Annotated in this window: 53 protein-coding genes, 1 tRNA gene and 3 pseudogenes (1 of these 57 running past the window's edge); 34 read left to right on the forward strand and 23 right to left on the reverse strand. The window is 69.8% G+C overall.

What is annotated here, in order from left to right; translation table 11 throughout:
* The 5 genes from ACTWQO_RS36825 to ACTWQO_RS36845 all read left to right on the forward strand — a co-directional run.
* Positions 1–331, forward strand: a 331-nt coding sequence (locus tag ACTWQO_RS36825; RefSeq protein WP_443241733.1) for an FG-GAP repeat domain-containing protein, incomplete at its 5' end; no start/stop codon positions are given.
* A 115-nt stretch (positions 332–446) separates the two neighbouring features.
* A complete protein-coding gene (locus tag ACTWQO_RS36830) occupies positions 447–1,847 on the forward strand; it encodes an FG-GAP-like repeat-containing protein (RefSeq protein ID WP_443241734.1) in 1,401 nt (466 codons plus the stop codon).
* A 57-nt stretch (positions 1,848–1,904) separates the two neighbouring features.
* Positions 1,905–3,323 (forward strand): FG-GAP-like repeat-containing protein, encoded by a 1,419-nt coding sequence (locus ACTWQO_RS36835; protein ID WP_443241735.1) that lies wholly within the window; start codon positions 1,905–1,907, stop codon positions 3,321–3,323.
* 81 nt (positions 3,324–3,404) lie between these two features.
* A complete protein-coding gene (locus ACTWQO_RS36840; RefSeq protein WP_443241736.1) occupies positions 3,405–4,862 on the forward strand; it encodes an FG-GAP-like repeat-containing protein in 1,458 nt (485 codons plus the stop codon).
* Positions 4,863–4,940: 78 nt separating this feature from the next.
* Positions 4,941–5,927: a Yip1 family protein gene (locus ACTWQO_RS36845; RefSeq protein WP_443241737.1), complete on the forward strand. Its 987-nt coding sequence runs from the start codon at positions 4,941–4,943 to the stop codon at positions 5,925–5,927.
* An 81-nt stretch (positions 5,928–6,008) separates the two neighbouring features.
* Here the strand turns inward: ACTWQO_RS36845 and ACTWQO_RS36850 are convergent, their stop codons facing one another.
* From ACTWQO_RS36850 to dcd, 4 genes are all read right to left on the reverse strand, one after another.
* Positions 6,009–6,824 (reverse strand): DUF899 domain-containing protein, encoded by an 816-nt coding sequence (locus ACTWQO_RS36850; RefSeq protein ID WP_443241792.1) that lies wholly within the window; start codon positions 6,822–6,824, stop codon positions 6,009–6,011.
* Positions 6,825–6,942: 118 nt separating this feature from the next.
* Entirely contained in the window at positions 6,943–7,728 is a 786-nt protein-coding gene (locus ACTWQO_RS36855; protein ID WP_443241738.1) for a calcium-binding protein, read from the reverse strand.
* 132 nt (positions 7,729–7,860) lie between these two features.
* Entirely contained in the window at positions 7,861–8,370 is a 510-nt protein-coding gene (locus ACTWQO_RS36860) for a phosphoribosyltransferase (RefSeq protein ID WP_443241739.1), read from the reverse strand.
* Positions 8,371–8,389: 19 nt separating this feature from the next.
* Positions 8,390–8,965, reverse strand: coding sequence for a dCTP deaminase (gene dcd / locus ACTWQO_RS36865; protein WP_210579796.1), 576 nt, complete (start codon positions 8,963–8,965; stop codon positions 8,390–8,392).
* A gap of 518 nt (positions 8,966–9,483) precedes the next feature.
* Here dcd and ACTWQO_RS36870 point away from each other — a divergent pair.
* Positions 9,484–9,557 (forward strand) — tRNA-Gly (locus ACTWQO_RS36870).
* A gap of 356 nt (positions 9,558–9,913) precedes the next feature.
* On the opposite strand, the pseudogene ACTWQO_RS36875 reads toward ACTWQO_RS36870, so the two are convergent.
* Positions 9,914–10,498 (reverse strand): annotated as a pseudogene (locus ACTWQO_RS36875) (malonic semialdehyde reductase); the annotation flags it as partial.
* 780 nt (positions 10,499–11,278) lie between these two features.
* On the reverse strand, positions 11,279–14,128 hold the full coding sequence (locus ACTWQO_RS36880; RefSeq protein ID WP_443241740.1) for a helix-turn-helix transcriptional regulator: 2,850 nt from the start codon (positions 14,126–14,128) through the stop codon (positions 11,279–11,281).
* 156 nt (positions 14,129–14,284) lie between these two features.
* Here ACTWQO_RS36880 and ACTWQO_RS36885 point away from each other — a divergent pair, with 156 nt between their 5' ends.
* On the forward strand, positions 14,285–15,799 hold the full coding sequence (locus ACTWQO_RS36885; RefSeq protein WP_399476921.1) for a 4-hydroxyphenylacetate 3-hydroxylase family protein: 1,515 nt from the start codon (positions 14,285–14,287) through the stop codon (positions 15,797–15,799).
* Between the two features lie 20 nt (positions 15,800–15,819).
* On the opposite strand, the gene ACTWQO_RS36890 is transcribed toward ACTWQO_RS36885, so the two are convergent.
* The 4 genes from ACTWQO_RS36890 to ACTWQO_RS36905 form a co-directional block, all read right to left on the reverse strand.
* Complete coding sequence (locus ACTWQO_RS36890) at positions 15,820–18,036, reverse strand: AAA family ATPase (RefSeq protein ID WP_443241741.1); 2,217 nt, start codon at positions 18,034–18,036, stop codon at positions 15,820–15,822.
* A 135-nt stretch (positions 18,037–18,171) separates the two neighbouring features.
* Positions 18,172–18,660: a flavin reductase family protein gene (locus ACTWQO_RS36895; protein ID WP_399476919.1), complete on the reverse strand. Its 489-nt coding sequence runs from the start codon at positions 18,658–18,660 to the stop codon at positions 18,172–18,174.
* A gap of 261 nt (positions 18,661–18,921) precedes the next feature.
* The gene (locus ACTWQO_RS36900) at positions 18,922–19,791 is read right to left on the reverse strand and encodes a dioxygenase family protein (RefSeq protein WP_399476918.1); all 870 of its coding nucleotides are present in this window, start codon (positions 19,789–19,791) and stop codon (positions 18,922–18,924) included.
* A complete protein-coding gene (locus tag ACTWQO_RS36905) occupies positions 19,784–20,917 on the reverse strand; it encodes a maleylacetate reductase (protein WP_443241742.1) in 1,134 nt (377 codons plus the stop codon). Before ACTWQO_RS36905 ends, ACTWQO_RS36900 begins: the two co-directional genes overlap by 8 nt.
* Before the next feature lie 384 nt (positions 20,918–21,301).
* Between ACTWQO_RS36905 and ACTWQO_RS36910 the strand changes: the two genes are divergently transcribed.
* The 4 genes from ACTWQO_RS36910 (at position 21,302) to ACTWQO_RS36925 (ending at position 25,143) form a co-directional block, all read left to right on the forward strand.
* Complete coding sequence (locus ACTWQO_RS36910) at positions 21,302–22,057, forward strand: CoA transferase subunit A (RefSeq protein WP_443241743.1); 756 nt, start codon at positions 21,302–21,304, stop codon at positions 22,055–22,057.
* Positions 22,057–22,704 carry a CoA transferase subunit B gene (locus ACTWQO_RS36915; protein WP_443241744.1) on the forward strand — a complete coding sequence of 216 codons (648 nt, stop codon included), beginning with the start codon at positions 22,057–22,059 and terminating at the stop codon, positions 22,702–22,704. The genes ACTWQO_RS36910 and ACTWQO_RS36915 overlap by 1 nt, the downstream gene beginning before the upstream one ends.
* 2 nt (positions 22,705–22,706) lie before the next feature.
* A complete protein-coding gene (locus tag ACTWQO_RS36920; protein ID WP_399477037.1) occupies positions 22,707–23,909 on the forward strand; it encodes a thiolase family protein in 1,203 nt (400 codons plus the stop codon).
* A gap of 640 nt (positions 23,910–24,549) precedes the next feature.
* On the forward strand, positions 24,550–25,143 hold the full coding sequence (locus tag ACTWQO_RS36925) for a malonic semialdehyde reductase (protein ID WP_443241745.1): 594 nt from the start codon (positions 24,550–24,552) through the stop codon (positions 25,141–25,143).
* Between the two features lie 193 nt (positions 25,144–25,336).
* On the opposite strand, the gene ACTWQO_RS36930 is transcribed toward ACTWQO_RS36925, so the two are convergent.
* The 4 genes from ACTWQO_RS36930 to ACTWQO_RS36945 form a co-directional block, all read right to left on the reverse strand.
* Entirely contained in the window at positions 25,337–25,864 is a 528-nt protein-coding gene (locus ACTWQO_RS36930; RefSeq protein WP_443241746.1) for a hypothetical protein, read from the reverse strand.
* Between the two features lie 241 nt (positions 25,865–26,105).
* Entirely contained in the window at positions 26,106–27,257 is a 1,152-nt protein-coding gene (locus tag ACTWQO_RS36935) for a tyrosine-type recombinase/integrase (protein WP_443241747.1), read from the reverse strand.
* A complete protein-coding gene (locus ACTWQO_RS36940) occupies positions 27,257–27,469 on the reverse strand; it encodes a helix-turn-helix domain-containing protein (RefSeq protein ID WP_399476911.1) in 213 nt (70 codons plus the stop codon). The genes ACTWQO_RS36935 and ACTWQO_RS36940 overlap by 1 nt, the downstream gene beginning before the upstream one ends.
* Positions 27,470–27,598: 129 nt before the next feature.
* Entirely contained in the window at positions 27,599–27,856 is a 258-nt protein-coding gene (locus ACTWQO_RS36945; RefSeq protein ID WP_443241748.1) for a helix-turn-helix domain-containing protein, read from the reverse strand.
* Between the two features lie 472 nt (positions 27,857–28,328).
* Here ACTWQO_RS36945 and ACTWQO_RS36950 point away from each other — a divergent pair, with 472 nt between their 5' ends.
* From ACTWQO_RS36950 to ACTWQO_RS36970, 5 genes are all read left to right on the forward strand, one after another.
* Positions 28,329–29,183, forward strand: a complete 855-nt coding sequence (locus ACTWQO_RS36950) for a helix-turn-helix domain-containing protein (RefSeq protein WP_443241749.1) — start codon at positions 28,329–28,331, stop codon at positions 29,181–29,183.
* Between the two features lie 7 nt (positions 29,184–29,190).
* Positions 29,191–29,877 carry a zinc finger domain-containing protein gene (locus tag ACTWQO_RS36955; protein WP_443241750.1) on the forward strand — a complete coding sequence of 229 codons (687 nt, stop codon included), beginning with the start codon at positions 29,191–29,193 and terminating at the stop codon, positions 29,875–29,877.
* 321 nt (positions 29,878–30,198) lie between these two features.
* Positions 30,199–31,149 carry a DUF2637 domain-containing protein gene (locus tag ACTWQO_RS36960; protein ID WP_443241793.1) on the forward strand — a complete coding sequence of 317 codons (951 nt, stop codon included), beginning with the start codon at positions 30,199–30,201 and terminating at the stop codon, positions 31,147–31,149.
* Between the two features lie 238 nt (positions 31,150–31,387).
* Positions 31,388–31,888: a plasmid mobilization protein gene (locus tag ACTWQO_RS36965; protein ID WP_443241751.1), complete on the forward strand. Its 501-nt coding sequence runs from the start codon at positions 31,388–31,390 to the stop codon at positions 31,886–31,888.
* Entirely contained in the window at positions 31,885–33,558 is a 1,674-nt protein-coding gene (locus tag ACTWQO_RS36970; protein ID WP_443241752.1) for a mobilization protein, read from the forward strand. The genes ACTWQO_RS36965 and ACTWQO_RS36970 overlap by 4 nt, the downstream gene beginning before the upstream one ends.
* Here ACTWQO_RS36970 and ACTWQO_RS36975 read toward each other — a convergent pair.
* The 4 genes and pseudogenes from ACTWQO_RS36975 to ACTWQO_RS36990 form a co-directional block, all read right to left on the reverse strand.
* Positions 33,559–34,013, reverse strand: a pseudogene (locus tag ACTWQO_RS36975) (flavoprotein); the annotation flags it as partial.
* A 15-nt stretch (positions 34,014–34,028) separates the two neighbouring features.
* The gene (locus ACTWQO_RS36980; RefSeq protein ID WP_443241753.1) at positions 34,029–34,823 is read right to left on the reverse strand and encodes a WbqC family protein; all 795 of its coding nucleotides are present in this window, start codon (positions 34,821–34,823) and stop codon (positions 34,029–34,031) included.
* Positions 34,765–35,454, reverse strand: coding sequence for a YdcF family protein (locus ACTWQO_RS36985; RefSeq protein WP_443241754.1), 690 nt, complete (start codon positions 35,452–35,454; stop codon positions 34,765–34,767). The genes ACTWQO_RS36980 and ACTWQO_RS36985 overlap by 59 nt, the downstream gene beginning before the upstream one ends.
* Positions 35,451–36,494 carry a helix-turn-helix domain-containing protein gene (locus ACTWQO_RS36990; RefSeq protein ID WP_443241755.1) on the reverse strand — a complete coding sequence of 348 codons (1,044 nt, stop codon included), beginning with the start codon at positions 36,492–36,494 and terminating at the stop codon, positions 35,451–35,453. Before ACTWQO_RS36990 ends, ACTWQO_RS36985 begins: the two co-directional genes overlap by 4 nt.
* A gap of 119 nt (positions 36,495–36,613) precedes the next feature.
* Here ACTWQO_RS36990 and ACTWQO_RS36995 point away from each other — a divergent pair, with 119 nt between their 5' ends.
* From ACTWQO_RS36995 to ACTWQO_RS37015, 5 genes are all read left to right on the forward strand, one after another.
* The gene (locus ACTWQO_RS36995; RefSeq protein WP_443241756.1) at positions 36,614–37,033 is read left to right on the forward strand and encodes a hypothetical protein; all 420 of its coding nucleotides are present in this window, start codon (positions 36,614–36,616) and stop codon (positions 37,031–37,033) included.
* Positions 37,033–37,449 carry a hypothetical protein gene (locus ACTWQO_RS37000; RefSeq protein WP_443241757.1) on the forward strand — a complete coding sequence of 139 codons (417 nt, stop codon included), beginning with the start codon at positions 37,033–37,035 and terminating at the stop codon, positions 37,447–37,449. The genes ACTWQO_RS36995 and ACTWQO_RS37000 overlap by 1 nt, the downstream gene beginning before the upstream one ends.
* A 36-nt stretch (positions 37,450–37,485) precedes the next feature.
* The gene (locus tag ACTWQO_RS37005; RefSeq protein WP_443241758.1) at positions 37,486–37,626 is read left to right on the forward strand and encodes a hypothetical protein; all 141 of its coding nucleotides are present in this window, start codon (positions 37,486–37,488) and stop codon (positions 37,624–37,626) included.
* Between the two features lie 177 nt (positions 37,627–37,803).
* On the forward strand, positions 37,804–37,950 hold the full coding sequence (locus tag ACTWQO_RS37010; RefSeq protein WP_344496288.1) for a hypothetical protein: 147 nt from the start codon (positions 37,804–37,806) through the stop codon (positions 37,948–37,950).
* A 16-nt stretch (positions 37,951–37,966) separates the two neighbouring features.
* Positions 37,967–38,278, forward strand: coding sequence for a hypothetical protein (locus ACTWQO_RS37015; protein ID WP_443241759.1), 312 nt, complete (start codon positions 37,967–37,969; stop codon positions 38,276–38,278).
* Between the two features lie 131 nt (positions 38,279–38,409).
* On the opposite strand, the gene ACTWQO_RS37020 is transcribed toward ACTWQO_RS37015, so the two are convergent.
* From ACTWQO_RS37020 to ACTWQO_RS37030, 3 genes are all read right to left on the reverse strand, one after another.
* Positions 38,410–38,808 carry a WhiB family transcriptional regulator gene (locus tag ACTWQO_RS37020; protein WP_443241760.1) on the reverse strand — a complete coding sequence of 133 codons (399 nt, stop codon included), beginning with the start codon at positions 38,806–38,808 and terminating at the stop codon, positions 38,410–38,412.
* Positions 38,805–40,238: a sugar porter family MFS transporter gene (locus ACTWQO_RS37025; RefSeq protein WP_443241761.1), complete on the reverse strand. Its 1,434-nt coding sequence runs from the start codon at positions 40,236–40,238 to the stop codon at positions 38,805–38,807. The genes ACTWQO_RS37020 and ACTWQO_RS37025 overlap by 4 nt, the downstream gene beginning before the upstream one ends.
* Positions 40,239–40,402: 164 nt before the next feature.
* Complete coding sequence (locus tag ACTWQO_RS37030) at positions 40,403–41,392, reverse strand: ROK family glucokinase (RefSeq protein ID WP_443241762.1); 990 nt, start codon at positions 41,390–41,392, stop codon at positions 40,403–40,405.
* A gap of 417 nt (positions 41,393–41,809) precedes the next feature.
* Between ACTWQO_RS37030 and ACTWQO_RS37035 the strand changes: the two genes are divergently transcribed.
* The 8 genes and pseudogenes from ACTWQO_RS37035 to ACTWQO_RS37070 all read left to right on the forward strand — a co-directional run bounded on the left by ACTWQO_RS37035 (position 41,810) and on the right by ACTWQO_RS37070 (position 50,432).
* Positions 41,810–42,184 carry a cupin domain-containing protein gene (locus tag ACTWQO_RS37035; RefSeq protein WP_443241794.1) on the forward strand — a complete coding sequence of 125 codons (375 nt, stop codon included), beginning with the start codon at positions 41,810–41,812 and terminating at the stop codon, positions 42,182–42,184.
* Between the two features lie 122 nt (positions 42,185–42,306).
* Complete coding sequence (locus ACTWQO_RS37040; RefSeq protein WP_443241763.1) at positions 42,307–45,114, forward strand: ATP-binding protein; 2,808 nt, start codon at positions 42,307–42,309, stop codon at positions 45,112–45,114.
* A gap of 87 nt (positions 45,115–45,201) precedes the next feature.
* A complete protein-coding gene (locus ACTWQO_RS37045; protein ID WP_443241764.1) occupies positions 45,202–45,633 on the forward strand; it encodes a GntR family transcriptional regulator in 432 nt (143 codons plus the stop codon).
* Positions 45,630–46,061: pseudogene (locus ACTWQO_RS37050) on the forward strand (ATP-binding cassette domain-containing protein); the annotation flags it as partial. The gene ACTWQO_RS37045 and the pseudogene ACTWQO_RS37050, both read left to right, overlap by 4 nt.
* Positions 46,062–46,539: 478 nt before the next feature.
* Positions 46,540–47,496: a transporter gene (locus ACTWQO_RS37055; protein ID WP_443241765.1), complete on the forward strand. Its 957-nt coding sequence runs from the start codon at positions 46,540–46,542 to the stop codon at positions 47,494–47,496.
* A gap of 118 nt (positions 47,497–47,614) precedes the next feature.
* Positions 47,615–48,418 (forward strand): class I SAM-dependent DNA methyltransferase, encoded by an 804-nt coding sequence (locus ACTWQO_RS37060; protein ID WP_443241766.1) that lies wholly within the window; start codon positions 47,615–47,617, stop codon positions 48,416–48,418.
* Positions 48,419–48,436: 18 nt separating this feature from the next.
* Positions 48,437–49,573, forward strand: a complete 1,137-nt coding sequence (locus ACTWQO_RS37065; protein ID WP_443241767.1) for an acyltransferase family protein — start codon at positions 48,437–48,439, stop codon at positions 49,571–49,573.
* Positions 49,574–49,691: 118 nt separating this feature from the next.
* Complete coding sequence (locus ACTWQO_RS37070; protein ID WP_443241768.1) at positions 49,692–50,432, forward strand: polysaccharide deacetylase family protein; 741 nt, start codon at positions 49,692–49,694, stop codon at positions 50,430–50,432.
* Here the strand turns inward: ACTWQO_RS37070 and ACTWQO_RS37075 are convergent.
* Both ACTWQO_RS37075 and ACTWQO_RS37080 read right to left on the reverse strand, forming a co-directional pair.
* The gene (locus tag ACTWQO_RS37075; RefSeq protein ID WP_443241769.1) at positions 50,420–53,224 is read right to left on the reverse strand and encodes an ATP-binding protein; all 2,805 of its coding nucleotides are present in this window, start codon (positions 53,222–53,224) and stop codon (positions 50,420–50,422) included. The two genes, ACTWQO_RS37070 and ACTWQO_RS37075, sit on opposite strands and share 13 nt — an antisense overlap.
* A gap of 167 nt (positions 53,225–53,391) precedes the next feature.
* Positions 53,392–54,033 carry an MBL fold metallo-hydrolase gene (locus ACTWQO_RS37080; RefSeq protein WP_443241770.1) on the reverse strand — a complete coding sequence of 214 codons (642 nt, stop codon included), beginning with the start codon at positions 54,031–54,033 and terminating at the stop codon, positions 53,392–53,394.
* A 250-nt stretch (positions 54,034–54,283) separates the two neighbouring features.
* Between ACTWQO_RS37080 and ACTWQO_RS37085 the strand changes: the two genes are divergently transcribed.
* From ACTWQO_RS37085 to ACTWQO_RS37105, 5 genes are all read left to right on the forward strand, one after another.
* A complete protein-coding gene (locus ACTWQO_RS37085) occupies positions 54,284–54,700 on the forward strand; it encodes an SsgA family sporulation/cell division regulator (RefSeq protein WP_443241771.1) in 417 nt (138 codons plus the stop codon).
* Positions 54,701–54,797: 97 nt separating this feature from the next.
* On the forward strand, positions 54,798–55,082 hold the full coding sequence (locus tag ACTWQO_RS37090) for a DUF1003 domain-containing protein (RefSeq protein ID WP_443241772.1): 285 nt from the start codon (positions 54,798–54,800) through the stop codon (positions 55,080–55,082).
* Between the two features lie 80 nt (positions 55,083–55,162).
* Complete coding sequence (locus ACTWQO_RS37095) at positions 55,163–55,294, forward strand: hypothetical protein (RefSeq protein ID WP_443241796.1); 132 nt, start codon at positions 55,163–55,165, stop codon at positions 55,292–55,294.
* Positions 55,291–55,668 carry a hypothetical protein gene (locus ACTWQO_RS37100; RefSeq protein ID WP_443241773.1) on the forward strand — a complete coding sequence of 126 codons (378 nt, stop codon included), beginning with the start codon at positions 55,291–55,293 and terminating at the stop codon, positions 55,666–55,668. Before ACTWQO_RS37095 ends, ACTWQO_RS37100 begins: the two co-directional genes overlap by 4 nt.
* An 82-nt stretch (positions 55,669–55,750) precedes the next feature.
* Positions 55,751–56,144, forward strand: the beginning of a protein-coding gene (locus ACTWQO_RS37105; protein ID WP_443241774.1) for a sigma-70 family RNA polymerase sigma factor. The gene runs 542 nt beyond the window's last position; the window shows 394 of its 936 coding nt (coding positions 1–394); its start codon is at positions 55,751–55,753; its stop codon lies beyond the right edge, outside the window.

Here is a 56,144-nt window from a genome sequence, read left to right on the forward strand (position 1 = left end):
CCCCACCCCCGGCTCCATGCTGATGGCCGCCGACTTCGACGGCGACGGCCGGGACGACCTCGTGTCCAGCGGCTCGCGGCTACGGCTGTTCCGTGGTCGTACGGCCGGACTGTCCACGGCACCGACCGTGACCGTCGAGCCCGCCGCCCGCGGCACCACCCGCGTCCTGACCGCCGCGGACTTCGACGGCGACGGGCGCGCGGACCTGGCCGTACGGACGTATCAGGGCGAGACCAAGGACACGATCGCCGTCTATCCGGGCCGGCGAGACGGGCTGGTCGCGCCCCGCCCGTCCGTCACGTTCTCCACATCGGTCTTCCTGGGCCCCTGAGGTCACAGCAGCCTCAAAAGTTCACGCAATTCCCGCACAACCCGCATGCCTTGCCGAGTGTCACACCATCGCGAGCCCTCTGACCGCTCCCGACCGCCCGACCGATGGAGACCTCTTGCGCAAGCGCACCGCCGGCCTGCTGACCGTCGCGCTTCTCGCTTCCGTCGCGCCGCCGCTGCTGGCCCCGCCCGCCGCCGCGGCGGCCGCGAAGTACGCGGACGACTTCAACGGCGACGGCTACCGCGACCTGGCCCTCGGTGACCACACCGCCACCGTGGGCGGCAAGAAGGAGGCCGGCGCGGTGGTCGTCGTATGGGGCTCGGCGTCGGGGCTCGACACCGCCAAGCGCACCGTCGTCACGCAGAACACGCCGAACGTCGCGGGCACCGCGGAGACGGGTGACTCCTTCGGCACCGACATCACCACGGTCGACCTCGACAAGGACGGATACGGCGACGTCATCGCCACCGCACCCGGCGAGGCGGACGGCTCCTACCACGGCACGTTCACCGTCCTGTGGGGCTCCAAGCGCGGCCTGACGCGCGGCAGTTCCCACCACAACCCCGCCTGCGAGAACTGCGGCTTCGCCAAGGACCTCGCCGTCGGGGACTTCAACAGCGATGGCAGGCAGGACATGGTCGCGGTCGACGACGACCACATCTGGTACCTGCGCGGCCCGTTCACCAAGTCCGGCGCGCGCGGCGCCGCCACGAACCTCGACCCCGTCCACGGCGAGGACATCAAGCCCGAACTCGTCGTCTCCGGCAAGGTCACCAAGGACGGCACCGCCGACTTCGCGGTCATCGGCTGGGACGCGGACACCCGGACCAACCGTGTCTGGTTCTACCGGGGCGGCGCGGGCGGCCCCGCAAAACCCGCCAAGAAGACCGGCCTGCCCTCGTCTTCCGACGTCTACGGCATCAGCGCCCAGATCGCCGACTTCGACAAGAACGGCTACGGCGACCTCGCGGTCGGCATCCCCCGCGGCGGCAGGGGCGGCGTGGTCCACGTCCTGCGCGGCACGTCCACCGGGCCGAGCTCCACGGTCAAGACCCTCAGCCAGAACACGGCCGGCGTGCCCGATGTCTCCGAGCCCGGTGACAGCTTCGGCAGCGACGTGTCGGCCTGGGACACGAACGCCGACGGCTATCCCGACCTGGCCGTGGGCAGCTCGTGGGAGGTCACCGGGGACACTACGTCCCACGCGGGCGCCGTCACCGTCCTGCGCGGCGGCACGTCAGGTCTCACCGGCAGGAACGCCCGCCAGTACAGCTACGCCACCGCCGGAGTCGAGGGCGAGACCTCCGACTTCGCGATGCTCGGCACCTCGGTCCTGCTGCGCGACTACAACCGCGACAACCGCGCCGAACTGGTTGCCACCGCCCCTGAGATCGGCCGCCTGCACCTCCTGCGCGGCACCGCGTCGGGTCCGACGGGCGCGGGCTCGTCGCTGCTCACGGCCGCCGAACTCGGCCTGGGCGCCCGCTCCTCCTTCGGGGCGAGGCTGGCGGACTGACACCGCACTCACCGAATCATCGAATCACCGACTTACCGGACACGGAGACACACAGACGTGAAGCACCCCCTGCGCACCACGACAGCCCTGGCTGCGCTCGCCGTCACGGGCATCGTCCCCCTGGCTCTCACCACCCCCGCCTCCGCCGCCCCCTCCGGCCTCCAGGGCGACTTCAACGGCGACGGATACCGCGACGTGGCGATCTCCGCCCCGGCCGCCACCGTCAGCGGCAAGTCATGGGCCGGCCAGGTCGCCGTCGTGTACGGCACGGCGAGCGGGCCGGACCCGGCCAAGCGGACGGTCATCAGCCAGAACACGGCCGGTATTCCGGGCAGCGCCGAGACCGACGACGAGTTCGGCCACCAGATCGCCGCCGCCGACCTCAACCGCGACGGCTACTGCGACCTGATCGTCGGCGCGCAGTACGAGAAGACGGGCGAGATGGAACACGCGGGCACGGTCGCCATCGTCTGGGGGTCGAGCAATGGCCTGTCGGGTGCTACGACGGTGAAGAACCCGCAGCCCCTGTACGGCAGTTACTTCGGCCTGAGCATCGCCGCCGCCGACTTCACCGGCGACGGAAAGCCGGACCTGGCGATCTCCGCGCAGAGCGACTCGGGCACCTCCCCGTTCCGGATCCGGCTGATCCGCGGCCCGTTCACCAAGTCCGGATCGACGGGCGCGGTCTCGTCGTACGCTCCGGGCGTCGACCGGCCCCAGCTGACCGCGGGCCGGGTCAGCGGCGACACGAAGGCCGACCTCGTGGTCACCGGCCTCAAGCCCACCGGGGACCAGCCCCTCGCGACCGCCGTGTACTACCGGGGCACGTCGAGCGGCCTCAGCAAGGCGGCAAGCCTGCGCCCGGGCTGGGCGGCGACGATCGGCGACCTGGACAAGGACGGCTACGGCGACATCGTCCTCGGCAACCCGGCCGAGCCCGACACCGAGCCGTCCGCCTCCAAAGGCGGCAAGATCCACGTGATCTACGGCACCGGCTCGGGCCCGAGCGCGACGCGCCGCGTCACGTACACCCAGAACACCGCGGGCGTCCCGGACTCCTCCGCGTACGGCGACAGGTTCGGCGAGGCGCTGGCGATCGGCGACTTCGACAACAACGGCTACGGCGAGCTGGCCGTCGGCGCACGTGGCGACTCCGAGGCGGGCTCGATCACGCTGCTCAAGGGCTCGCCGTCCGGCCTGACCACGACGGGGGCGGTCCGGCTGACGCAGGACAGCGCCGGAATCCCCGGCGCGAACGAGTGGGGCGACGGCTTCGGCTCCACGCTGCTGGCCTCCGACGTGAACCGCGACGGCCGCACCGACCTCACCGCCATCGGCGCCCAGGAGAACGACCCAGCGGGAGCGGCCTGGTTCCTCCCGAAGGCGGCAGCCACGGGCTCCTTCTCCTTCTCCCCGACGAAGCTCGGCCTGTCGACGTCCCAGGGCGGGGCGTTCGGCACGGACCTGGCGGGTTAGCCGACGCCATCCGGCTACGGATCAACGCCGGGCAGCCGACCCCGCCACCCACCACATCCCATGTGACCTCAGGAGCCCCCCATGATCAGACACCACCGAAGACTCGCCCTCGCGACGGTCACCGCCGCCGCGCTGACCGGCGGGCTGCTCACCTTCTCGGCCTCCACGGCGAGCGCCGCCACCTCGCCCCGCGCCTACGAGGCGGACTTCAACCGCGACGGCTACGGCGACGTCGCCTTCGCCGCCCCCTACGCGAAGGTCGCCGGCAAGGGCATGGCCGGCTATGTCGCCGTGGTCTACGGCAGCGCCTCCGGCCTCAACACCGCCAAGCGCACCGTCGTCAGCCAGAACACCGCCGGCGTCCCCGGCACCGCCGAGGTCGAGGACACCTTCGGCCAGGCGCTCGCCGTGGCCGACCTCAACAGTGACGGTTACACGGACCTCGCGGTGGGCGCCCCCGGCGAGAACAACGGCGCCGGTTCGATCACCGTGCTGTGGGGCTCGGCGAGCGGCCTGAAGAACGGCACGTCCGTGAAGGACCCGACCCCCACCAGGGCCGACGGCTGGGGCACCGTACTGGCCGCCGGTGACTTCAACGGCGACAAGAAGGCCGACCTGGCCTCCGGCACCAGCGCCTCGTACGCGTACATCGTCAAGGGCGGCTTCACCAAGTCCGGCACCACCGGCGGCACGCAGAAGGTCACCACGCCTCAGAAGGCGGAGTTCGGCATCGACGCGATCGACGCGGGCGACACCAACGGCGACAAGAAGGCCGACCTGGTGCTCACCTACCGCACCGCGCTCGACTCGCACGAGTCGGGCAGCTGGTCCAAGGGCGCCGCCTACCTCGGCGCCTCCACCGGCGTCGTCGTCACCCAGCCGCGCCCGCTGAACGGCGGCACCACGCTGGCCCTCGGCGACATCGACGGCGACGGCTACGACGAGATCGCCATCGGCAACGTCTTCGAGCAGGAGGACGACCACACCGGCACCCTCGGCGGCCAGGTCGTCGTCATCCGCGGCAGCGCGGGCGGCCCGATCAACGGCGACGCCCCCATGGCCGAACTCACCCAGTCCTCCACGGGAGTTCCCGGCACCGACAAGGCACGCGACGCCTTCGGTGGCTCCCTCTCCATCGGCGATGTCAACGGCGACGGCTACGGCGAACTCGCCATCGGCGTCACCTTCAAGGACATCGGCGCGGCCGAGGACACGGGCCTCGTCGTCCTGATGAACGGCTCGGCCTCCGGCGTCTCCCGCACCGGCGCCCGCACGTTCTCCCAGAACACCCCCGGCGTCCCCGGCACCGCGGAGTCCACGGACTACTTCGGCTCGGAGGTCCTGCTGACCGACGTCTCCAAGGACGGCCGCGCCGAGCTGACGATCACGGCGGGCTTCGAGGACGAGGGCGTCGGCGCGGTGACCGCGCTGCGGGGCTCCGCGAGCGGCATCACCACCACCGGCGCGAAGTCCTTCGGCCCGGGCACGTTCGGGCTGTCGCGCACGTACGGGGCGTTCGGCGCCGCACTCACCGGCTGACACGGCTGGTCCAGGAGCGCGTCCCTAGGGCGACACCCTGACCGACCACCGAGAACAGCACCATCTCCCCCTTAGGGGATGTCACAGCTCGGCCGCAAAGCCGGGCCCGAAACCCCGGGCCCGGCACGGGACTCTCAGGAACCAGGTACGTTCGAAGACGTGGCTGGATTCAGGATCGGACGCGGCCGAAGCAACGGCGCTCCTCACGCGCGACCGCAACAACCTCCGTACGGACAGGCCCCGCAGGGTCCGCCGTACGGCAATCCCACGGCGCCGCAGCAGCCGTACGCCCCGCAACCGCAGTGGCCGCAGGGCAACGGCGGCCAGGGCGGCGGCCGGGGCGCGGGGGGCTACGACGAGCCGGAGTACTTCGGCGACGGCGGCGGGTACGCACCCCACCCCGGGCCGGACCCGTACGCGGCCAACCACCCCGGTCACACCCAGGCGTTCTCGGTCGGCGAGGAGCCGTACAACCAGGGCGAGACGTACCACGCGGGCTCGACCGCGCCGGCCGCCCCCATCGGGCCGCGGCTGCACTGGAAGGCGCTGCTCAGGGGCATAGTCGTCGCCCCCAACCAGACCTTCCTCCAGATGCGCGACTACACGATGTGGGGCCCCGCCCTGATCGTGACCTTCCTCTACGGCCTGCTGGCGGTCTTCGGCTTCGACGGCGCCCGCGAGGAAGCGATCAACGCGACCCTCTCGAACGCGGTCCCGATCGTCCTGACCACCGCGGTGGCGATGGTCCTGTCCGCCTTCGTCCTGGGCGTGGTCACCCACACCCTGGCCCGCCAGCTCGGCGGCGACGGCGCCTGGCAGCCCACGGTCGGCCTCTCCATGCTGATCATGTCCATCACCGACGCCCCCCGCCTCATCGTCGCCATGTTCCTCGGCGGCGACGCCCCCTTCGTCCAGCTCCTCGGCTGGGCCACCTGGGTAGCGGCAGGCGCCCTGCTCACCGTCATGGTCAGGCGCTCCCACGACCTCCCGTGGCCCAAGGCCCTCGGCGCGTCCGCGATCCAGCTGATCGCGATCCTGTCGATCGTGAAGCTGGGTACGTTCTAGTTTTCCGAGCGGTACGGAGAGGGGCTCCCGGCGGTGCGCGCCGGGAGCCCCTCTCTTGTGTTGCCTGGGGACGCGTGCGCGTCAGTGATGGTGGCCCTGCCGGCCAAGGGTCTGCACCGGGGTCGCGCCGGGGCGGGTCCACTGCGGTACCGGGCGGCCGGTCGGGCCCCAGGTGGCGTTGCCGTCCGCGTCCGTGCGCCAGTACCAGCAGATCGGAGCGCCATGGCCACCGACCGGTGCGCCGGCCTCAGGGGCCTCGGGCCAGCCCTCGGGGTTGTCCTCCCACCCCTCGCGGCGGCCGTAGGGCGTCATGTCGAGGAGGCCGAGGGAGCCGTTGACCGGCTCGTTGCCGCGGCCCGTCGTGGAGTAGGTGAGGAACACGCGGTCGCCGTCGCGCAGGAAACAGGCGATGTACCCCATGTCTCCGCCGACCGGCTCGTCCACGTCCCGCACCGAGTACCAGGGCTGGGTGTAGCCCATGAACTCGACGTAGGAGGCCACCTCCTCCCAGCGGCCCGTCGTCAGGACGGCGAACGAGACGCCACGGGCATGGAGGTAGACGGCGTCCTTCATGTGCCAGGCCGTGGTGGTGCAGCCCTCGCACTGCCCCTGGTGCGGTGCGCCGTCGTACCACATGTGCTTGTAGACCACGAGTTCGTCGCGGCCCTCGAACAGTTCCAGGAACGGAACCGGCCCGTCGGGCCCGACGACCTCGACCGTCCCGTCGAACTCCACCATCGGCAGCCGGCGGCGGGCCGCGGCGATGGCGTCGCCCTCGCGCGTATGGGCCTTCTCCCGGACCAGCAGCTCGTCACGGGCAGCCTGCCAGGTGGCCAGGTCGACGACGGGTGGGCGGCCGGGCAGCGTGGTGGTCGAGTCGTCCGGAGTGGTCGTCATGGTGTCCTCCGTGAAGTCTCGTACGTCGGTCACCAGAACAGACTGGCGCCCCGGCCGGAACTCATCGCGGCACGGGGCGCCAGGCTATTGGACGTCGCCTACAGGACGAGGACGTCGACTACTGGACGTCGACGAAGTCACCGGCCGCGCTGACCGCCGGAGTCGTCGCCGTACCCGCGAAGCTGTAGCGGAAGTAGCCGTCGGTGGAGGCGGTGACGGTCGTCTTGAGGTTGCCCGTCGAGTTGGACTTGATCGTCTTCACCGTGGTGTAGGTGGTGCTGCCCTTCTTACGGAACTGCAGCTTCACCGGCTGGTTCGTGTAGCCGTGGTACAGGTTGTCCTCCCAGTTGGCCCGGGAGAGCTTGCCGGTGACCGTGATCGTCTTGCCCTTCCGCACCGGCTCCGGCGAGGCGTTGACCGTCAGCTTCGAGTTGCGCTGCACCTTGAACGTGGTGGCCGCGTCCCGGTGGATGTAGTTGGCGTCGTTCGCGGAGACCAGCGTGGCGAGGTCCCAGGTGGCCGCCGCCGCGTTGTTGACGAAGCCGGTCGCCGCCTGCGGGTCGAACGTCAGAATGCCCGTGCAGGTCGACGTGGTGGCGCTCACCTCGACGCAGGTGATGTCACCGTCGTCGTACCAGATCTGCGCGTAGTTCGGACGCGGACCGGAGCCGTGGATGTACGTCGTCTCCTCGATGCCCGAGTCGTCCGACGCGGTCACCGAGACCTTGGCGGACACGACGTTGGTGGTACCGACCACGACCGGCTTGCCGCCGTTGACGACGACCTTGTCGATCGTGATGTTGCCCGAGCCGCCGTCCGCCGCCTGCGCGGCGGTGGCACCGGTCGCACCGGCGACCAGCGCGATGCTGGTGCCGAGCAGGGCAAGGCGCGTGAGTGCGCGCATGAATGTCCCCCCACGGGATTCTCGCTTGATCAGATGGATCAAATGGATCGATTCAGATCGATCAGAGGAAGCGTACGGCGTTGGCCAACGCTTCACCACATTTTTACCGTACGTACGTCCAGTCCGCGCAGGTCAGAGCGCTTCCGTGTTCGCCCTGACCGCTTCCCCCGACCGGTGCACGGGCGGCAGGACACTCCACGGGAAGTTGATCCACTCGTCGGTGCGCTTCCACACGTACTCGCACTTCACGAGGGAGTGGGACTTCTCATAGATCACGGCGGACCGCACCTCGGCGACATGGTCGACGCAGAAGTCGTGGACGAGCCGGAGCGTCTTGCCGGTGTCGGCGACGTCGTCGGCGATCAAAACCTTCTTGTCGGTGAAGTCGATCGCGTTGGGAACGGGGGCGAGCATCACGGGCATTTCGAGGGTCGTGCCCACTCCCGTATAGAACTCGACGTTCACCAGGTGGAGGTTCTTGCAGTCGAGGGCGTAGGCGAGCCCGCCGGCCACGAAGACGCCGCCGCGGGCGATGCTGAGGACGATGTCGGGCTCGTACCCGTCGTCGGCGATGACCTGCGCGAGTTCGCGTACGGCGGTGCCGAACGCCTCGTAGGTCAGGTTCTCCCGTATGCCGCTCATGCCGCCGTCCATGCCGCCGTCACACCTGTGTCCGGTGGAAGTTGAGGAAGGACCGGGAGGCGGTCGGCCCGCGCTGCCCCTGGTACCTCGACCCGTACCGCTCGCTGCCGTACGGGAACTCGGCGGGCGAGCTGAGCCGGAACATGCACAGCTGGCCGATCTTCATGCCGGGCCAGAGCTTGATGGGGAGCGTGGCGAGGTTGGACAGCTCCAGCGTCACGTGCCCGGAGAAACCGGGGTCGATGAAGCCGGCGGTGGAGTGGGTGACCAGGCCGAGCCGCCCGAGGGAACTCTTGCCTTCCAGCCGGGAGGCGAGATCATCAGGGAGGGTGATGACCTCGTACGTCGAGGCGAGAACGAACTCGCCGGGGTGGAGGATGAAGGGCTCATCACCCTCCGGCTCCACCAGCCGCGTCAGATCGGCCTGCTCGACGGAGGGGTCGATGTGGGGGTACCGGTGATTCTCGAACACCCGGAAGTACCGGTCCAGCCGCACATCGACGCTGGACGGCTGCACCATGGTCTGGTCATAGGGATCGATCCGAACTCGTCCGGCGTCGATCTCGGCCCGGATGTCCTTGTCTGAGAGAAGCACGTCCCGAGGATACGCAAGGCGCGCGGAGCCACCACAATCGGCGGACTCCGCGCGCACTGTCGTACTGCTTACTGCTTACCGCGAGTTACCGCTTCTCAAGAGTCACCGGCACGACACTGCGGAGCCGGGCGCACCGCGGACATCGGACGAGCCGTCCGGGTCCGAGGCGGTCGGCCTGCTGCATCGGGAACGATCCGGTGCTGAACACGTGCCCATCGGCACAACGGACGACGGTGCGCTCCATCAAGTCCTAGAGTCCCTTCCCCAAGAGCCGCGTCCGACTGCTGCCCGCCGGACGACGAGAGGCCACATTACGGGATGAAAGGGACGGCCATCCAGGGGGCACTCCGACCCCACCCAGACCCTGTTCCACCCCTCCACCGTACGCCCCAACTCCCGCCCCCCGCAGCCCCATCGCCCCCTCAAAACACCCTCGGGCCCCACGGCTTCAGCACCGGGGGCCCGACATGAGGTAAAGTGACCACGCGTTCCGACACCGGCACCGACCGGCGTCTTACGCGGGTGTAGTTTAATGGTAGAACATCAGCTTCCCAAGCTGAGAGCGCGAGTTCGATTCTCGTCACCCGCTCCATGATGAAACCCCAGGTCATTGGCCTGGGGTTTGTTTGTTGTCTAGACCAATCTGAAGGTGGCGTGCCCTCCGCGTGCCCTAAGTCGAGGCAAAGCGCCCAATCGGAGGGGCTACGTGCGAGTGTTCGACCCTCACGGCGACCAGCCGTCTCAAATTGCGAGACGCATTTTGAGTGACCTGCGTCACTCGCTTGCCTGTGCTGTGCGAAGTCGCCAGTGCAAACCTGGAGTTGGGCAGGGCTTTCGCTTGGACGTGCTGAGCCGGGCAGATCGGCGTCAGGCAGTTCATCCGGCGGCGCGCTGACGCGGTCACGCCTGGGCACCGACGCGGTGCAGCCGGCCAACCGTTGCCTTCGATCAGACGGTGGTGACCACCTGCGCATACGTCAGACGTGGGGAGCGTGCGCACCGCGCGTTCTCGCCCGGCCTGCCGATGTTGACGACGGCGAGGACCGAGTGCTCGCCGTCGCTGAAGAATTCCTTGTCGATGCCTTCTGCGTCGAAGCCGGTTATCGGTCCTGCGGCCAGGCCGGCGGCGCGGACGCCGATGATGAAGTAGCCGACCTGGAGGAGCGCGTTGAGATTCGCGGACCGCTCGCGCACGGCACGCTCGGCGAAGAGATCCTTGGCCTGTGGGAAGTGCGGGAACTGGCTGGGCAGTTCCTCGTGGAACTCATGGTCCGCGGCGAGGATGGCGACGAGCGGGGCGGCCGCCGTCTTGTTGCGGTTGCCCTCGGACAGGTGCTTGGCCAGGCGCTCGCGCGCTTGGACGGATCGGACCAGCACGATACGCAAAGGCTGCTGGTTCATCGAGGTGGGGGCGTACTTGATGAGGTCGTAGATGGCCTCAATCTGATCGTCCGTTACTGGCTCGTCGGCGAAGGAGTTGACGGTCCCTGCCTGCCGGAACAGAAAGTCCTGGGCTGCGGGGTCGAGCGCGAGGGGGGTGGTGAACCTCTTGCGGGTGAGTGTCTGTGTCTGCTGGGTGTCATGGCGAACTGCAAAGCAGAGGAACTGGGCGCTGACACCCAGTAGGTACACGGCAGTCGTGGTCGTGCCGACCAGCCCCCACAGGAGGGGCCCTGAGCAGCACCGTGTCAGCAGCAGGCTGACCAACGCGGCGCAAGCCGCCATGGGCAGATGGAAGGCCGCCCAGATCCGCGTGCCGGCATGGGCGGACCGGTCCGGTGTCATGGGCGCAGCTCCGTGGGCTGCAGCGGCCAACGCCACGAAGGCGAGCGTCGCGCCGGCAAGGAGCGCCAGGACTTCAGCTGCCCCTGGGGCGCCCTGCTCGGACGACGTCACCGCGGTGGCGGTCCACAGTGCCAGTGTGTATCCGTGCGGGGCCGCGCTCGCGGTCACGGCAGCCCGGAGTTGGCCGCGGTATCCGCGCTCGGTGCTGGTAGGAGCGCCGGGCCCTACCGCTTTGGGCTGCGGTTGACCATCCGTCGGCGACATGGGTGACGGCCTTGCCACGCCAGTGCTCCTTTCGCGCGCGCCTCGTACGCGGCGCGGGTCTGCGAGAGCGGCGCGACTCGGTCGCTGAAGCGTCCGATTGTGATCAACTCACTGATGGAGTCGAGTACGTCGCGGTCCGGAGGGGCGAATGACGGTGCCGTGCCGGAGGCCACGCCGTTGCATCCAGCATCACGGGCGGTGCCGGAGCCGGGCGTCACCCATTCAAGGGATCATTGCCGCCGTGCCCCGCGGTGGGTGCACCGCTCAGTCGGCCCCGTCGGCGCTGGTGCCCCGCTCGATCGCCAGCCGGGTCAGCTCGACCCGCGAGTTGATGCCGAGCTTGGTGAAGATGTGCTTCATGTGGGTGTTGACGGTGTGCACGGACACGTAGAGCCGGTCGGCGATGGCCCGGTTGGTGAGGCCCTGAACGACGAGCGGGATCAGTTTCTGCTCGGATTCGGTCAGGCTCCCCAACCCCTGGGGGCTGGCCATGTGGTGCCGCACGGGGGCGGTGCGCACGCCGAGCCGGCGCAGGCGCCGCCTGATGCGTTCTTGATCACGCCCGGCTCCTGCGGCCGACGCCAGCTGACCCGCTTCTTCGAAGTACGGGATCGCCGGCGTCGTATCGGCCGATGCCGCCATGAGCTCGCCGAGGTCCTCACAGGCCGCCGCCAGGGCCAACGGCCTGCCGGTGCTCCGGTAGCCGGTGATGGCGGACAGCAGCGCACGCGGGTCGCGGTCGAGCAGGCCGTCCACGTGTGCGCGGACCGCCCCAATGATCTGCCGGCTCTCGTCCTGTGCAGTCAGGCTGCGCAGTGCGCCGGACACGGCCTGTGCGACCGACGGGTCCTCGTCCCCAAGCGCGATGCGCACAATCCCGGGCCAGTGGGACGGAGGTACCGCAAGCAGCCGCGTCGGCTCACGGCTTGCGAAGCTTCCCGTGAGTGCCGCCGCCTCGCCGCCTTCGCCCTCTGCGTCCGCCAGGCCGACGCGCGCCAGAGCAACCCAAGGGCCGTACCGCTGCGTTTTCGTGCCGGAACCGGTTTCCGCGGCGCGGAGGTGGTCCCTGGCTTTGGCGAGGTCACCGCGTCTGATCTCCACCAATGCCAGCACGGAACGGGCCTGCGGATTCGGCAGAGTGATCTCGAGCTCGTCCGCCACCATCAAACTGGCCTCGGCCTCCACAGCCGCGTCGTCCAGCGCTCCCTGTTCGAGTAGTGCGCACGCACGGGCGGCATGCCAGTGGGGAAGTGACCAGCCGAGGCCCAGCGCCTCCGCTTCGCGCTGTCCCTCCCGCAGAATCCGCTCGGTGTCCGCAAGCCGGTCGGTGGTGGTCAGCACGGTGGCCAGCCACAGCGCCGGAATCCGCGGGGGCCGCAGGTAGAGCGCGCCGGACTGGGTGCCGACGCGTCGGGTGGCCTCCTCGGCAAGCTCGAGGGCGCGGGTCAGGTGCCCGCGGTAGAAGAATGTCTGCGACTGGAACACCATGGCGCTGACGACGACGGCCGGATCGTGGCTCTGGTAGGCGGCCTCGACCAGGCCGGTGTCGGTCTGCTCGGCAGCGGTGATGTCCCCGAGGTACACGTGGCCCGTCGCCTTGGTCTTCAGCAGCCGGACGCGCAGGTCGGGCGGTAGCGCCGAAAGTTCCAGGGCCTGCTGGAGGTGTGTCATCGCGGCGGCATCGTCGCCCGCGGCCTGGTGGATCTCGGCGGCCACCAAGCGCAGGTATGCCTCCTGCAGTGGCTCAAGACCTTCCGGCAGAGTGGCGTCGACCAGGTCGAGCGCCTCGTGAACCCGGCGGGTCCGGCCGAGGTACTCGGCGGCATCGATCAGCAGGGAGATGCGATGCCGATCCTGTGGGGGCAGCAGTCCGGCGACCCGCTGAGCCAAGTCCGCAGCCGCGTCGGGGGCCGACGACGACAGTTCCCGTACGGCGGTGGTCAGCGCGGTCACGGCATCGTCGTCGACCGGGCCGCCCGACATGACGACGTGCCAGGCAACCTCGGCCGATCGCGCCCCGACGACACGCAGGCTGTCGGCCGCCTCCCGGTGGAGAGCGGTCCGTACGGCCAGAGGCAGGTTCTCGTGGACGGCCTGCCGTATGAGGTCGTGACGGAAGGCGAGTCGCGGGCCGTCGGCTGAGAGGAGGCCGGCGTTCAGGGCGGCCTCGACGCCGGACAGGAGGCTGCCGACGTGCCTGCCGAGCATTCGAGCGGCCGTGCCGAGGTCGAATTCGCGGCCGAGGACCGACCCGATCTGGAGCAGGCGCACGGCATCTTCCGGGAGCCGGTCCAGACGCCCGGCGATACTCCGCCGGAAACTCCTGGGGATGCCGTCGTGCAGGAGGCTCGCCTCGCCCGCCTCCATTTTGACGGCATCCGTGTCGGCGAAAGCGCGCACCAGTTCAATCGCCAGGAAGGGATTGCCCGCGACGCTTCGCAGGAGCCTGGCCAGACCGGGTGACGGGCTCGCCCCGAGGACATCGGCCGCGATGTACTGCAGCTCCTGCTGTGGCAGGGGGCCGAGGGTCAGCCATCGGGCTCCGAGGCGTTCGAGGTCCTCCCGCACCCTGGCCACTGTCGGTCGCTCGGTGTCCGACCGTACTGCCAGGACCCACAGGACCGGCGAGGCGGCCAGTCGTCCTGGCAGGGTGCGGAGCACGAAGAGCGTAGCCGGATCCGCCCACTGAGCGTCGTCCACAACCACGGCCACCGGGGCGCGCTGAGCCCGGTCCTCCAGAGCGTCCGTGATGCTGTCCAGCAGCCAGAGCCGCTGGTCGTCGGTGGCTGCGGCGGCCCGGTTGGAACCATCGGAGGACTGCAAGGCGGACTGCAGTGCGGCTCCTGCCGCGTACTGGTCGAGCTCATCGGCCCGTACCGACACCACATCGAACCCGAGCCGCCGCGCCATCCCGTCCAGCTCCGCGAGCAACCGGCTCTTGCCGACTCCGGACGCGCCTTCCACGACGACACAGGCGCCCCGTCCGCCACGCACCGCGTCCAGGGCCTCACGGACAACCACGATCTCGCGGTCCCGTCCCCGCAGGCACAGCCCGGTCATGGCCTGGTTCCCACGCCCACCGTCCTGGTCGTCGGCGGGGTCTGTGCTGCTCATGGGGGAAGCATGGCGCACGGCCGCATCCGCCCTCAACGTCGCTACCCCGGGGGATCGCCGCTTTCACCCGGGTGATTGCCGGTTGTGCGCCGTCCTCTCACCCTGCCGCGACGCATGCTCCGTGCCATCCGGATTGCCCCTGGAGAGGAGCACCACGTGCGTACAGGCAAGGAATACCTGGCAGCACTGAACGACGGCCGCACGGTGTGGGTGGGCGACGAACTCGTCGACAACGTGGCCACGCACCCCAAGACCCGGGCGTACGCCCGGAGCCTCGCGGACTTCTACGACCTGCACCACCGCCCGGACCTCCAGGACGTCATGACGTTCGTGGATGAGGACGGCGTCCGGCGGTCCATGACGTGGTTCCAGCACCGCTCCAAGGATGACCTGAAGCGCAAGCGGCGCTATATGGAGACGGTCCTGCGGGAAACGGGTGGCGGGGCGACCCCGCGCACCCCGGATGTCAACAACTACGTGCTGTTGACCTACGTCGACGACCCGGAGCCCTGGAGCAGCCAGTCCGTCGGCACCGACGGGAGGGACCTGACCAAGGGGATCCTCGACTTCTGGAACCTGGTGCGGGAGGGCGACCTCAACACGACGCCGGCGTTCGTCGACCCGCAGACGGACCGCTCACGCGATTCCGCCCAGGCCGAGTCCCCCGCCCTGCAGGTGGTCGGCACCTCTGACGAGGGCATCACCGTGCGGGGCGTGAAGGCGATCGGCACCGGTGCGGCCTTCGGCGACTGGATCCACATCGGCGTCTTCTACCGCCCCGGCATTCTGCCGGAGCAGATCATCTTCGGGGCCGTGAAGCCCAACACTCCCGGCGTCACCATCATCTGCCGCGAGAGCAACGTCCGGGACGGGGAGGAGGTTGAGCACCCGCTCGCCTCCCAGGGTGACGAGCTGGACAGCGTCATCGTGTTCGAGGACGTGTTCATCCCCTGGAACCAGGTGTTCCACATCGGTAACCCCAAGCACGCGTCGCTGTACCCGCAGCGCGTCTTCGACTGGTTGCACTACCAGGCCCTGGTCCGGCAGATGGTGCGCGCCGAGCTGATGCTCGGTCTGGCCCTGCTGGTCACCGAGCACATCGGCACCTACCAGCTGCCGCCGGTCCAGACCCGGATCTCCCGGTTCGCCGGCTTCCACCAGACACTCAAGGCACATGTGGTCGCTTCCGAAGAGGAAGGGTTCCACACTCCCGGCGGCCTCTATAAGCCGAACGTCCTGATGTTCGACTTCGGGCGGGCGTACTACCTCGAGAACGTCGCCGAGATGGCCCACGAGATAGTCGACCTGGCCGGTCGTGCCTCGCTCATCTTCCCGACCGAGGGGCAGTGGCAGCGGCCCGAACTGCGGCCGTGGCTGGAGGCGCTGCAGACCGGACCGGTCGGCAGGCCGCATGACCGGCTGAAGATCAGCCGCGTGATCCGCGACCTGTTCCTGTCCGACTGGGGCGACCGCATCAGCACCTTCGAGAACTTCAACGGAACGCCCCTGCTGGCCATCCGCACACTCACTATGAAGCGCGCCGAGATGTCCCCGAGCGGCGTCATGGCAGACCTCGCGCGCAAGGTCTGCGGCATCGAGAAGGTGGAGGAGGAGAAGGAGACCGCGTACACGGCTCAGGCGGACTACGCCCGACGCCAGGACGCCAAGTAAGCAGAATACGAGGGCCCGGGTCAGAGCACACCGCGCTCCCGGGCCCTTGCGACCGCTGCGTTCCTGTCGTGCGCGTCGAGTTTGCGGAAGATGGCCCGTACCTGTGTCTTGACCGTGTTGTGGGAGACATAGAGCTCGGAGGCGATCTCCCGCAGCGTCAGCGGACCGCACAGGGCCCGGAGCACTCGGAGCTCCCCCAGCGACAGGTCCTGGGGACCGGGGGCGGCAGGCGTCACGGCCGTGTCCTCACCGACTCGGCCGAGCAGATCCGTCAGTGCTCCTGACGACTCGCACCGGGCCGCTGCCCGCTCGGCCGCCTCCCGGGCATCCCGGGCCGCGTCCGTGTTGTGCCGCGCATTCTCCAGCCGCGCCCGCGTGACGTGGCACAGGGCGCGTACTTGGGGTTCGCTTCCGGTCCGGGGCGAGCCCGCCAGCACCGCTTCCGCGTCGGCCAGAGCCCGTTCGGCCTCATCGATGTCTCCCTCTTCGAGGAGTACGCCGGCCTGGCCGATGTAGGCGGACATGGCGACGAAGTGCCCGCCCAGACCGGCCGTCGCGGCGGCCCGGAGTGCCTCGTCACTCAGAATGCGCGCCTGCTCGTGCCGTCCGGCGAGCAGCGCGCACACCGCCCGCAAGCCCAGCGCGCGGACGAGCACCAAACCGTGCCCGGCGGCGTGCGCGTCACGGGTCGCCTCGCCGAGCAGCGCCTCCGCCTCCTCGTACCGGCGGGTCCACAGCAGAGCGGTACCCCGGGCCGTACAGGCCAGGGCACGCCAGGAAGTCAACGGCATGGTGCCGGCAACGGCGGATTCGCCGAGACGGTCGGCGGTCAGCACCTCGCCCTTCAGACAGCAGGCCACGGCCTGAGCGACGGCTGCCGCCGCGGACACCGTGCTGCCTTCGCCGACCGTCTCCGATCCCGTGTGCCTGAGCTGGGCCACATCCAGCCAGCGCCGGGCCGTTTCCGGGGCGCCCCCCGACAGAGCCGCCATTGCCGCCACGACGCACAATCTCCCGTCGGAGGCGACCATGCGGGGCGGCAAGAGGTCCAGCCAATGCGTGACCTCCGCACTACGGCCTGCCGAGACCGCCTCCTCCCAGCCGTCGAGGACCGACGCGACGGCCGCGGGTTCATCGCCGCCCAGCACCCAGTGCCGTACTGCCGCGGTCGTCTCCCTCCGCCGGGCGTACCACTGAGCCGCCGACCGGTGCAGGGACACGACAGCGTCCGGCCCTTCGGACATCAGGACGTCGGACAGCAGCAGTGACAGTGCTCGGTGATGCCGGTACGCCGACGGATCGGCGGCGGGCACGAGCAGTTGCACGGTCCGCGCGAGTTCACGCAGCACCGCGCCCGCCCGCTCCCCGGCGAGGGCCTGGCATGGCCCGGCACTCAGCTCGTCAAGGACACTGGTGCGCAGCAGGAACTCGCGCTGCTCGGTGGTGAGCCGGTAGAGGACCTCGCCGGCCAGGTACTCGGAGACCGCTTGCCTGCCGCGGGCCAACTCCCTGTCCATATCGGCCTCGTTCACGGACCGGGCGAGAGCGCGCCCCATGATGCACAGCCCCGCCGCCCATCCCTCGGTGGCCTCATACAGCGCGCTCGACGTGTCCGCGCTCGGAGCGGATCCGAGCAGACCGGTGAGCACGGCCTGTGCTTCCTCAGGGGTGAAGGCCAGGTCGTGCTGGTCGAGTTCGGCGACCAGGCCCCGGGCGCGCAGAGCCGGCAGCGGGCTTCCGAGGAGGTGCCGGGTCGACACGATGATGCGGAATCCGTGGGGAAGCCTTGTCAGGAAGTCCCCCAGGCTGCGGACCGCGTCGACGTCCGTGATGGATTCCAGTCCGTCGAGGATCAGCGTGAGCGGCCTCTGCGCGCCCAGTCCGCTCACCAGACTCGGCAGGATCTCCTCGAGCCACGCATCGACCGTCCACCCTTCGCCGTCGAGGCGGGCGGGCAGGTCCGGCAGTACCTGGTGCAGCGCCCGCAGGATGCAGGACCAGAGCCGGCCCGGGGCGTTGTCGTAGCCGTCCAGGCTGAGCCAGACGCACTCTCCGCGAGCCACCAGGCGGCGCGACCACTCGGTCAGGAGCACCGTCTTGCCGGCGCCGGCCGGCGCGGAGAGCACCACGACGGGCTCGGTCGCCGCGTCAAGCCGGCGCAGCAGACGCGGGCGGGTCAGAAGATGCGGGGGCTGGGCCGCAGGATGCAGCTTGAATGCCGCAACGGAGCTGGTCATCACACTCTCCGTGGGGTCGTCGAAACGAGCGGAGCCCCCGACGTCCACAGCTCGCCTCGCAGGAGCCGGACATCGGGGGCGGTGGCCGGCCCGGTCACGGGCCAGGCGGCCTGGTTCGAACCGCTGCTGCCAGGACTAGTGCGCAGCCCTGAGCGTGCCGAAGCCGCCCGCGAAGTGGAGCAGCGGTCGGCAGTTTGCCTTGTGTGCCCACTGGCGGGCGTCGCCCACGAAGATGGTGTGATCGCCACCGGGGAGCGCCTCGGCGACGTCGCACACGACAGTCGCTATGGCGTCCTTCAACACCGGCACGCCGTGGTCGTCGAAGGTCTCGACACCCGCGAACTTGTCCGCTTTGGAAACGGCGAAGTTCCGCGCCAGGTGCTCGCTGTCCTCGCCGAGGACATTGACGGCGAAGCGGCCGTGTTCCGCGATCGCGGTCCGCGTGTACAGGTGGTTGCCGATGCAGACGAGCAGCTGGAGCGGGGCCAGGGAGAGGGCGGACACGGCACTCGCCGTCATGCCGATGGGCGTGCTTCCGGAGCACGTGGTGATCACGCTGACACCCGTGGCGAGCCGGCTCATCGTGGCGCGGAAATCGACGGTCATGTCAAGGGTTTCAGTCATCGCAGGACCTCCGTGAAAGTCGGGAAGGGCGTCGGCCTTTGTTGGGCAGGGCGCTGGGTGAACTCACCGTCTTGCTGGGTGTGTTGGCGGGCTTGATCGTTCGAGCGGGGTGGGAAGGCGGCGGGGCGGCTGCCCTGTGACGTACGCGAGGTCGGCGCGCGGGGTGACCGGATCGTGCTTCGCCGAGTTCCGGGTCAAGTCGCGCGCCGGTCCTCGTTCATGGCGTGCAGACAGCCGACTGCGTAAGCGGCGGGGTGACGCTCAGTCCGCGGGGAGGGATTCGAGGACGAAGGTGTGGCGCAGCAGGGTGTACGGCACGTCGGTCAGCCCGCGGCTGGGCCCGGTGTCGGCCGCGTACGTGTCATAGGACGCGACCAGCGACTCCTTGACCCCGAACACCGGATCCGCATCCAGGTACGGGTCGTCCGAAGGGAACAGCATGGTGGTCACGCGCTGGAATCCCGGAGCCTCGATCAGCAGGTGCACATGGGCGGGACGCATGAGCGACCGGCCGGTCGCGCCCATGATCTCGCCGACCGGGCCGTCACCGGGTATCGGGTAGCTGGACGGGCGGATGGAACGGAAACCGAAGTGTCCCGTCTCGTCGGTCCGGAACAGCGCGCGCATGGCCGGGTCGACCCGGCCGGGCACATCCACGTCGTAGTGGCCCTCCGCGTCGCTGTGCCACACGTCCACCGCCGCGCCGGCCACCGGCGCTCCCTCACGGTCGACGACTCGTCCCTCGAAAAACAGCGGGGTACCGGGCAATCCTCCGGAGATGTCGGCGGCGTCGGGGTGCTGCGGCCTGTCGTCCCTGAAGAAGGGGCCGAGGACGCTGTTCTGTGTGGCTTCGGCAGGGCGTCGATTGCTCAGGGCGTCGACCAGCATGGTGACGCCCAGCACGTCGGACAGCAGGATGAACTCCTGGCGCGTCGGGGTGCACATCTGCCCGGTGCGAGTCAGGAAGTCCACTCCCCGGGCCCACTCCTCCTCCGTCAGATCCACGTCACGGACGAAGGCGTGGACGTGCCGCACCAGCGATTCCATGATCTCCGCGAGGCGGGAGTCCTTGGTGTCCTGCATGGTCGAGATCACGGCCTCGGTGATGGTGTCGCTGGTCAGATCACGCATGGCGTGCTCCCTTTGTGGTCGAGGCTTCGATGACGGAGTCGGACTGAGGATCTTCGTTGCCGGGTGAGGTCGACGGCGCTTCCCCGGCCCAGGCGCGTGTCAGCAGGGCGCGGACAGCGATCCGGTCCACTGGTCGCGGATTCCAGTAGCCGTCCCTCATGACGAGTTCGGCCGCCTGCTCGATCCCCGATTCCGGCATGCCGAGGTCCCGCAGCGCCCGGGGGGCGCCGAGCCGCCCGGCGAAGTCGAAGAGACCGCTCGCGGCGTCGTCCCCCCGCAGCGCCTGCGCGATGCGCGCAATGGCCTCCGGGGCCGCCGGCCCGTTGTGGGCGACCACGTGCGGCAGGACAACGGCATGGGTTTCAGCGTGCGGAAGCCCGAACGTGCCGCCCAGCACATGGCACACCTTGTGATGCAGGGCCATGCCCACCGTGCCGAGGCACGTGCCCGCCAGCCACGCCCCGTACATCGCATCCGCCCGCGCCGCTACGTCGTCCGGACGCCGCGCGACGACCGGAAGGGATCGGATGAGGGAGTCGAGTGCTTCACCGGCCATCAAGAAGGCGACCGGGTCCCGGTCCTGTGCATAGAGGGCCTCGACGGCGTGCGCCATCGCGTTGATGCCGCTGACCACCGATGTCGCCACGGGAAGTGTGAGCGTCAGGTCGACGTCGTACACCACCGTGTTGAGCAGCACTTCCGGCAGCCGTCGGGTCGTCTTCCTGCGGCCTTCGGTCTCTCCGAGGATCGGCGTCATCTCCGAGCCCGCGTAGGTGGTGGGCAGCGCCAGCTGACGAAGACCGGTCCGTACGGCGATGGCCTTGCCGAGGCCGATGGTCGATCCACCGCCGAGGGCGAGCACGGAGTCAGCTCCCACGGTTCTGGCGTACGCGACCGCCTTCTCCGTGACGTCGACAGGGGTGTGCGCAGCCGCTTCGGCGAAAGTTCCCGCTGCTGCGGCACCCAGCAGGTCGCGCATCTGCGCCGCCTGGTCCACCTGACCAGGTGTGCACAGGATGAGCACCCGACGGCATCCGAGAGCATCGGCCTCTTCCGGGATGCGGCTGCGCGTACCGCTGCCGAAGACCACCTTGGTGATCTGTCCCCGGTGCACGAATATCTTCATGAGAATTTCCTCGGTCCTACCACTCCTGTGTTCATGGAGGAAAGCGTCGGCACTCGGATGATGTGCGTCAATAAGATCTGTGAGTGATAACGCGGATCGGCGCGGGAATACCCTTTTCGCGCGACGTGCATAGACCCAGCGGCCTGTGGATCTGATGCGATATCCCCCATCTGCGGGATGCCGATGGATGCCCAGGCGTTGCACCGTGGAAGCACGTGTCTGTCAGGTGGGCCGCGAGGAGCCGGGCGGGCCTGCGGCAAAGCCCGTCCCACAATTCCCACGACGCCCGCAACGATATTAGAGAACCCGGCCGAATTCTTGATGTCGCGTTACGGAAAACAGCGTCCGATGGGTCCACATTGGCGAGAGGCAGAGCAAAAGAAGATGGATAAAGTGGTCGCCACGGCTTTGGAGGCTGTTTCGGATGTGCCGGAGGGTGCGTCGTTGGCGGTGGGCGGGTTCGGGTTGAGCGGTGTGCCGAATGCGCTGATCCAGGCCCTGTTCGAGCGGGGGGTGTCGGGGCTCGGCGTGGTCTCGAACAACTGCGGGGCGATGGAGTCGGGCCTGGCCGTGCTGCTCAGGGCCGGGCGGATCGCCCGGGTGACGGGGTCGTACATCGGCGCGAACAAGGAGTTCGCCCGGCAGTATCTGGCCGGTGAGCTGGAGTTCGAGATGATCCCTCAGGGCACGCTCGCCGAAAGGCTGCGAGCCGGCGGCGCCGGGATCCCCGCCTTCTACACCCCGGCCGGGGTGGGTACGCAGGTCGCCGACGGCGGGCTGCCCTGGCGCTACGACGGCTCGGGCGGCGTGGCTCTGGCCTCGCCGCCGAAGGAGGTTCGCGAGTTCGACGGCACCCAATACCTCCTGGAGCTCGGCATCCGCACCGACTTCGCGCTGGTGCGGGCCGCGAAGGGCGACCGGCACGGCAACCTCGTCTTCAGCAAGTCCACCCGCAACTTCAACCCGCTGGCCGCCATGGCGGGCAAGGTCACGATCGCCGAGGTGGAGGAGCTGGTCGAGCCGGGCGACATCGACCCGGACGCGGTGCACCTGCCGGGCATCTTCGTACAGCGGGTGGTGGCTCTCACCCCCGAGCAGGCGACGGACAAGCAGATCGAGCAGCGGACGGTGAGCAGCTGATGGCGTGGACGCGGGAAGAGATGGCCGCGCGGGCGGCACGCGAGCTGGAGGACGGCCAGTACGTCAATCTCGGCATCGGGCTGCCCACCTTGATCCCCAACCACCTTCCCCCGGGCGTCGAGGTGATCCTCGAATCGGAGAACGGCATCCTGGGCACCGGCCCGTATCCGACCGAGGCCGAAGTCGACCCGGACCTGATCAACGCGGGCAAGGAGACGGTGACTGTCCTGCCCGGCGCTTCCTTCTTCGACTCCTCGCTCTCCTTCGGCATGATCCGCGGCGGGCACATCGACGTCGCCGTGCTCGGCGCGATGCAGGTCTCCGCGAGCGGGGACCTGGCCAACTGGGCCGTCCCCGGCAAGATGATCACCGGTATCGGAGGCGCCATGGATCTCGTCCACGGCGCGCGCACCGTCATCGCCGTGATGACGCACAACGCCAAGGACGGCTCGCCGAAGATCCTCACCGAGTGCGCACTGCCGCTCACCGGCAAGTCCTGCGTCAACCGGATCATCACCGACCTCGGCGTCCTCGACGTCACCGGCGACGGCCTCGTCCTCGTCGAGACCGCGCCCGGCGTGAGCGCCGACGACATCGTGGGCAAGACCGACGCGAAGGTTCACATCACCCAGGAGCTCTCGTCATGACACTGCGGGACGTCTACATCGTCGACGCGGTCCGCACGCCGTTCGGCAAATACAGCGGTTCCCTGGCCATGGTCCGCCCGGACGACCTCGGCGCGCATGCCATTCGTGAACTGCTCGCGCGTACACCAGAGTTGGACCCGGCCCTGATCGGCGACGTGTACTTCGGCAACGCGAACGGCGCGGGCGAGGAGAACCGCAACGTCGGCCGCATGGCGGGACTGCTCGCCGGGCTGCCCACCTCGGTGCCCGGCGTCACCGTCAACCGGCTGTGCGCCTCCGGCCTCGAAGCCGTCATCCAGGCCGCGCGGGCCATCGCGCTCGGCGACGCCTCCATCGCCCTGGCCGGCGGCGTCGAGTCGATGACCCGCGCACCCTACGTCCTGCCGAAGAGCGACAGGCCCTTCCCCGCCGCCCACGCGGAGATGTACTCGACCACCCTGGGCTGGCGCATGGTGAATCCGAACATGGACCCGCAGTGGACGATCCCGCTGGGCGAGTCGGCCGAACTCATCGCCGACAAACACCAGATCGGCCGTGAGCAGCAGGACGAGTTCGCGCTGCACAGCCATCAGAAGGCCGCCGCCGCGCAGGCGGCCGGGCTCTTCGACAGTGAGATCGCACCGGTCTCCATCCCGCAGCGCAAGGGCGACCCGGTCGTCTTCGCCGCCGACGAGTGTGTACGGGCCGAGGCGTCATTGGCGGCCATGGCCAGGCTGAAGCCGTCCTTCCGCAAGGAGAACGGCACGGTGACGGCGGGCAACGCCTCCCCACTCAACGACGGCGCCGCCGCGCTGCTCCTGGTCGACGCCGAGGGCCTGAAGGCCACCGGCCGCGAACCCCTCGCCCGCGTGTCCGCGACCGGCGTCTCCGCGCTCGACCCGCACTACTTCGGACTGGCCCCCGTCGAGGCCGTCACCCGCGCCCTGGCCAGGGCCGGCAAGACATTCGATGACCTGTCCACGCTCGAGCTGAACGAGGCGTTCGCCGCACAGGCCCTCGGCTGCCTCGCCGAATGGCCCGACTTCAACCCGGCGATCCTCAACCCGCAAGGCGGCGCGATCGCGCTCGGCCACCCGCTCGGCGCGTCCGGCGCCCGCCTCGCCGGCTCCGTCGCCCACCAACTCGCCCGCAAAGGCAGTGGAGTCGGAGTCGCCACCCTGTGCATCGGCGTCGGCCAGGGCCTCGCCCTCGTGCTCGAGCGCTGACACACGAAGTCGCAGGCACCAGCGTCGGTCCCGGCCACGGCAGCTCTACCACCGCCTCCAGGGCGGTGAACTGCTCGGCGAACACGTCGCCGGCCGGCATGTGGAGGATCCAGGCGTCCACACCCGGCACGCCCTCTTCCTCCGCGACGGCCGGGATCACGGCATCCGGCCACGCGGCTGCGCACGCCCGGAAGACATGCCTTGCCAGCGGACGGGGCGGGCACATCCATGCCATCCCCCGCCCCGCGCGTCGGGCACACCGCATCCACTCCGACATCACGCCGCACCACCCTGTGCTGCTCGCCCCGGACGGGCAGGTGAAGGCCATCGGCCCAGGGATCGCGGAGTTCATCCAGGCCGCGTTCTTTGTGGCGCGCTCCGGTTGGCCATCCAGCAGCAGCAAGGATCGCTCGAATAGGCGATGCCCCCGGCCGGCCGCCTGACCGAAGCTGGTCGCGATGCCGGCGGACCGCAGGGCGCGGCCGCGTCGACGCCGGTTTTTCGAAGCCGTCGGTCCAGGCGGCGTCCCCGTCGAACGCGCCCGAGTCGCAGGCGCACCATCACCGTCGTGAATCTGCCGGGCGTCAGCACCCGACTCATTTGCGCACACCATCCACCATTGCCGAAATAGGGATACGTCATGTCTCTCGCACTCGACCCCGCCGCCCAGGACCTTCTGTTCCGAGAGGCCCGGACGGCCAATACCTTCACCGATGAGCCGGTGACGGACGACCAGATCGAGGCCATCTACGACCTCGTCAAGTACGGCCCCACCTCGATGAACCAGCAGCCACTGCGGATCGTCCTGGTCCGCTCCGACGACGCGCGGAAGCGGCTGGTGCCGCATCTCGCCGAGGGCAACCAGAAGAAGACCGCCACCGCCCCGCTGGTCGCGATCCTCGCCGCGGACAACGAGTTCCATGAGGAGTTGCCGACCCAGTTCCCGCACTTCCCGCAGGCCAAGGATCTGTTCTTCGCCGAACGCGTGGTGCGGGAGAGGTCCGCTGCGCTCAATGCGGCGTTGCAGGTCGGTTACTTCATCGTCGGCGTCCGCGCCGCTGGTCTGGCGGCCGGCCCGATGACGGGGTTCGACGCCGAGGGGATCGACAAGGAATTCTTCGGTGACGGCGAGCACTCCGTACTGGTCGTGGTCAACATCGGCACGCCCGGAGATGCCGCCTGGTTCTCGCGCAGCCCGCGCCTGGCCTACGACGAGGTCGTCACCACTGTGTGACGCCGGGCGCGCATCTGTGGCATCCGGCTGCGGACCCTGGAGGACGTGTTCGCCTATGTCGCGGCCGAGGACGTCACCTCGCGGATCGACGGGATGGCAGCAGCAGGACATTCCGCCGAACGACTTGGGGCCCGTTCGTACCCTCCCTCGCGGAGCCTAAAGCCCGAGCCGGACGAGAACGGACGAATCGCGGTTATGCGGCGTCCGGCGCCCTGGCCCCTTCTGGGCCCGGGCCTGCAAGGCGCGGCTGGGACGGCCGGCTGACAGGCACCTGGGTGAGTCGTGAGCGCTGGGGATCGATATGAAGGCGTGCGGTGTTGATGAAGTGGAGCCGCGCGGTTTCCATTCGGTCGCGCGCCTCGCCCCAGGATTGCTCGTCGGGTACGACTTGCCGGATGAACTGATCGCTGCAGTCCCAGAACACTTCGTCGACCCGTGCTGCGGCGTCGACGACTGCGGGGCTGCCGACCAGCCAGATCGTTCCCAAGGCCACGTTCCAAGGCACCCAGTCCACGGGCTCGCCGTGTTTCCAGGCGCGACGCAGAGCGAGTTGGATTCGGGTGGACTCGGCGACGATCGCCGAGCAGGCGGCGATCTGCTTGTCACGTGCCCAATGCGTGCGTTCGCTGCGGCTGGTGAGCAATGAGCCGGCCACCACACCGATCAAGGCAGTGGCCACCCCGCCCACAGTGGTGACGGTTGTTGCCCAGTCCAGTGGCATCCAGCTTCCCCCAACGGCTGGTGTATTGGACGACTCTGCCCCCCAACCTTGTACTGGTATGCACACGGGCCTTCGCAAGAGCGGCATTTCGGCCATCATGTCGGGCCAGGGGGTACCTCGCTGTCACTGGGTGGTTGCGCACGTGGACGGCTGAAGTCCCCATCCTTTGCACGGCGCAGGAAGCCAGGACGGAATCCGGCCGGAGACTTGTCCGACCGGATTCCGTATGGCCATCGCGTTCTCACGCTTTTGCGACAGGTCTTCCCTCCGCGGCTGCCTCGCGCAATTGTTGCCGCACTTCGGCGTTGATGCCCTGGGCCAGCTTCTGCTGGTGCTTCGCCGTCGAGTGCTGGTAGATCAGCTGCGCCCGCTCCGAGGACTGACCGGCGCGGACCATGAGGTCCTTCAGCTTGGCGCCGGTGTCGGCGGCGAGGGTGTTACCGGTGTGGCGGAGGTCGTAGAAGCGGAAGTTGTCCGGCATACCGGCCTTGGTCCGCGCCTTGCGCCACTTGCGGCCGAAGGTCGAGCGGCGGAAGGGGGCGCCCTTCTCGCCGATGAAGAGGAGGCCGTCCGGTCCTTTCTCGGCGAACCACTGGATGTGACGGCGCAGCTCCGGGAGCAGGAAGTCGGGCAAGTAGACGGTGCGCTTGCCCGCCCGGGTCTTGGGGTCGCCGGTGACGCGCCTGCCATTGGTCAGCTCCGGCGAAGCCTGCGTGACGCGCAGGGAGCATTCGTCGAGATTGACACTGTGACGGCGCAGTTCAGCCAGTTCCTCCGGGCGGAGGGATGCGAAGGCACCGAGGAGAACCATCAGTCGCCAGCGCGGCCCCATGGCGTCGGCCAGGTCGAAGACCTGCTCGATGGTGGCGGTAGGGCGCTCGTCGGCCTCCTCCTTGCCGGCGCCCTTGATGCGGCAGGGGTTGCTGCGGAGGAGGTCGTCGTCGACCGCCGTCTGGAGAATGGCCTTCAACAGGCGGTACGACTTGGCGACCGTGGTGGCGCCGGTCGCCTTCAGGCGCTCGGCGCGCCATGTGCGGACGGAGGGCGGGGTGATCTCGTCCAGGTCTTGGCCGCCGAAGGTCGGCAGGATGTGCAGGCGGAGAAGTCCGTCGTAGCGGTCGACGGTCGTGGGGGCCAGGCCGCGCTCCTCCATCCAACGGAGCACGTACTTCTCGAAGTTGACCGCGCCGGCGTCCGGATCACGCCATGCGTTGCGCTCGATGTCCGCGCGGACGAGGTTGAGCCAGTCCTGGGCATCGGACTCGGTCTCGAACGTCTCCGGGGCGGTGTACCGCTGCCCGTCCGGGCCGATGTAGCGGGCCTGCCACCGACCCGAGGGGAGCTTGCGGGTCGTGCCGAACTCGCGCCGCCGCTGCGGCTTGCGTCCCGCCATCAGGCGGCCTTCCCGTAGCGGGTACGGACACGGCGAACCGGCTCGACGGTACGCGCCTCGACGTACTCGCTGATCGCACTCTCGGGGATGCGGACCGGTCGGCCGAGCTTCACGTAGCGGATGCGGCGCTCGGCGATCAGGCGGCGGACGAAGCGCTCGCCCGTGCCGAGCATTTCGCCGGCCTCGACCACGGTCAGGAGGCGGTCAGCCATTCGCGATCACCTCCGTCACGGAGGGGCGCTGGGGGCAGGCGGGAGCCGGGGGTATTGCGGGCAGGTGCAAGGGCGGTGGGTCCTCACTCGGGTGCGGGATGGGGCGGGCCGCGGCGTGGCGAAGGCGGTTCAGCCTGTGGGGCGGCCGGGCAGGAGCGCGGGTGCCGGGACGTGGAGGGCCTCGGCGATGGCGATGAGGTCGTCGATGTCGCATCGGCGCTGGGCGCGTTCGATGCGGGACAGCATGGTGTTGGACATCGGGTGGCCGAGGGCTGTCACGCGGTCGGCCAACTGCCTTTTTGACAGGCCGCGTTCGCCGCGGAGGATTTCGATGGCACGGGCCGCCTGCATTCCTGCCGGCCCGATTTCCAATGAGCGTGGGGGCATGGCTCCAATTGAAAGGCTCAATCGCCGGTTTTGGTAACCGGCGATCGTCGGCTATGTTGCGCTCGCGTCGTACGCTGCGGAGAGGTTTCCGGGGGTCGGGATGGGGGCGCGGACGGACGCGTCGATCGATACTCTGACGTGCGGTGTTGTGTTGTAGCTTCCCCGTCGGCGGCGCGTCAACGGCTTGCTGATGTGATGCTTCTGGCTTCGCCTGACGGTCCGTTATTTCGGCAGCGGCCGATTCGGGTTTATAATTTTGGCAATGCCTAGCTCGCAGTAAGCGTTCGCCGTCAGCTGTCTGATTTCTCGACGGAATGCTGGACTTGAGCGGCATGGATGTGGCTGTCTTGGCTATACGACGCCACCAGCCCTCCCTCGCGCCTTCTGCGGGGCGGTGGGCCAACCCCCTCCCTGTGCACCGCCCGACAAGGGCAACTGCACCTCCATGCCCTGACCTAGGAGCCGCCGCCCGATGAGCTACGACGCCCGCGAATGGGTGTGGGACCACAGCCGCAGCAAGGGCACCGCCCGCATGGTCCTCGCTCTGATCGCCGACCGGTGCCGCGACCGGCACTGCGTCGCGTACGCGTCCGTGCCCACCCTCATGAAACGCGCCAACGCCTCCCGTACCGCCGTTCGTGACGCGCTGGCCAAGTTGATCGCCGACGGTGAGCTGGTGCCGCTCCCCGACCGCAAGGGCCCAAGGGGAGAGACGTACTACCGCCTCCCAATCGCCGCCCAATTCATCGCCGATGAGCCCCGAGAGGGGGACCGGATTCCGGCACCTCAAGGGGGTCGGAATCCGACCCTCGGGGGGTCTGAATCCGACCCTGCCGAGCCCTTCGAGGGGGGATGGGAATCCGGCCCCGGGGAACAGATTCCGGCCCCCAGGGGGTCCGGATTCCGACCCGAGGGGGGTGCGGATTCCGACCCCCAGAACAGAAGAGAACCGAAGGTGAACGGTAGTAAGAGCAGCAGCAGCTCTGCCCCGCTCATCACCGCCACCGAGTGGCAGATAGACGAAAGCGCCCGCGCCTGGCTCCAGCACGACGGGCATCTCGACCGGCTCGGCGAGCACGGGCTGCACGCCGCCGACGCGAAGTGGCGCACCTACCGAAGCTCGTGGGATCCCCGCACCGCCGACGCATGGGCCGCCGACTGGCGCGCGTGGATCGCTCGGGAACGCACCCCCACCTCTGGCCGCCCGAACCTCTACGCCCTGCCCGGTGGCACACCCACCCCCACCTCGACCACCGGCATGACGCGCACCGAGGCGCACATGGCCGCCCTGCTCGCCGCCCTCGACGAACCGACCGGAACGGAGTAAGCCGCCTTTGGACCGACGCGAAGTCGCCGCCGTCCTCGCCTACATCGGGCGCCCCGATCCCCGCACCATCCCCGCCGGCACGGGCGATGCCCGTGACCAGATCGTCCAGTGGCAGGAGCTGCTCAGCGACGTGCCCTTCGCCACCGCCCACGGCTGGGACGTCCGTGAGGCGATACGGGCGCACATCCTGGACTCGCCGTACCCGATCCTCCCGATGGACGTCGCCCGCAAGTGGCGTGCCTACCGACGCGACCGCCTGGACCGGCACACCGACCCCACTCCGGTCGCCGATCCGGACAACCCCACCGCCTGGCGCACCGAACTCCTCGGCACACGGCACGCCGTCGCCACCGGCATGGCCGCGCCCTCCCCACACCGACAGCTCACCGGCGGCCCGCACCCGGACGTCGATGCCCGCCTCGCCGCAGTCGGATCATCCATCCCACCGGCCGTCCGCGCGGCACTCGCCCCCTACCGGCCCGCACGTGCCGCCCGCGAGGCCGCCGTCGCCGCCGGACAGCCCGACGCTCTCAGCGTCCCGTGCCGGTGGTGCCACGCCGACAAGGGCGAGCCCTGCCGCAGTCGGCGCCTGGACCTCGACGGCCACGCCCGGGGCAACGCACCCCGCACGAGGCCACACCCCACCCGCGTGGACCTCGCCGTGGCGGAGCTGGCCCGGCAGAACGCCGCGTGACCGGCGGCTGCCGTATCGGCGCCAGCGCCTGACCAACGGCCTCTCCGCCGCACCCCAATCCCACCTTCACCGCCCGTCGGCAGCACCAATGCCATGCCCGGACGGCTTCCTTGGAGACCTCTCCTCATGCCCGCCTAGCCCACCCTGGAGATACCTGACTTGCCCTCCCCCACCCCGATGCCCTCGGCCGCCATCCCCAGCGCCGACAGCCACCGCTCCCGCATCGCCCGGCTCCGCGCTCGCCTCGGCCACCGCGCAGCCGTACGCGCCGGGGGCCACCGCGCGAACCGCGGTGCACGCTTCACCCTCGTCGTCGGCCTGATGGCTGTGGTCCTCATGGCCTTCCGGGTCTCCTGGAACGCCTTGTCCGACGTTGCTCGAGCCATCGGCGCCGACTCCACCGCCGCCCTGCTGTACCCGATCGTGGTCGACGGGCTGATGGCCCTCGCGCTAATCGCCACACTCGTGCTGCCCGATGCCGACCGGAAGTTCGCGCTGCGGGTCCTGGCGACCTACACGATCGCCAGCCTCCTGCTGAACTACGTGCACGGTCTCACGCCGGCCCTGCACACCACGCCGACCCGGTGGGGCCGACTGACCGACTGGGACCCTGCGAACTGGGCCCTCGTACTGCTGGCGACCTCGCTCCCGGTCGGGTCGATCTACTTCGGGTCGGACCTCGTGGCGAAGGTGCTGCACCACCACCCCGAGCCGACTGACTCCGCCGAGGCGGCCTCTGTCCAGTCGGTTGGTCACCAAGCTGACGAGCAGGCCCCGCGGGCGACGCCTGACCAGGCCGAATCTGCCCCCGGGCAGCCGACCGAGTCGGCCCCCGTGAAGGCCGCCGAGGCGCCCGTGACGAGGCCGACCGAGGCCGACGAGTCGGCCGCTGTTACCCGACGGCCCCGGCCGACCACCGCGGTGGAGTCGACCGCAGCCGCCCGGCGTCGGGCGGCCGGTCGGGGCCGCGCCACCGCCAAGTCGTCCGCCGACCGCACGCGCACCGACGCCGAAGTCCTCGCCGAGGCCCGACTCTTGACCGCCGACTGGAGCGACGACCTGCTGACCGCCGAGCGTCTCCGCAGCGAACTACGGATCGGCCAGAGGCGCGCCCGCGCCCTGCGCGACCAGCTGCAGGACGAGCGCACCAGGCAGGCAGCCGAGCCTGTCGTGTACGACGGCTTCGAGGCCGAGCCTCTCGCTGGACTCGACGAAACCTCCGCCTCCCAGCGGCAGAGGCAAATCGACACATCCCCCGTCGGCGCCGTCTGACCCCCACGTTCGCGCCGATCGCCCCACACTTCCGGCTCGCCCCATGTCCCCGCGCCGACAAGCGCAGGGGCGTGGGGACCGCGCACAGCGAAGCACCCGACACCAGCACCCCACGGAGAACCGCCCCATGCGCGACCCGAACCACGAACTCCTCACCCACCAGCGGGAGATGACCACTGACCTGAACAGCGCAGCAAGTTGTCGGGTAAGGAGTCCTTACCCGGCCTCCGCCCCTGGGATGGCGGAGGCACCCGGCGCCGAGGGGGCACCGGGATCGGCCGGCCCGGGGGAGCCGACCGAGACGGGAGCCACCAAACCCTCGCCCCACGCCGCGCAGACGCCGACGCCGCACCGCCGTCTACGTCAGCCGCGCCTGCGCGAGCGCCGCGTCCACCCCCGTTACAGCGACAGCGAGTTCACCGACCTCGCCCACGCTGCCGCCCTCAGCCGTATGCAGATCGGCGGCTACGTCGCCGAGGCGTCGCTCGCCGCGGCCCGCGCCGAGGACCCCACGGCTGCGATCGCCGACTACCGCGCCATGGTGCAGGTGCTGATGGCCGCCAACCGGCAGCTCGCCTGGCTCGGCAACAACCTCAACCAGCTCACCTGGCACCTCCACAAGGACGGCGCCTGGCCCGAGCCCGACGTCGTCCACCGGCTTCTGGCCCGCGTCGAAGCATCGATCGGTGACGTGGACACCGCCATCGCCCAGGTCACCGAGGAAAGGCAGGGCCGGTGATACCGAAGATCATCACCGGCAAGGGCAGCACCCGCCGCCTGATCGCCTACCTCTTCGGCAAGGGCACCGCCAACGAGCACGTCGACCCCCACCTGGTCGCGTCCTGGAACGACTTCGCCCCCGACCCTGGCCGCAGCCCCCACCGCGACCCGAAGAAGGTGGAGAAGCAGCTCTACACGCAGCTCGACCAACCGGTGGCCATGCTCGGCCGCCGGGCTCCCCAGACCACGGTCTGGCACTGCCCGGTCCGCGCCGCACCGGAGGATCCGATCCTGTCGGACGCCCAGTGGGCCGAGATCGCCCGCCGGGTCGTGGCCGCCGCCGGCATCGCCCCCACCGGGGACACCGAAGCCTGCCGCTGGGTGGCCGTACGGCACGCCGAGGACCACATCCACATCGCCGCAACCCTCGTCCGCCAGGACGGACGCCGCCCCAAGCGGGACTACGACATCCGAGCCGTCCAGCGCGAAGCCCGCCAGATCGAAGTCGACTACGGGCTGCGGCGGTTGAATCCGGGCGACGGCACCGCCGCCAAGCGCCCCACCAGCAAGGAGCACTTCAAGGCCAAACGCCTGGGCCAGGACGCCACCTCCCGCGAGATCCTGCGTCGGCGCGTGCGCCGCGCGATCGCCGCCGCCTCCACGGAGACCGAGTTCTTCGCCCTCCTGGAGGCATCCGGCGTGGCGGTGCGGCCCAAGACCGAACCGTCCGGAGACGTGACCGGCTACAGCGTCAGCCTGCCCGGCGACGTCAACAAGCAGGGCGAACCCGTCTGGTACGCCGGTTCCACCCTCTCGGGCGACCTGTCCCTCCCGCAGGTCCGCAAACGGCTCACGGTGACCGCTCCCGAACCGGTCACCGTCCCGCCGGGCAGCCCATGGAACCAAGCCACGGCCGCCACCGAACGGATCCTCCACCACCTCACCCACAGCGAGGACGGCGTGGCCCAGGGCCAGCTGGCCGCGCTCGGCGGAGTGCTCGACCTGCTGCCCGTCACAGCCCAGACAGCAGCACGGGCCGAGCTGGAACAGGCCGCCATGGCGTTCGAACGGGCAACTCGCTCCCGCGTCGCCGCCGACCACTCCAGCGCCCGCGCCCTGCGGCGCAGTGTCCAGATGATCTGGAACGACCCCGTGCGGCACGGCGACGGTGCCGGACTGGCGATGCTGGTCGACGTGGCGCTCACCGCGGTCGCCTACGCCGTGCACTGGCACCGCACCCGCCGGCACGCCCAGCAGGAGGCCGCAGCCGAACAGGCCCTGGTCCACCTGATGACGGCTCACGCGCAGATCACCGAACCGATCCTGGCCCGCCTCACCACCCGAGCGCCGGGGTCGCAGACCAAGCGCCGCTACGCCTACCACCTGCAACAGGTGGTCCCCGAGCACGCCGAACGCATCCTCAACGACCGAGCCTGGGATGCCCTGACCACCGTGCTCGCCGAGGCGGAGGCCGCGGGTCACAACGTGTCCGCGCTCCTCGACCAGGCCGTTGGTCAACGCACGTTGGAGGATGCCCGCAGTCCCGCTCGCGCCTTGACCTGGCGGATTCGTCGCCTCGGCGAGCGCCACGTACCGGGCCCTCAGGCCCAAGCAGCCAACGCCCGCCACGCCGCACAACGCCCGACCTCGCCCCCACTCGCTCCGGAGGTCAAGGGGCACCAGCGCTGATCACGTCGCCACGGACACCACAGGGGCGAGGAGCTCCAATGCCTCCTCCCAGCGGTATCGGTCCGCGCCACCGCCGGCCTTGGCCGGTGAGACTCGTACGAGCCGATCAGCACGCCCATCTCACGCAGTTCGCCCAGGCTCCGGCGGTACGCGGGGTGCGCGGCCTGGGCCGAGTTCAGGTACTGCAGGGACGGTGGTGGGAATGCCCATGCCGTACGCCTCGCAAAGGATGCCCAGGGCGAGGGTGTCGGAGATGTCGACGGGCCACTTGCTGACCGTGTTGAAGGTGGCCGGCGCGACAGCGATCGCGTCCGCAGGGGGCGGGCGTCGCCCGGCGTACGCCAGGCCGAGCGGATCGGGTAGCAGGTCTGGGCTTCGATCGCCTCGGTGTCGAGGAAGCCCATGCCCTGCGGGGTGGCGGCGCCCCCGACGTCCCAGTTCCGTTGTCCTGTCGCTTGTGGTCGGCTCGGTCACGCGTGGGCTCCAGGATGGTGAGCCTCTCGTTGGGCGGCGAGCTGCTCTGCCAGCGCATCGGGCCCGATCTTGCTCAAGGCCCACAGGCTGCTGGATCTACGGGCCCACCGCCAGAGCAGGTCATCCACAGGGGTGTGGAAAGGCAGCACAAGAATGCCGTGGACGCTGAAGGGAACGGCGTCGAGGTAGCGCAGACCACCGGTGCCGCACAGATAGTGGGTACTGCCGGTAGCTGCCGCAAGGTCGGCGAGGCGCTCGGAGCGGCCTTGCCGGGTCGGGATCTCACTGCTGTCCTGTACCTTCCCCGACCAGCCGACAACCCTGAGCAGGGCGATCGTCGATGCTCTCGCAAGGTCGGCTACACGGTCCGAGTCGTCGAGCGCGTCCAGGACCTCGGACACAGCACGCCAGTAGGGGCTACGGCCGTAGTACTGGCGGACGAGCAGTTGGACCGTCCGGCGCGAGCGACGAGGATCAACGAGCCGGGCCTGGCTGATCAGCGTCGGGCGCCCGTGGGGAAGGTGCGTCGGGAGCGTGAGCCACTGCTGTCGGGACGGATCGTCCAAGGCAGCGAGACGGGCACGGTTCTGGTAGTCACGACGGGCGAACTGCACGTCGTCCAGGACAATCCACAGGTCGGCGGAGAACAGCTTCGCCAGCGTGGACAGCCGGGGAAACAGGTTCGGTTGGTGGATCGCGCACAGCCCGCCCGCCGCATCGGCGCAGAGCGGCTCAGGTACTGATGAGGCGGCTGTCGAAGCCGGCGGCCAGAAGGCGCTCGTAAGCGTCATACACATCCCCCGGTACGTCCTGCTCGACGGCAAAGCCGAGCCTCGGGTACTCGATCACCCGTTGCAGGTCGCCGACGAGCATGTCGACGACGAGCTTCTCGTCGCCGATGGACTTGATGTAGTCGTCCAACTCCAGTGGCTCCGAGGCGCATACGACCTCGACCTCGGGCCATAGCTTGCGGCAGGTCGCGTACGAGCGGCGCTCCATGTACGGCTTGGAGATCAGCAGCAGCGACTGCACTTCCGCCCCGGCCTCGGCCAGCAGCTCGCGGGAGAACGTGATGTTCTGGCCGGTGTTCGCGGCCTTCGGCTCCACGATGATCGCCTCGTCCGGCAGCCCCAGGCTCAGGGCGTGCTCGCGATAGTGCACGGCCTCGCCGCGCGGGAAGCGGGCGCGGGTGGTGGGGCTGTTGCCGCCGCTGAACACCAGGACCGGGAAGAGGCCAGCGCGGTACAGGTCGACCGCCGTGGTCGCGACCCCGAGGTCGTGGCTGCCCAGGCCGATCGCCGCCGAGCAGGACCGCTGCTCGTGGCCCATCTGGTGGTAGTTCCAGATCAGCGTCGCATCGTGGAACTGCTCGTCGGTGATCTGGCGCTGCTCGTGCTCCGGCACTGGCACTCCCTGGCTCATCCTTGCTGGCCCTTTCGGATGCCCTCAATACTGCGCAGCTGGTGGCTCAGCCCGTACTGGCGGGCCACCTGTGCCGCCTGATCGAGGACGGACAGCCCATCATTCCGGGTCGCCGCATCCGACAGAAGGATGTGCCCATACGCGGTGTCCAGCCTCACCCGTTGCATCGGGGAGTCGACCGTGCCGGTGGTGCGCGCGATATCGATGTAGTGCAGGGCCTGCTTCAGGTCGCCGGCGCCGCGATGGGCCAGGGCCAGCTTCTGGTGGGCGACCGACCAGTCCTCCGGCTCGCCCAGGTCCTCGAAGGCATGAGTGGCGGCCGTCATCGCGTTGGTGGCGTACTCGTTGTTGCCCTCCTTGCTGAGGGCCGTACCCACCCAGAGGCTCGCCCTGGCGCGGTCGCGCGGGCTCAAGCGTTCGTCTGCGGCAAGGAGTTCGTACTGGCGGGCCGAGACCTCCAGCTGGCCGGACATCTCCTGGACCACGGCGAGTGAGAGCTCGATCTGGGCCACGCGGCGCGGGATGTCGAGATCGGAGAACATGCCGCGGGCGGACAGGTACGAGTGCCGGGCGGAGAGCGGGCCGAGGATCGCGCCCTGGTCACGCTGGAGGTCGCCGAGAAGGACGAGGGAACGGCCATACAGATAGAGGCCCTTGTCGTCCAGGCGATGCGGGTCGTGGCTTCCCAGCCAGCGGTTCAACAGCGTGGCGGCGAAGGGGAAGTTCTGGCGGCTGACGCAGATGACAGCGCGCTCAATGTCCTCGGTCCAGGTCTCGTAATCCGCCGGCCGCGCGCTTCTCCGCGCGGGGAACAACAGCGCCTCGAACCTGGAATGGGCGGCAGAATCCGCACGGGCGAGGGCGGTGTCGAGAATGGCCTGCGTGTCCGGCCGGGGCTGGGTTTCGGCCCCGAGGCTCTCCCACTTGGCCACCGTGCGCAGCGCGACACCGAGGTGCTCGGCGAAAGCGCGCGTGCTCATGCGCAGCGCGGCGCGCAAGGCACTCGCCTCCCGACCCGTCCATTGCTGCACGCTGACCACGGATGACCTCCCTCCGTCACGTATGGAAGCACTCTCGGTGACGACATGGGGCGGGAAGTGCAACGGAAGTACAACAGCGGGTCATTTCAAGGCCGTTCGCAGCGGTCGACGCTGTGGGCATGGACGACGACCTCATCACCGAACGCCGCTCCGTCGCCTTCCCGCAGGTCTTCGGCTACCTGCGCCACGTGACCGGCGGCCCCGCCCGCCACGCGGCGCTCGTCGGCTGCCTCACCGAGTACTGCCGACAGCATGAGCTGACCTTGTGCGGCGTATTCACCGACCGCGACGCGGCGGTGCCCGTCCGTTCCCCCGCATTCGTTGGCCTCCTGGACGCGCTGGAACTACCCGAGACCTATGGCGCCGTGGTTCCCGCCCTCGGCCACCTCGGCCCGAAGCGCGTTGCCGGCGAGCGGAAGCGGCAGATAGCAGCGTCGAGCACCCGTCTGATCGTGGTCCGCTCCACCACCAGGCCGACGACGGCCTCCGCACCCTCCCTCGGAGCGAGTGCCGACCTCCAGCGCCTGGGAGACACCTGATGTCCGTTCGTGAGGCACTGCGCAGCGCCCCCATGGTCAACGACGTGCCCGGACTGCGCCTGCTCCAAGTCGGCGACGGCTGGGACCTCGTACGAACCCCCGCAGAGATGGGCTTCCTGGCCCTGGCCCACCTGCGGGCCACTGGAGCGGAGATCGGCCCGGTGCTGTACGACGGGCCCAACGAACGCCTCTACTACGCCATCAAGCCCGGCAGCGTCGACAGCTGGGGAGACTTGCCGGTACGGCACCTCTCCATCAACTCATGGCTCGTCGCGCCCGGCCTGGAGTTGATCGACGACTGGTTCGGCGGCTGGTGCGAACTCCCCGACGACGACACCCTCACCGACGCCGACACCCTCCACGCCGCCCTCCAGCACCCGTATATCGGTACCTCTCTGGAAGAGGTGAGCCGGTGAACACCCACGCAGTCGTGTCGGAGGCATCACCCGGACGTGGCAGGCGTGGTGGAAGCCGTGATGGGCCGCGCAGCGAACCGGCTGGCGCGTTACACAGGCCCGCTGCTGATCGTGCTGATCTCCGCCTCGTGCGGCTTCGTGATCGGCGTCGCGATCTCCCCCCAGGCCGGCCCCTGAGTCCCCCTCCCTGCCGGACGTAGCTGATCGGAAGGCTCCCCACCCCGAGAAGCCCCGGCCAGGGGCGGGCCGCAAACCCCCGCCCCGGGCTGGTCAATCGCCCGCGCCCTTGGACAGGTCGAGCCCCGTCCGGGGCGGGTCCGCAAGGCCACTTCATCCCCGACCACTGGAGGAGCAATGCAGAACAACACCGCCACCGCCCCGACGACCGGGCCGACCCAGGCCGGACTGGTCAAGGCACGCCGCCGGATCCAGGCCGCCCGCGAGCGCGGCGTCACTCCGTCCGACGGCGGCAGCACCGGCCGCACCGACGGCAACGACTGATCCGGGAGGAAGCACGTTGTCGCCGCTGAATCTGGCGGCTCACCTGGGCCAGGACGAGTTCCTGGCCCAGGTGCTCCACCGCCGCTACCGCCACGTCCCCGCAGCCATCCAGGACCCGAACAAGCTGATCACCTGGGACGACGTCAACACCATCCTGGCCACCCACCGTCTGGAGCCACCTCGTTTCCGCCTGTCCGCCGATGGCGAGATGCTGCCGGCCCACCGCTACACCGCGCCGGTCATCACCGAGCTGCTGCAGTCGGCATCGCGTGGGGACCATCCCGAACTTGCCCCCGCATTGCGTGCCCTGGCCGCTGACGTCGCTTGACCCAGCACCGCTCAAGAGTGTTCCCGCTACCTCAGGAAGCACGGGCGCGCTCAGCGAATGAAGGAGTCGCCTGCCGGCATGTTCACCGGCGGGCGTTCCGCGTTAAGGGATGCCAGGCTCCATCAGCCCTGTCAGCCTTCTTCTATGGGGCCGGTCCGCGGCGCAGTCGCGTCGGCCGGACCAGCGCGGGGCACGAGCCTGTCCGGGACTTCCAGAGTCAGCGGCGGCCCCATGCGGATGAGCAGTTCGCGCGTCTGCTCGGTCAGTCCGCCCCAGATGCCGTGCCGTTCACGGCGGCTCAGCGCGTAGCGCCGGCAGGGGATCCGCACCGGGCATGACTCGCAGATCGCCAGCGCCCGTTGGATGGTGGTCTGGTCGCCCGGAAGCGGGAAGAAGGTCTCGGTGTCGGCGCCCCGGCAATACGCGGCCTGCCACCAGCCCGCCGTCGAGCAGACGGCCCGGTCATCGTCGTCGGCCGCCGTCGGCTGCACGCCCTGTTCGTCCGGCCGGGAAGTGCACGGCGATGTCATTGCATCTCCTCCAGCTTCTTGCCGTTGGTCTCGCGCACCCGGACGGCGACGAAGACGAAGGAGAGCACGGCGAAGCCCGCGTAGATCGCGTAGGTGGACGACAGGTTCCAGTCCGACATGCGGGGGAAGCTCTCGGTGACGGCCCAGTTGGCGATCCAGTTGGCGGCGGTCGCCACCGACATCGCGGCGGCGCGGATCCTCAGGGGGAACATCTCACCGACCATCACCCAGAGCACCACGCCCCAGGAAACCGCGAAGAAGAACACGAAGGCGTGGGCGGCGATCAGCGCCACGGCGCCCTGGGTGTCCGGGATGGACAGACTGCCGCCACTTCCCGTCCGGTACGAGAACGCCCAGGCGGCGAGGGCCAGCGAGGTGGCCATGCCGGCCGAGCCGGTCAGTGCGAGCGGTTTGCGGCCCACCCGGTCGATGAGGAGCATCGCCACGACGGTCCCGACGATGTTGATGATCGATGTGGAGAGGCTGATCAGCAGGGAGTCGGACTGGTCGATGCCAACCGACTGCCACAGGAGCGACGAGTAGTAGAAGATGACGTTGATGCCGACGAGCTGCTGGAAGACGGCCAGCCCGATCCCGGCCCACACGATCGGCAGCAGCCCGAACCGGCCGCCGAGCAGATCCCGTACCCGTGGCTTGTGGTCGGTCCTGAGCGCGTGCTGGATTTCGGCGATCCGGACCTCGGCCCCGGTATACGTCCCCTGCAGGTCTCGCACTGCCTCGCGGGCGCGGTCCAGGCGGCCTGCGCCGACGAGGAAGTGCGGCGACTCCGGGATGCGGAGGGTGAGGAGCAGGTAGGCGAGCGCCGGGACGACGGCGGCCATGAGCATCCACTGCCAGGCGCGCAAAGGCCCGAGCAGGTTCTCGCTTCTGCCGTCTGCGCCTTGCGCGATACCCCAGTTGACGAGCTGGGAGGCGGTGATCCCCAGCACGATGGCCGCCTGCTGGAACGACGCCAGCCGACCGCGATGGTCGGGCGGCGCGACCTCGGCGATATAGGTGGGCCCGATCAGTGAGGCCAGGCCGATCGCCATGCCGCCGACGACCCGCCAGGCTCCCAGGTCCCAGGCGGAGAAGGGCACGGACGAGCCGAGTGCGCTGATCGCGAAGAGGAGCGCGGCGAGATGCATGACCCGCAAGCGGCCGATGCAGTCGGCAAGACGCCCGGCGACGGCGGCGCCAAAGGCGGAACCGAGCAGGGCGGAGGCGACGATGGTGCCCGTCTCGCTGGAGGAGACGTGGAACCGCTGCTGGATTCCGGTGACGGCGCCGTTGATGACCGCGCTGTCGTAGCCGAACAGGAAGCCGCCGATCGACGCGGCGGCTGAGATGTAGGTGATACGCCGGAGGTTGGTGGTGCGGGGTGCGGCCATCGGTCGGGCCGGCCCCGCGGGAGTGGCGTTGGCGGTCATGGTCTAGGACTCCTTCACAGGACCGGGTTCGCGGGCGCGCGGGCAGGGCTCGCGGCCGGTGGGTACGCCGGTCGTAGAGGGGAGGGCGCGGATGGGGGTCGGGGCTGCTCTGCGGGCACTGTCGGCAACCGGGGCTGTCGCTGTGTGATGTCGCCGGCCCGCTGTCAGAGGACGGCCGCCGGGGACCAGAGCAGTTCGTGCAGACGGGCCAGGTTCGCCGCGCCGACGAGACCGGCGTCCTGCCCGAGGGTGGCGGCGCGGATCTGGGCGTAGATCCGGTGTTCGCCGCCGCCGAGAGCCCGCCGGTAGGCGAACTCGGCCGGACGCCGGATCAGTTCGCCGGTGTCGCCGAGTCCCCCGCCTATGACGAGGACTGACGGGTCGAGGATCGAAGCGACGTCGGCCAGAGCCTGGCCCAGCCAGCGGCCCGAGCGGGCGAACACGTCGAGGGAGAAGGGGTCGCCGCCCTGGGCGGCCTCGGTCACATGCTGCCCCTGCAGGCCGGCGGGGGTGCCGTCGCCCAGCACGAGCACCGCCGCGGCCCGCCCCGGATCGGCGGCCGCCATCTCGCGGGCGCGGCGCGTGTGGGCCGCTCCGCTCGCGTACTGCTCCATGCAGCCGTGCTGACCGCAGGGGCACGGGAGCCCGTCGGGGACCGCCCGGTAGTGGCCGATCTCGCCCGCCATGCCGAAGCGGCCGCGGAAGAGCCGGCCCCTGCTGATGATGCCTCCGCCGAGGCCGGTGCCCGCGGTGATCATCAGCATGTCCTCGTGTCCCGCACCGGCTCCGTGGACGAACTCGCCCCATGCGGCGGCGTTCGCGTCGTTCTCGACGACGACCGGAAGCCCGGTGGCCTCCTGGACGATGTCCCGGATCGCTTTGTCGTGCCAGCCCAGGTTGGGCGCGAAACGCACCGTGGAGCGGTCCGCGTCCACGTATCCGGCGGCTCCGACGCCGACCGCCCGGACGTCGTCCCAGCCCTCGCGGACCCGCTGGACCGCTTCGGCGATCGCCTCCGCGATCCGGTCCGGGTCGTGCGGAGTGGGGACGCGCACACGGGAGACGATCTCCCCACCGGGGTCGACCGTTCCGGCGGCGATCTTCGTGCCGCCGAGATCGACGCCGACGGTCAGGCCGCCGGTCTCCTCGCTCATCGGGCACCGCTCATGCCATGACCTGCGCTTTCGTGCATCATTTCGTGATTCCTTCATGTTGTGCTGTCGGGTGAGGTGTGGCCGACGATCACGGGCGTGGCGGACCGGAACGAGGGCCGTGATCCGCGACCGGTCCAGGGCCTCTTCAGCTTCCGTATCCGGGCGGCGAGTTGCTTCAGTCATTTGATGGCGTTCCGCGATGGCGTCGGACGTCGGCTCCCGACCCACGTGTCACACATGCGCGGCATGCCTTGTCATCACTACGAAGCGGGTTGTGTACGTCCGGACACGGTCGTGTGTTCCGGGCCCGGTTACGGAGGTGGCACAGTGTTGGAGAAGGATTCGGTCGGCGGAGCCGACACGCACGAGCACGGACATGGGCATGGGCCCGTCGGCCCGGACGGGACCGGGCCCAGGATGCTGGCGGACATCAAGCCGCCCTTCATTCCCGAGGGCGCTTCGGGGATGACCGTCTTCGTCGAGTGGCCGCCCGGTCACCCCGGGACTCCTCCGCACCGGCACTCGGGGCCGTGTTTCGGCTACGTCACCGAGGGCGCGGTCCGGTGGGAGCTCGAGGGCGAGCCGGAGCACGTGATCCAGGCCGGTGAGACGTTCTGGGAGCCGGGCGGCGACATGATCCATTACCAGAACGGCAACGCTTCGTCGGACGCTCCGGCCAAGTACGTCGTGTTCATGCTCTGCGCGCCGGGCCAGCCGATGCTGACGCTGGTCGAGGAGGAGGAGCTGGAGAAGCGGGCCCATCTGCGTGCCCCGCGGCCTTCCGCCGGCTGAGTCGCCGAGGGGAGGGGGCCTGCTGTGCGGCTGCCCGCTTCGCGCGGGACCGCGGCCCGCGGACCTCCTCCTTTCCTCGGCCCGGCCGGGTCCGCCACGTCAGTTCTCGAAGGAGGCCGCTTGTGGCCGCTGAAGGCTCGGTGTCGCGGAACACGTCCGAGCAACTGGTAGGACGCGACCAGGAGTTGGAACTGCTCCGGTCGTTCGTCGACGAGACGGTCGGCGGTGTCGGCGGGGTTCTGCTGTTGTCGGGCGACCCAGGTGTCGGCAAGTCCGTTCTCCTGGACACTGCGGCTCGGGCCGCGGCGTCGGCCGGTGTGCTGGTGCTGCGCCTGGACGGGGTCGAGTTCCTGGCGGATCTGAGCTTCGCCGGCCTCAACCACGTACTCGAACCGGTGCTGCACGAACGCGACGGACTCGACCCGGTCCACCGTGACGCACTGATGGTGGCGTTGGGCACGGGCGAGGGCGCCGCGGCGGACCGCCTGGTCGTCTACGGGGCGGTGCTGGCGCTGCTGCGCCGGGCCGCATGCACGCGTCCGGTTCTGATGGTCGTCGACGACCTTCAGTGGGTCGACCGTGCCAGCGCGGCGGCGCTCGCCTTCGTCGCGCGGCGGCTCACCAGCAGTCGAGTGGGCCTTCTCGCCGCGTCACGGCCGGGCTTCGAGAGCTTCTTCGAGCGGGCGGGGCTTCCTGAGCTCACCATCTCGCCTCTGGACGACGGCTCCGCGGCCGGCCTGGTCGGCACCCGGTTCCCGCTGCTCGGGGCGCGGGAACTGCAGCGCGTCCTCGCGCAGGCCGGCGGCAATCCCCTGGCCCTGCTGGAACTGCCCGCGACGCTCGGCGACTCGCGCGGCGGCGCGGGAGGCGCGCTGTCCGAGGTGCTCCCGCTCAGCCGTCGTCTGCAGGAGCTGTACGCGTCCCGCATCGCGGAGCTGCCCGAGCCGACCCGCCGACTCCTGCTCGTGGCAGCGCTGGAGGGCAGCGGCGACCTGCCCGTTCTGCGAGCCGCCGCCTCCGGCGAGGACGTGCTCTCACTTCTGGCCCAGGCAGAGCGGGCCCAGTTGGTGCGGCTCGAGGACCGGGGCCTCGGGCGGCTGTCCTTCCGCCATCCGCTGATCCGCGCGACGATCGTGTCGGGCTCGACCGGCCGTCAGCGTCTGGACGCCCATCGCGCTCTGGCCGACGCGCTGTCCGACCGGCCAGACCGCCGGGCCTGGCACCTCGCCGAGGCCACGCCCGATCCGGACGAGCGGGTCGCGGCGCTCCTGGAGCGCACCGGCCACCGGGTCCGTCGGCGCGGCGACGCGGTCGGTGCCTTCAACGCGCTGGTACGGTCCGCCGACCTCACTCCCGATCCCGCGGACCGCGGCCGGCGCCTGGCCGAAGCCGCCTACGTGGGCTCCGACGTCGCCGGGGAACTGCGTACGGCGGCACAGCTGCTCGTGGAGGCCCGGCGCGCCGATCCCGGACTCAGGGGATCGCTGCAGGCGGCGGCCGCGGCCTCCAACGTGCTGCTCAACCGCGACGGCGACGTCACCACCGCGCACCGGCTGCTGGTCGGCGCGATCATGACCCGTGAGGGCCGGTCCGACGGCGGTGACGACGAGGCGGTCTTCGAAGCGTTGTGCACCTTGCGCAGGGTGTGTCTGTGCGCGGGCAGTCCCGAACTCTGGGGCGGATATCACGGAGCCATGGCGCGGCTGACCGTGCCGATGCCGCCCCTCCAGGGGCTGCTCGGCGACGTCTACGCCGACCCGGCACGGTCCAGCGCGGAAGCCCTCGCGCTGCTCGACACGGTGATCCACGGACTGCACCGGGAGACCGACCCGAGCCGGATCGAGCGGATCGCGATGGCGGCACTCTTCGTGGACCGTGCGACGGGGTGCCGTGCGGCTCTGTGGCGTGTCGTCGAGGACGGGCGCGAAGGAGGCGCGGTCGCCTCGGCCCTCATCGCGATGGTGGTGCTGTGCCTGGACGATTTCATGACGGGCCGGTGGGACGAGTGCGCTCGCCTCGCCGCGGAGGGTCTCGCACTCTGCGATGACCACGGCTATCAGCTGCTGGCCCGGCAGTTCCACCGGGCCGAGGGTCTGCTCGCCGCGGCGCGAGGAGACGACGGCACGGTGCGGAGGCTGGCGCGGCTGATCACGGGGTGGGCGGTCCCCCGCGGCGCCCGCACCGTGGAGCACTTCGCCCGGCACATGACGGCACTCGCCGCCCTGGGACGCGCCGACTACGAGGAGGGCTACCTCAACGCGTCGGCGATCAGTCCGCCGGGAGTGCTGGCCCCGCATGCCCCGCTGGCGTTGTGGGTTCCCCTGGACCTCGTGGAAGCCTCGGTACGCAGCGGACGCCGAGCCGACGCACTCGCTCACGTCGCCGCGCTGCGCCAGACGGGCCTGCCCGGCATCTCCGGCCGGCTGGCGCTGGTCACCGCCGGTTCGGCAGCCATTGCCGCCCCTGAGGACCGGGCCGCCGGCCTCTTCGAAGAAGCCCTCTCCGTTCCCGATGCCGAGCGCTGGCCCTTCGACCTCGCCCGCGTCCGTCTCGCGTACGGCGAGCACCTTCGACGCGCACGCGCCGCCAAGGACGCCCGCGCGCATCTCGCCGCCGCCCTCCACACGTTCCGCCGTCTCGGAGCCACCCCCTGGGCCGCCCGGGCGGCAAAGGAACTGCGGGCCACCGGCCGTACCACCGTCCTGGTACGTCAGAACCTGCGGGCGGACCCACTCCGACCGCAAGAACACCAGATCGCCACACTCGCCGCCTCAGGACTGACCAACCGTCAGATCGGCGAAAAGCTCTTCCTCTCCCACCGGACCGTGGCGGCCCACCTCCACCGGATCTACGCGAAGCTCGGCATCAACTCCCGTGTCACCCTCGGCGAGGCCCTGGCCGCACTCCCGCCCTGGCAGGAGTCCCAGTGATCCACCGGTGTTTGACATCGCCGCCGGACATCCACCATGCTTCCATTAATTCATTAGCACAAGCATGGTGGAACCGAGGAAGGCGACGTGATCGACTACCGGATCGACCGTGGCAGCGGCGTACCGGCCTATGTGCAGATCATCGAGCAGACCGAACGGGCGCTCCGGATGGGCCTGTTGAAGGTCGGTGACAAGCTGCCGACGGCCAAGGAGGTGGTGGCGGCGACCGCCATCAACCCCAACACCGTGCTGCGGGCCTACCGCGACATGGAGCAGGCCGGCCTGGTCGAACTGCGCCGTGGCCTCGGGACGTTCGTGACACGGTCGCTCGCCAGGCCCGGCGCGGAGGACGACTCGCCGCTGCGCGGGGAGGTCGCCGACTGGGTGGCACGTGCGCGGGCCGCCGGCCTGGAGCGGGCCGATGTCCTCGCCCTCGTCACCACCGCCCTGGACACCTACGACAACGAGCACGACCGCCCCACCCCGGGCGACCGGGAACGGAAGAAGGAGGACGCATGACCGGGCCTCAAGCGCCGGCCGCACTGCGCGCCGCGGGACTCGGATTCCGGTACCGGAAGCGGGGCGGCTGGGCCCTGCGGGACTGCGAGTTCACCGTGCCCGGCGGTCGTGTGGCCGCCCTCGTCGGCCGCAACGGCGCCGGCAAGAGCACCTTGCTGCACCTGGCCGGCGGCCTCCTGCGGGCCGGCTCCGGGGAACTGCGGGTGCTGGGCGCCGTACCCGGCACGTCCGAGGCCCGCGCCCGGGTCGCCCTGCTCACCCAGGACAAGCCGCTCTACCCCCGTTTCACCGTGGCGGACACCCTGCTGATGGGCGAGAAACTGAATTCGTCGTGGGACCGGACGGCCGCCGAGCGGATCGTCCGCGAGGGCGACATCCCGCTCCACGCCCGCGTCGGCGACCTGTCCCCCGGGCGGCGGACTCGCGTCGCGCTCGCCCTGGCACTGGGCAAGCGGCCCGAACTCCTGCTTCTCGACGAGCCGTTGGCGGACCTCGACCCCGTGGCACGAGGCGAGATCATGGCGCAACTCATGGCCGAGACCGCCGAGCACGGTATGAGCATCGTGCTGTCCTCGCACGTCCTGCCCGAACTGGAGGAGACCTGCGACTGGGTGCTGGTGCTGCGCGACGGCGGCGTCGAGCTGAGCGAGGACGCCGAGGCACTGCGCGAGAGCCACGCCGTACTGACCGGCCCCGTCGACCGGGCCGACGCCCTGACCGGACAGCACACCGTCGTACAGCGCCGTACCGCGGGCAGACAGCTCACAGCCCTGATACGGCAGCGCGGGCCGCTGCGCGGCGACTGGCACGTCGAGCGGCCCAGGCTGGAGGACATCCTGATCGGCTACCTCCAACCCGCTGAGGCGGGGCACCCCACCTCGGGCGAGCGGACGGAGGCGGCGCGGCGTGAAGGGCTCCCTCTGGCTCGCCTGGCGTCAGCAGCGCGTGCCGGCCGGCATCGGCGTGGCCGCCCTGGTCGTCACCGCGGCGATCGCCGCGTACTCCCGCTCGGGCATGCTGGACGCCCTACACAGCGGGCTGTTCGACCACTGCGACCCCGGGCCGCTGTCCTGCACCCGGTCCGACACCGGCCTGCCCCTGCTGCTGGACATCGAGCCGCTGAAGTACCTCGGGGCACTGAACATCGCCCTGCCCGTCATCATCGGCGTCTTCTGGGGCGCCCCTCTGCTGGGCCGCGACCGGGAGCTGGGCACGCACCGCATGATCCTCGCCCAGGGCGTGAGCCGCGGCCAGTGGTTCGCCTCCCGGATCGCCCTGGCCGCGGCAATCACGACCGTCCTCTCCGGCCTGCTGGCGGGCGTGTTCGCATGGTGGTGGCGACCGGCCGCCGATCGTAGCTACGGCCTCTTCTGGTACGACATCACGGCCCTCAGCGGCTCCGGCCCCCGCGTCGTCGCGGCCGCCCTGTTCGGCCTGGCGGCCGGCACCCTGCTCGGCCTGCTGGCCCGCAGAGTCCTGGAGGCGATGGGCCTGACCCTTCTGGTGACCGGGGTGACGACGCTCCTGCTGGAGTGGACGCACCGGACCCGGCTGCTGGTCCCGCCACACACCTACGTCAGCGCCGGCAGCACCCCCAAAGCGCCGATGGGCGAGAAATGGTCGACCGGCAACTACGGCCTGGTCACCGCCTCCGGCCGCCATGACGACGTAATGAACTGCCCCTTCCCCTCAGGCTCCCAGCTCAAGGAGTGCATGACGGCGCACGGGTACGTCGCCCGCTTCTACGAGGCCAGCCCGGCCGGTGACTACTGGACCTTCCAGTGGACCGACACCGCCGTCCTCGGCGCCCTCGCCGTCCTGCTCACGATCGTCACCGTGCTGCTCCTGCGCCGCCGCGTCTGACCGCGGCGACCACAGCGCGCCGCATCCGCCTCACCACTTCATCTCCTTCGCCTTCACCCCTCACCGGGATTCCGCCTTTCACCAGGATTTCCCCTTTCTGCACGGAGGTCGCTTCGCCATGCCCGCCGACGCCAAGTCACCGAAGAAACTGCGCAACAACCGCGCCGCCCTGGCTCACAAGACCGGATACGCCCTGCGCCACCCCGGCCGCGTCGTCCCGTACCTCCGGCGGGCCGGCCGGGACGCGTGGCTGCGTCTCAAGCACCCCGACCACGTCGGCTACTACCGGGCCGTGATGGCCTCGGACACGCGCCGCAACCCGGAGGCCGCGGTCGGCAGTCAGACCCACGACCGCTGGCTGGCGCTCGGGCAGATGCAGTTCGACTACCTCGTCGAACACGGGCTCCGCCCCGAACACCGCATGCTCGACATCGGCTGCGGCAACCTGCGCGGCGGCTGGCGCTTCATCAGCCACCTCAACTCCGGCAACTACTACGGCATCGACATCTCACCCGACATCCTGGTGGCCGCCAAGAAGACCCTCGTCGAGCGCCACCTCCAGGACAGGCTGCCGCACCTCACCATCACCGGCGACCTCACCCTGGACTTCCTGCCCGACGAACACTTCGACGTCATCCACGCGCACAGCGTCTTCTCCCACTCCCCGCTGCACGTCATCGACGAATGTCTCGCGCACGTCGGCCGCGTGCTCACCGACACCGGGTTCTTCGACTTCACCTTCGACCGGACCGAGGGCACCGAACACCAGGTGCTGCGCGAGGACTTCTACTACCGCACCGAGACCCTCCTGGCCCTGGCACAACGGCACGGCCTGCACGCGAGGTTCATGGAGGACTGGGAGCAACGCCCACACGGCCAGTCGAAGATACGCGTCAGCCGCTCGCCCCTGCCCACCGCGTGAGACGGCCCCGCTTCCGACATGCCGTCCTCTGACCTTCACAGCGGGCAGCAGCGCCTGGCCGCGATAGACGGACTCCGCCTGGTGGCAGCGGTGATGGTGGCCGCATACCACTTCCTCGGAACCCCCACCCCGCGCTTCTGGGGAAAGACCGAGCTCCGGGATTTCGCCCCGTTCCTGCACGAGATCAGCCGCTACGGCTGGCTCGGCGTCGAGTTCTTCTTCCTCATCAGCGGATTCGTCATCTGCATGAGCTGCTGGGGGCGGACTCCCGCACAGTTCACGGTCTCCCGGATCTCACGGCTCTTCCCGGCCTACTGGTGCGCGGTGCTCCTGGTCGTCCTGCTCGTCCTGGTCTCGCGACTGGGCCATCGGCCCGCCGCCACACGCGTCGACCCGCGTACCGTCCTGGGGAACCTGACGATGGCTCCGGGGCCGCTGGGGCTCGATCTGGTCGACGGAGTCAGCTGGACCCTCTGGGTGGAGGCGCGCTTCTACCTGCTGATGGCCGCGCTGCTCGTCTTCGGACTGTCCTACCGGCGCGTGGTGGCCTTCTGCGGAGCCTGGCTCCTGGCCGCCGTCATCGCCCTTGAGCTCCACTCACCACTGCTCGACGAGTTCGTACTGCCCCGGTACACCGGCCTGTTCGTCGCCGGGATCGTGCTCTACGTCATGCACAGGTTCGGACAGAACCTCCTGCTCTGGCTGCTGCTCGGTTTCGCCTGGTGCTACCAACTCACCGTGCTCCAACTGCGGGTGGCCGACCACGCCGCCGTGCCCCCTGGCGAGCGCCCGTCCTCCTGGGCCGTCTGCGCGGCCGTACTCACCCTCTGCCTCGGGCTGCTGGCCCTCGCCGGGATCGGCCCGCTCGCCGGGCTGCGACGGCGTTGGCTGGTCACCGCCGGGGCGCTGACCTACCCCTTCTACCTCGTCCACCAGAGCCTCGGAATTCCCCTGGCCAAGGGCTTGGTCCGCGCATTCCCGGGGCTGGGGCCACTGCCCTCGATGGCGGTATCCGTCATCTGCATGCTGGGGCTGTCCCTGCTGATCCACCGCCTGGTGGAGCGTCGGCTCGGACGCCTTCTGAGGCATCGGCTGACGCTGGACGTGCGCATACGGGACCTCGCCGCGAAGCCGGCTCTCACCCGCGCGCGATAGCGCGAGGCGAACCCACTCGGAATCACCACGAACCCTGTCCAGGGATGGATCTCGCATGCCCTTCAACACAAGAATCACCACGCGAATCACCACGCGAATACGACGCTCTCGCATCCTCATGGCCGTCACCACAGCCGTGGCCGCCGTCCTGACCGTCGCGCTGACGATGGCCCTGACGGTCACGACCTACGATCACACCTCGCCGCGCGCCGCCCGCGCCAAGGCATCAGGATCCGTGGCCGGAAAGGTCGACTGCCGCAAGGCGAAGTGCGTCGCCCTCACCTTCGACGGCGGCCCCAGCCCGACGACCCCCGGGCTGCTGGACATCCTGAAACAGAAGGGTCTGCACGTCACCTTCTTCGTGCAGGGCAAAGGCCATATCGCGAAGTACCCCGAGATCCTGCGCAGGATGGCGGACGAAGGGCACGAGATCGGCAATCACACCTGGACCCACGAGCGGTTGACGGATCTCGGCACCGAGGACGCCCGCCGGGAGTTGACCCGGACGCAGGACGCCGTCGAGAGGATCACCGGCAGCAAGCCCGGACTGATGCGTCCGCCGGAGGGCCGCACCAACCGCAAAGTGGCCGGGATCTGCCGGGACTTGGGGCTGGCGCAGGTGCTGTGGAGCGTCACGGCCAAGGACTACGAGACGACCGACTCGGCCCTGATCACCAAGCGGGTGCTCGACCAGACCCACCGCGACGGCATCATCCTGCTGCACGACCTGCACAAGGGAACCGTGCCCGCCGTCCCGGGGATCCTCAAGGCGCTTGAACAGCGCGGCTACACCATCGTCACGGTGTCCCGGCTGCTCGCCCCTGCCGAGCCACGGCCGGGGATGGTCTACCGGCCCTGAGGGAGTGCCGCGAGCGCATCTCTGAGTGCCGCGCGTGAGGCGATCCCGAGTTTCGGGAACAGCTGATAGAGGTGCGAACCCACGGTACGCGGGGACAGATGGAGGCGTTCCCCGATCTGCTTGTTGGTCAGCCCGGACGCGGCCAGGTGAGCGATCTCCAGTTCCTGCGCGGTGAGCGTCACGGAGTCGCGCGTCGCCCTGGTCCGGGACCGGCCGGTGGCGCGGAGTTCGCCCGCGGCCCGGTCGGCCCACGGCCGGGCGCCCAGGCGCTCGAACGCCTGCGCCGCCGCGTCCAGTTGCGCCCGTGCTTCCGTGATCGAGCGCATGCGCCTCAGGTGCTCCCCGTAGGCCAGTCGTATCCGCGCCAGATCGAACGGCCAGTCTTCCACTCCCGGGACGGCCAGGGCCTGCTCGAAACGTTCGGGCGCCTGGTCGTCGGGCGGGACGAGCGCGGCCGAACCCTCCACGAGCAGGGCCAGCCGGGGAGAGAAGGACGCGATCCCCGACTCCCGTACCGCCCGGACGTGCACCTCCGCCTCGGCGGTGCGCCCGGTGCGGACCGCCGCTTCCACCAGATCCATGCAGGCCCACATGGCGTGGGGAACATGGGACGCGAGACGGCCGGCGGGACTGACCGCCACGGCGTGGTGATGGGCGGACTCGTAATCCCCCTCACCGAGTGAGGCAAGGACGCGGGCATGGCCGGCGCAGGCCACCGCTGCCAGAACGCCGCGGGGCACGGCCCACTGCGTGATGCGGTCGGCCAGCGCGCGGCTCTCCTCGAAGCGCCCGTGGACGGCGGCGAGCAGCGCCTGGATGTAGTGGAAGTACCAGGACAGGAACCGGTGCCTGTGTTCCTCGCAGATCCTCAGACCTTCGTCGGCCAGCGTTCCGGCCGCCTCCCACCGGCCGGTCAGGAAGTCGTACAGGCACAGGTTCATGAGTGCGCGGATGTACTGGCGGACGGGGCCGCCACGGCGTCCCTGGCGGACCACGTGCCAGGAGACGTCGCGTACTTGGGCGAGCCGGTCCGGGGCGACCGTGGCCATGGTGGCATGGACGATGCGCCCGGGGTCTTCCCCGTCGGGGAGGCCGGCGAGGAGCGAATCGAGCTCCCTCAGTCCGGCCACTCCGGTACGTGCCGGATCGGCGAGCGTCTTGCTGCACGCGGAAAGCGACAGGGGAGGAGTCGACTTGAGGCGCCGCAGCACCGTCTCGAAGCGATCCCACAGGTCGGCGCGGCCTCCACACCAGCACACCAGAAACAGGGTGTGCATCGCCTCGACGAGTGTGTCGTCCCCGGCGTCATAGCCGTGCGTACCCGTCTCGACGGCGTCCACGAGGAGGCGGTGCGCCGTCTCGACGTCGCCGTTGCCGCTGTTGAGCAGGACGAGCGCTGCCGTGGTGGCGGTGCGCAGAGAGCCGGTGAGGTCCGGGGCGGCTTTCCGGGCGCCGCCGAGAAGTTCGGCGGCCGCGCGCAGCTCACCGGTCGCGTGGGCCTCGAGGTAGGCGGCTTCCGTCAGCCGGCGTGCTCGGTCCTCGGGACGGGGGCTCAATTCGGCGGCTCTGGTCAGGGCGGTGACCGCTCCCGCGGCGTCGCCCCGCCGGGCGAGGCCGCGCCCGGCCGTCTCCAGCAGCGCCGCGACCCGCTCGTCGGGAACGAGGGTCGCCTCTCCGAGATGCCAGGCTCTTCGCTCGGGCTCCTCCGCGCGGATCTCGGCGAGCGAGCGATGAGCCCGGCAGCGCTCGGTCAGCGTGCTGGTCTCGATGACCGCGGCCCGGATCAGCGGATGGCGGAAGGCGACACGGCAGTTCGTGGCGTCGACGGTGATCAGGCGGTCCGCTTCCCCTGCCGCCAGGGCCTTCGGCGTCCCTGAGTCTGCCGAATCCGTCCCCAGCACGCCCAGATCTCCGGTGCCGTCGAGCGCGAGGAGCAGCAGGAGCCGCCGTGATGCTGCCGGAAGGCTGGACACCTGTGGCGTGTAGAGGGTCCTCAGGCGCGGGGAGAGGGGCAGTACGGCGGGCAGATCGGCCAGCGCGCCGCGTTGCGGGCCGCTCAGCGCGGTGGGGAGTTCCAGCAGCGCGAGGGGATTGCCCTGCGCCTGAGCCAGGACACGGTCCCGTACCCGCACGGCGAGTTCCGGGAAGTGTGCCCCGACCAGTTCCGTGGCCGCCCTGTGGTCGAGTGGTGGCAGCTCGTACTCGGGTAGTCCGGCCCGCTCGAAGAAGGTTCCGGTTCCGGTCCTGGCCGCCGCGAGAAAGCCGATACGGTCGCCCGCCGGCCGACGGGCGACGAAGTCCAGGACCGTCGAACTGGCCCGGTCGAGCCAGGCGAGATCATCCACGACGATGAGCACGGGGCGTCCGGCGGCCGCTCGGCGCAGCAGGAAGAGCACCGAGTCCGCGACGAGAGTCCTGTCGGGCACCGGATCGCCGCCGAAACCCAGGGCACCCCGCAGAGCCTCCCGATACGGGTCCGGCAGGTGCTCGAACCGGTCGCTCAGCGGAAAGAGGAGCTGGTGGAGGCCGGCGTACGCGAGCTCCGCCTCGGACCGGACACCGGCGGCCGACAGCACCCGGGCCCCCGTCGCCGCCATGACCTCGGCGACCTCACCCAGCAGTGCGCTCTTGCCCACGCCCGGTTCTCCGGACAGCAGCAGAGCTCGGCCGTCGACCTTTCCCGGCCCGAGGAGAGCCGTGATCTGCTGGAGTTGCTGTGCACGGCCCACCAGCCCGTACGGCGCATCACCGTTCGCGTCCGCCGGTCGTTCGGCGGGAGAGCGGAGTGACATGGAGACTCCGTACGTCGTGGGGGCCGCCTTGCCGCCCTGCGGCGGGAGGGCCTGGACACACCCTGCACCGGTTCGCGGGTGCCTGCATCAGTCAGGTGACCATGACCGCCGTCAAGTGACCATGACCGCCTTCGACAGTACGACCGCCGCGGTCTTCGGGAAAGCAATCAGATCTCGTCCAGCTCTTCCAAGGGGTTGAGCCTGAGGTAGAGGGTGCTGATTCCAGGCCCGTTCTCCCCCAGCAGACCGTCGACCACCGCGATCCCCATCGAGTTGAGCGTGCCGTCATGCATGGGCACGGCCCGCTCCGGCGCGACTTCACGCACCCAGTCGATGAGGTCGCGGACGCGGGTCCACGGTGTGTGCACCGGCACGAGCAGTGTTCTGACCCGCTTGTCGGGCACGATCAGCGCGTCGCCGGGATGGAACAGGCTCCGGTCGACGAGAAAGCCGGTGTTCGCGACGGCCGGCACGTCCGGGTGCAGTGTCGCGTGCCGGGCACCGTGTGCCTCGATCTCGAAACCGGCGGCCGTGAACACGTCCCCGTGACCGATGACGTGCAGCTGATCACCCAGTCCGGTCAGCACCTCGGCGACGGCCGCCACCGTCCACACCTGCAGACCGCGATTCGCCTCCGCGGCTCTGCGCACGCGGGCCTCGGTGAAGTGATCGACGTGTTCGTGTGTCACCAGAATCGCGTCAGCACGCTCCACCGACTCGTCCTCGGTCCAGCAACCGGGATCGATGACGAGCCTTCCCCCAGGACTCTCGAGCCGGACACACGCGTGGCCGAACCTTGTCAGTTTCACTGATTCCTCTCACCCCCCGTCGTCGCGGACGGCCAGTGTCACTCGCGCGGTCGGAGTCCCGCATCGGTCATCGGACCTGATGTGACACCGATGACCGGGGGCGGCGGATCTGCGGGTCGTTTGACTGATGCCGCGGCCTCAGGCGCCCTCACAGAATCGGGAGGTCCATGGATCTCCCTGGAGCTCCCCTGATCCCACCGGTTCACCGAGCGGTGATGAGATGAGAAAACCCGGCAGTTGCAGTCTGGCAGTGGCCCGAATATCGGTCCGCCTGGTCCTCGCCGACGAGGTGGTCCTGCCCGTGATGCTCGATCTGTGCTACGACAGCGCCGATCCCTACGCGGTGTCCCTGACGTTTCACCTGTTCGCCGATGAATCCGTGGAGTGGGTGATCGGCCGCGACCTCCTCCTGGAGGGACAGCAGGGGCTCGCCGGCATGGGCGACGTACAGGTGTGGCCGTCCCGCCGTCCGTGGGTGGGCCAGGTACACATCGCGCTGGCCCCCTGCGCGAAGAGAGACGCGGTGATCGTGACTGCCCCGGCGCGAGCCCTCGACGCCTTCTTGCGGCGAACGCTTGAGGTGGTGCCCGCGGGCACCGAGGAATGCCACCTGAACCTGGACGGAACCGTCCGCCAACTCCTGCGCGGCCCCGGCGAACCCCGCTGACGGGGACCTGCACCTCTGGAGGTCATTGTGCTCAGTCCCACCAGGGTGACATCCGGGACCCCGCCTGCGTCCCCGGTACGCAAGCATCCTGCCGTGGATGCTGTGGATGGAGAAGAGCCCGCGGGAGACGCTCACGCTGATCGTCTCGCCGGAGGCCATCTTCCTGTCGACCTTCGTGATGATCGGCCAGAACCGGCAGGCCGAGTTCTCACGCAAGAAGGCCGACCACGACTACGAGGCGCAGGAACTCGAACTGCGTCACAACAACGAGCTGACCCGGCTCGTCCACGCGCTCACCGTCGAGATCCACCGGGCGGTGACAACCGCTGCGGCAGACGCAACGGCAGCGGGCGACGACGCCGGCCATGCACCCGCGCCCTGAACCAGGGACCGGGACGGTGGCTGTCACATCTACCCTCGCTGCCCGGTCTAACTGATGTCGGACAACCACCCGAGGAAATCATGCGCGAGATTCTGATCGTCGGCGGCGCCTACGCGGGCTTCTACACCGCGTGGGGCCTGGAGAAGAAGCTGCGTCCCGGCGAGGCACAGGGCCCCGCCGTCGGTCTGACGGGTGAGGAGACTGCCGCATGAGCATATGGGGGTCGGCTTTCCACCGGGAGCACGCCATCGACACGCGCGAGGAGGCCGCCCGTGGCTTGATCGACATCGAGAGCTACCTGTACCGGAGGTCCCATGCGGGAGAGGCACGTCGGCGCGTGGCGGGATTCACCGCACGGCTACAGGGGCTGACCCGGGAGCAGAAGCGGGAGATCGAGCAGTGGTACGTCGCCGAACAGGTGTACGTCGCCCGGCTGGTCACCGATCACATCGCCGCCCGTATCCACATCGTGGAAGAACATCGCATCCGGACCTGGCGCCGGCTCCGGGGAACACTCGCCACGATGGCCCTCCTCACCGTCGCGCTCGTGGCGTGCGTCGTTGTGGCCCTGTGCTCGCCGGGGTGACCACCGTCCCCGGTTCCGTCACAGTAGAAGGCGGATCCGGTCAACAGAGCAGGTGCAGCTGAGCAACGGAGACCACAGGATCATGCCTCTCGAACCGTCCCCCAGGTCACGCGACGACCTCGACGCGGCCGTTTCCGTCTTCGTGCAGCACCGGAGGCGTCTCTTCGGCATCGCCTACCGCATGCTCGGCAGCGTGGTCGAGGCCGAGGACGTGGTCCAGGAGGTGTGGCTGCGGTGGCAGCTGACCGACCGCTCGGTGGTGGCCAATCCGGCCGCCTTTCTGTCGAGCATCACGACCCACCTGGCCATCAACGTCACGCAGTCGGCCCGCGTGCGTCGGGAGACCTACGTCGGACCGTGGCTGCCGGAACCCGTCGACACGAGCTCCGACCCGGAGGTGGGGGCTCAGCGCGCGGAGGCCCTGGAGCTGGCGCTGCTGCTGGTCATGGAAAAACTCACCCCCACCGAGCGCGCCG

Source organism: Streptomyces sp. 4N124 (assembly GCF_052245395.1).
Lineage (GTDB): Bacteria > Actinomycetota > Actinomycetes > Streptomycetales > Streptomycetaceae > Streptomyces.

What these genes read in the sequence shown, in the direction of transcription:
- ACTWQO_RS36840 (WP_443241736.1), top strand. Translation starts at nt 3,405, where the DNA reads ATGATCAGACACCACCGAAGACTCGCCCTCGCGACGGTCACCGCCGCC.
- ACTWQO_RS36845 (WP_443241737.1), top strand. Translation starts at nt 4,941, where the DNA reads ATGTCACAGCTCGGCCGCAAAGCCGGGCCCGAAACCCCGGGCCCGGCA.
- ACTWQO_RS36850 (WP_443241792.1), bottom strand. Translation starts at nt 6,824, where the DNA reads ATGACGACCACTCCGGACGACTCGACCACCACGCTGCCCGGCCGCCCA.
- ACTWQO_RS36855 (WP_443241738.1), bottom strand. Translation starts at nt 7,728, where the DNA reads ATGCGCGCACTCACGCGCCTTGCCCTGCTCGGCACCAGCATCGCGCTG.
- ACTWQO_RS36860 (WP_443241739.1), bottom strand. Translation starts at nt 8,370, where the DNA reads ATGAGCGGCATACGGGAGAACCTGACCTACGAGGCGTTCGGCACCGCC.
- ACTWQO_RS36880 (WP_443241740.1), bottom strand. Translation starts at nt 14,128, where the DNA reads ATGAGCAGCACAGACCCCGCCGACGACCAGGACGGTGGGCGTGGGAAC.
- ACTWQO_RS36890 (WP_443241741.1), bottom strand. Translation starts at nt 18,036, where the DNA reads ATGACCAGCTCCGTTGCGGCATTCAAGCTGCATCCTGCGGCCCAGCCC.
- ACTWQO_RS36895 (WP_399476919.1), bottom strand. Translation starts at nt 18,660, where the DNA reads ATGACTGAAACCCTTGACATGACCGTCGATTTCCGCGCCACGATGAGC.
- ACTWQO_RS36900 (WP_399476918.1), bottom strand. Translation starts at nt 19,791, where the DNA reads ATGCGTGATCTGACCAGCGACACCATCACCGAGGCCGTGATCTCGACC.
- ACTWQO_RS36905 (WP_443241742.1), bottom strand. Translation starts at nt 20,917, where the DNA reads ATGAAGATATTCGTGCACCGGGGACAGATCACCAAGGTGGTCTTCGGC.
- ACTWQO_RS36910 (WP_443241743.1), top strand. Translation starts at nt 21,302, where the DNA reads ATGGATAAAGTGGTCGCCACGGCTTTGGAGGCTGTTTCGGATGTGCCG.
- ACTWQO_RS36915 (WP_443241744.1), top strand. Translation starts at nt 22,057, where the DNA reads ATGGCGTGGACGCGGGAAGAGATGGCCGCGCGGGCGGCACGCGAGCTG.
- ACTWQO_RS36925 (WP_443241745.1), top strand. Translation starts at nt 24,550, where the DNA reads ATGTCTCTCGCACTCGACCCCGCCGCCCAGGACCTTCTGTTCCGAGAG.
- ACTWQO_RS36930 (WP_443241746.1), bottom strand. Translation starts at nt 25,864, where the DNA reads ATGCCACTGGACTGGGCAACAACCGTCACCACTGTGGGCGGGGTGGCC.
- ACTWQO_RS36935 (WP_443241747.1), bottom strand. Translation starts at nt 27,257, where the DNA reads ATGGCGGGACGCAAGCCGCAGCGGCGGCGCGAGTTCGGCACGACCCGC.
- ACTWQO_RS36940 (WP_399476911.1), bottom strand. Translation starts at nt 27,469, where the DNA reads ATGGCTGACCGCCTCCTGACCGTGGTCGAGGCCGGCGAAATGCTCGGC.
- ACTWQO_RS36945 (WP_443241748.1), bottom strand. Translation starts at nt 27,856, where the DNA reads ATGCCCCCACGCTCATTGGAAATCGGGCCGGCAGGAATGCAGGCGGCC.
- ACTWQO_RS36950 (WP_443241749.1), top strand. Translation starts at nt 28,329, where the DNA reads ATGAGCTACGACGCCCGCGAATGGGTGTGGGACCACAGCCGCAGCAAG.
- ACTWQO_RS36960 (WP_443241793.1), top strand. Translation starts at nt 30,199, where the DNA reads ATGGCTGTGGTCCTCATGGCCTTCCGGGTCTCCTGGAACGCCTTGTCC.
- ACTWQO_RS36965 (WP_443241751.1), top strand. Translation starts at nt 31,388, where the DNA reads ATGGCGGAGGCACCCGGCGCCGAGGGGGCACCGGGATCGGCCGGCCCG.
- ACTWQO_RS36980 (WP_443241753.1), bottom strand. Translation starts at nt 34,823, where the DNA reads ATGACGCTTACGAGCGCCTTCTGGCCGCCGGCTTCGACAGCCGCCTCA.
- ACTWQO_RS36985 (WP_443241754.1), bottom strand. Translation starts at nt 35,454, where the DNA reads ATGAGCCAGGGAGTGCCAGTGCCGGAGCACGAGCAGCGCCAGATCACC.
- ACTWQO_RS36995 (WP_443241756.1), top strand. Translation starts at nt 36,614, where the DNA reads ATGGACGACGACCTCATCACCGAACGCCGCTCCGTCGCCTTCCCGCAG.
- ACTWQO_RS37000 (WP_443241757.1), top strand. Translation starts at nt 37,033, where the DNA reads ATGTCCGTTCGTGAGGCACTGCGCAGCGCCCCCATGGTCAACGACGTG.
- ACTWQO_RS37010 (WP_344496288.1), top strand. Translation starts at nt 37,804, where the DNA reads ATGCAGAACAACACCGCCACCGCCCCGACGACCGGGCCGACCCAGGCC.
- ACTWQO_RS37020 (WP_443241760.1), bottom strand. Translation starts at nt 38,808, where the DNA reads ATGACATCGCCGTGCACTTCCCGGCCGGACGAACAGGGCGTGCAGCCG.
- ACTWQO_RS37025 (WP_443241761.1), bottom strand. Translation starts at nt 40,238, where the DNA reads ATGACCGCCAACGCCACTCCCGCGGGGCCGGCCCGACCGATGGCCGCA.
- ACTWQO_RS37030 (WP_443241762.1), bottom strand. Translation starts at nt 41,392, where the DNA reads ATGAGCGAGGAGACCGGCGGCCTGACCGTCGGCGTCGATCTCGGCGGC.
- ACTWQO_RS37035 (WP_443241794.1), top strand. Translation starts at nt 41,810, where the DNA reads ATGCTGGCGGACATCAAGCCGCCCTTCATTCCCGAGGGCGCTTCGGGG.
- ACTWQO_RS37060 (WP_443241766.1), top strand. Translation starts at nt 47,615, where the DNA reads ATGCCCGCCGACGCCAAGTCACCGAAGAAACTGCGCAACAACCGCGCC.
- ACTWQO_RS37065 (WP_443241767.1), top strand. Translation starts at nt 48,437, where the DNA reads ATGCCGTCCTCTGACCTTCACAGCGGGCAGCAGCGCCTGGCCGCGATA.
- ACTWQO_RS37070 (WP_443241768.1), top strand. Translation starts at nt 49,692, where the DNA reads ATGGCCGTCACCACAGCCGTGGCCGCCGTCCTGACCGTCGCGCTGACG.
- ACTWQO_RS37075 (WP_443241769.1), bottom strand. Translation starts at nt 53,224, where the DNA reads ATGTCACTCCGCTCTCCCGCCGAACGACCGGCGGACGCGAACGGTGAT.
- ACTWQO_RS37090 (WP_443241772.1), top strand. Translation starts at nt 54,798, where the DNA reads ATGCTGTGGATGGAGAAGAGCCCGCGGGAGACGCTCACGCTGATCGTC.
- ACTWQO_RS37095 (WP_443241796.1), top strand. Translation starts at nt 55,163, where the DNA reads ATGCGCGAGATTCTGATCGTCGGCGGCGCCTACGCGGGCTTCTACACC.
- ACTWQO_RS37100 (WP_443241773.1), top strand. Translation starts at nt 55,291, where the DNA reads ATGAGCATATGGGGGTCGGCTTTCCACCGGGAGCACGCCATCGACACG.